The sequence below is a fragment of the Nonomuraea monospora genome, from assembly GCF_039531895.1.
Lineage (GTDB): Bacteria > Actinomycetota > Actinomycetes > Streptosporangiales > Streptosporangiaceae > Nonomuraea > Nonomuraea monospora.
This window is the reverse complement of the sequence record NZ_BAAAQX010000039.1, coordinates 57,362-113,627: the sequence shown is the minus strand read 5'-3', so window position 1 is coordinate 113,627 and position 56,266 is coordinate 57,362. Positions and strand designations below refer to the sequence as shown.

Below are 56,266 nucleotides of genomic sequence, written 5' to 3'. Positions count from 1 at the left end.
GGCCCCCACCCAGGTCCGCCCTCATCGCTACCTGCGTCAGGATCGTGAACATACGAGGAATTGTCAAGACTGGTAAGACGTTTCCAAATATCGGACAGTCAGTCATGCGCGCTGACGAGAAGTCGCGCAAGGAAACCGAATTCGAACGAGTCCGAAACGATGTTTTGTGCGTCATTCCAGAATCCCTTTGGGTATTACCGGCATGAAAAGAGGGGAATATTGTGAGCCGTGCGTGGCGGGTGGACGGCCGCCTGCTGCCCGATGGCGAACCGTGCACGTTCTTCGTCGCCGACGGGCGCGTCACCCGAGAGCCGGTGAGCGGGGCGCAGACCCTTGTGGACAACGGCTGGATCATCCCCGGCCTGGTCGACGCTCACTGCCACATCGGTCTCCGCACCGGCGGCAGCGCCGTCACCACCGCCGAGGAAGCCCGATCGCTGGCTGCGGCCGACCGCGACACCGGGGTGCTGGCGATCAGGGACACCGGTTCGCCGAACAACTTCCCCGAGCTGGACGGGCTCTCCGACCTGCCGCGGGTGATCCGGTCCGGACGCCATCTCGCGCCTCCGGGCGGCTACCTGCCGGGCGTCGCCGTCGAATGCTCCTCAGCCGAGCTGCCCGCCGCCGTCGCCGCCCAGGCCGCCCAGGGACACGGCTGGATCAAACTTGTCGGCGACTGGATCGACGACGCGTCCGGTGACCTGCTCGTCAGATGGGACACCGCCTCGGTGAAGGCCGCCGTCCAGGACGCGCACGCCTTGGGCGTCAAGATCGCCGCACACACTTTCAGCGAGGCCGGCGCGGCCATGATGGTCGAGGCGCGCGTCGACTCCATCGAGCACGGCCCAGGGTTGTCGACCGGACTGCTGGAGGAGATGGCGCGATCGGACATCGCTCTCGTCCCCACGATGAGCGCCATCGCCACCTTCCGCTCCATCGCCGCGGTGGCAGCAGCCCGCTATCCGCGCTACGCCGCTCACCTGCGCGACCTCAGCGCGGGATTCGGCTCTGTCGTCCGCGCCGCGCACGAGATCGGCGTAGCCGTCTACGTGGGGACCGACGCGGGTTGCGACGTTCGCCACGGGCTCATCGCCCAGGAAATGCTCGCACTTCACCGCGCCGCCGGGCTGAGCGCGACGCAAGTGCTGGGGGCGGCCTCGTGGCGGGCCCGTGCATGGCTCGGGCTCGACGTCCTCGACGAAGGAAGCCCCGCCGACTTCGTGGTTTACGACACCGACCCGCGTGCGGAGCTCGCAGCGGTCAGGCAGCCGCGGCGTATCGTGCTCAACGGCGTCCCTCTTCGCTGACGACGTCCAGGAGCAAGAGTCAAGACCTGTGGATCGTGAGTTTCTGGCCCCCTCCTGGCAGACGATTCACGGGCTGTTTCGGCGCTGGCATCTGGCGGCGTATCCTCACCGCATTACAGGCCCAGGCTGGTGCGGCCCTCGGCCGAGAATGTGGCCGGGCCCAGCGCGATCGCCCTCGCCACGCCGGTCAGCCGCTCGATCTCGGAGCCGGTGCGGGGCTCGTCGTGGTGCGGCTCACCGCCGCCGGGCGCGGGCAGTGGCGGGCCGGTGCCGCCCATGGGGGTGGTCATTCTGCGCGATCACAGCCGAGATCCTTGTCGGCGCACGCTCACGCGGGCGTCGTGAAGCCGTCCAGCAGCAGGTCGGCGACCTGGGGTCCGATGGTGGCGGGGTCGGTGCGCAGGGTGCGGGCGAACCGGGTGACCACGTGCAGGGTGCCGGTGATGGCCTGCGGCAGCAGCTCGGGCGGCAGGTCGCGGCGGAGCAGCCCCTCCTGCTGGCCGCGTTTGACCAGGGCGAAGACGGCCTGGTGCATGCGGCGGGAGGCCGGCGGCGGTGAGGGGCGGTGGGAGTCGGCGGGCAGCGGCTGCCATTCGGAGCTGACGGCGAGCACCGGGTAGCGCTGGATGATGGCGGCCATCTCGATGATGAGCGCGCGCAGGGCGGTGACCGGGTCGAGGTCGCCGTCCGTGGCGCGGGTGATGACCTGCTGGGCCTCGGCCGCGGCGGTCTCGAAGATGGCCGTGCGCAGGGCCTGGCGGTTACGGAAGCGGCGGTAGACGGTCATGCGCACCAGGCCGGCCTCGTCGGCGATGCGCTGCATGGTGGCGTTCGGGTCCTCGGCCAGCACCCGGGCGGCGGTGGACAGGATCAGCGCGTCGTTGGCGCGGGCGTCGCTGCGTGACCCCCTGCGCCGTGGTGGGGCCGGGGAAGAGCTCATCGCTTAAGTGTTACACATCTGCCTCAGGTAGTGGCCTAGCTTCGGCGGCATGTCCGCTCGATCGACAACACCGCAGGGGCGGATCGACCCGTCCCTGCTGAAACTGGGTCTGGTTCTCGTGCTCGGCATCGTCAGTGGTTGATGGAACGCTTCAGCGTCAAGCGGCTGTTCGTGCTGGGCGTGGCCCTGTTCTCGGCCGGGTTGGCCTGTGTGCGGCGTCCTGGGACGCGGGCAGCCTGATCGCCTTCCGGGTGGTGCGGGGCGCGGCCGGGGCACTGCTGATGCCGGTCGCGCTGCCGCCCTGATGGCGGTGGTCCTCGCCCAGGCCGGGGACTTCGGCACCGCGTTCTGGTGGGCCACCGGCCTCACCGCCGCCGGCACCCTGGGCGCCCTTCTCCTGCCGGGCGGCGACACCGTCCCAGCGCGTACCGAAATCAAGGAGCGATGATGATCAGCAGAGAGATCCACCTCGTCCGCCACCCCGAAGGCGAGCCCTGCCTGACGGACTTCCGCCTGGTACAGACGCCCCTCCCGGCCCTGAGAGACGATCACGTGCTGGTCCGCAACCGGTACTTCGCGCTGGCCGCCGTCATGCGCACCCTGATGACCGGAGCCGACATCGGCATGCCGCTGGGCGCCTACCGGCCCGGCCGCCCCCTGTTCGGCTCCGCGCTGGGAGAGGTGATCGACGTCGGTCCGGCCGCCGACGGCGACCTGCGCCCGGGCGACCTGGTCCTGCACCACTACGGGTGGCGCGACCACGTCGCCGAGGCCGCCGCACGGTTCCGCCGGGTGCCCACCGGCGTGCTGCCCGATCCGGTCCTGCACCTCAACCAAGGACTGACCGCGTACGCCGGACTGGTCGAAGTCGCCCGGCTACGTCCGGGGGACACCGTGTTCGTCTCCGGCGCCGCCGGCGCGGTGGGCACCATGGCCGGCCAGATCGCCCGGCTGAAGGGCGCCGGCCGGGTCATCGGCAGCGCCGGCTCCCCGGCCAAGCTCGAACTGCTGACCGGCGGGCTCGGCTACGACGCCGCGTTCGACTACCACGACCTTCCCATCGCGAGCCGGCTGCGTGAGATCGCCCCGGAAGGCATCGACGTCTGCTTCGACAACGTCGGCGGCGACCAGCTCGCCGCGGCGCTCGAACTGGCCAGGCCCGGCGCCCGCTTCGCGCTGTGCGGAGCGCTTCAGGACCAGCTCGGCGGCACCAGCGCCGCGGTGCGGCTGGACCCGGCCGAGATGATCGGCAAACGGGTCACGCTGGCCGGGCTTCACGTGGCCGACCACCGCGACCTGCAGGGGCCGTGGCTGCAGGACTTCCGGGATTGGCTGCGCGCCGGGGTCATCGAGGTGCCGCAGACGGTCGTACCGGGGCTGGAGGCCGCACCGGCCGCGCTGCTGTCCCTGCTACGCGGCGAGTTCGCCGGGATGGTGGTGGTGTCCCTTCCTTGAGCGGCACCTGAACGTCAGCCCGAGCCGCCGCCCTGTCAGTAGGCGAGCTCTCCGATGCCGCCATCGACCCGCAGGACGGTCCCGGCGGTGTAGGCGGACTCGTCAGAGGCCAGGTAGACAGCAGCCTTCGCCAGCTCGGTGGCGGTGCCGATGCGCTGCAGCGGCACGGTCCGCCGCAGCTCGTCGTACAGGGCGGCCTGCCGCTCGGGGCCGAGCGCGGCGAAGGTGTCGGTGAGGGTCGGCCCCGGGCTCAGCCCGTTGACCCGGACGCCCCGCTCCTTCAGCTCGTAGGTCAGCCCGCGCGACAGGGACAGCAGGCCCGCCTTGGCGGCGCCGTAGACCGCCGCGTTCTCGTGGCCGATGAAGGCGGAGACGGAGCCGACGAGGATGACGGACGCCTGCCGGGACAACAGCGGCAGCAGGGCCTTGATCAGGAAGAACGGCCCCTTGAGGTTGGTGGCGAGGAGCCGGTCGAACGCCTCCTCCGTCCATCGCTCGATCGGCAGGTGGGTGACGTCGGCGGCATTGCTCATCACGACGTCGAGCCGCGGCCACTCCTGCCGCAGCCGCGCCGCGAGCGCCGCCTGGCCGGGCACGTCGCCGGCGTCGGACAGGACGGGCAGCACCCGGTCGCCGCCCAGCCGCCGGACGGCCTCCTCCAGGCGATCTCGCGAGCGGCCGGTGATCGCGACGGCCGCTCCCTCGGCGAGGAACTCGCGGGCGGTCGCGAACCCGATGCCGCTCGTCGCTCCTGTGATCAGGGCGTACTTGCCCTCAAGACGACGCATTGACGTGGATCTCCTTACGCGTGGTTCTGGTGACGGTGGTGGGGTGGCGCGCACCGGTCAGATGGCGGTGCGGCCTCCGTCGGCGGCCACGACGGCGCCGGTCACGTAGCCGGCCTGGTCGCCGGCGAGGAAGGCGATCACCTGGGCGACCTCGGCCGGGTCGGCGGTGCGCTTCAGCGCGGTCGTCAGGCCCATGCCGCCGAGGTCCGGGCCCATGGCCGCCACCACCTTGGAGGTGGTCATCGGGCCGGGCGCCACGGCGTTGACGCGCACGTTGGAGGCGGCGAACTCGGCCGCCCAGGTACGGGTCAGCGACTCCAGCGCCGCCTTGGTGGCGCCGTAGACCGCCATCGGCGGCATGCCCAGGGCGGCCGCGGTGGAGCTGACGTTGACGATGCTGCCGCCCCCGCCGGCGGCCATCTTCGGGGCGAGCCGGGCGACCAGGACGAACGGCGCGCGCACGTTGACCGCGAAGGCGGCGTCGTAGGCGTCGAGGTCCTGCTCGGTGGTCGCGCTGAACGGGACGACGCCCCCGTTGTTGACGAGGATGTCCACCGCCCCGGCGTCCTCGGCCAGTTGCTGCACGGCCCGCGGGTCGGCCAGGTCGGCGGGGATGAAACGCACGGTCCCGGCGGCGCCGGCCCGTACGTCGGCCACGACCCGGGCGCCGCGCTCCGGGTCGGTGCCGGTGATGATGACGTTCGCCCCGCCTGTGGCGAGGACCTTCGCTGTCGCGTGCCCGAGGCCGCCGATGGCGCCCGATCCGGTGATCAGCGCCGTCTTCCCGTTGACGTTCATGGGGTCCTGTCCGTCATGCCGCCGGCGTACGCCAACGACTTCTGTGCGAGCGTTCAAGATGTCGCCCGGCCATCAACGTACAGACTTTTGTGTGAGCGGTCAAAAAGTCGTAACCTGGGGACATGGCACGTACAGGACGCCCCCGCGCCTTCGACAAGGACCAGGCGCTCGAGCGCGCGCTGATGCTGTTCTGGTCGCGCGGCTACGCGGAGACCTCCGTCCAGGACCTGGTCGACGCGCTGTCGCTGGAGAGGGGCAGCCTGTACGGCGCCTTCGGCGACAAGCGGCAGTTCTACCTGGCGGCGGTCCAGTTGTACTGGGACACCTACGAGCGCGAGCTGGTCGCGGCGCTGGAGTCCGGGCCGGTGCTGCCGGCGCTGCGCGAGGTGCTCGCGAACCCGGCCCGGGCGCAGGAGCACGCCTCCGACGCCGGCGTTCCGCGAGGGTGCATGATCGGCAACATCACCGCCGAGCTGGTCCCGCACGATGCCGAGGCGCGCGAGCTCGTGGCCCGCTCACATGCCCGCTTCACCCGGATCGTCGCCGACGCGCTGCGGCGCGCGCAGGCCGACGGCGAGGTCAGCCGGGCCGCCACCCCGGAGGCCCAAGCGCAGCTCCTGCTGTTCACCGTCCAGGGCCTTTCGCTGGTCTCGCGCGCAGGTCTCGACACCGCCGCCGCGCTCGCCGCCGCCGACGCCCTGATCGACGCCCTCCGCGCTTGAAAGCGTTGCCTCAGGTCGTGGCCGTCTCGTACCGCGGGCGGCCGGTGGTGCGGTAGGTCTGGATCGTCAGCCCCTTCGGGGTGGACCGCGAGTCGACCAGCTCGAGTCCAAGGTCCGGGCCCGTGGCGGGGAAGAGCCGCGTGCCCTGGCCGACGATCACGGGGTAGGTGAGCAGTACGATCTCGTCGACCAGCCGATGGCCGAGTAGCCAGCGGATCAGGGTGCCGCTCCCCCACACTTGCAGCTCACCGCCCGGCTCGGCCCTCAGCTCGCCGATGGCGCCCGCAAGGTCACCGGACAGGACGGTCGTGGCCGCCCATCGCGGGTCGGTGAGAGTGGTCGAGACGACGTACTTGGGCCGCGTGTTCAACGCCTCTCCGACAGGGTTTCCCGGATCCATGCCCGCGCCCCAGGAGCCGGCGAAGATCTCGTAGGTCCGCCGGCCGAACAGGAACGCGTCGGCGCGCTGGAAGGCCTGGCTGATGAACGTCGAGGCCTCGTCGTCGAGCATCGGAAGGCTGCCACACCCGGAGCTGAAAATCTGCATTGGCGAGGGTAGACATTCGCGAGCGTGGGCATTATGGTTTCTGACATCGCAAGAAACGGATCCACCGGGCAGCGAAGTAGTTCCTTGGCATCACGACGAACTGCCCGCAGCAAGATGAAGTCAGAGGTTGACGGCAGAAGGTCGGACGTGACGGGCCAGCGCAGTGGATAGGGGCCCTGATCGTGGACGCGCTGCCGAAGGTGAAGTTGGCAAGTGGTCCGGAAGAGAAACAGGAAGGGAGTGTTGACGCCATCAGGATCGCCCGTTGCCGGCTGAAGTTACGCCGCTCGGGTACCGCAGTTCCACGGGATTGGAAGGTGGTCTACGGTCACGCATCCGCGATCCGCGCAACACCGCCGTACCTCGCGGTGGATGCGCACAACAGTAAGCCGGCCGGATGGCCGGTAGATGGTGTTGAACTCTTTCGGGGCCCCGGCGCAACAGGCGCCGGGGCCCCTGTGTGCGTGGTGAGAAGGGAATGTATGGATCAAGGTCAATCGGCTGCCGAGGGCGACACGCTGGCTCCCGGCAGGATCACGGAAACGCCGGCCGAACGCACGGCCGAAGACCGGTTCGACGACGAGGACTACCCCGCCTACAGCATGGGCGCGGCCGCCGAGATGCTCGGCGTCACCCCCGCGTTCCTGCGGGCCCTGGGCACCGCCCATCTGATCGAGCCGAAACGCTCCAGCGGCGGCCACCGCCGCTACTCCCGTTACCAGCTTCGCCTGGCCACGCGGGCCCGGGAACTCGTCGATCAGGGCACTCCCGTGGAAGCCGCCTGCCGGATCATCATCCTGGAAGACCAGCTCGCCGAGGCGCTGCGGATCAACGCCGCATACGAACGCGAGCGCGCCGCCGGAACCTAGCGGCAGGCGAGGGCACGTACCCGGCCGCTCCACCCGACGCGATGGTCCCGAGCCCCCCTTCGCGCAGGTCACGACCTCCGCTTGCTGTGCGCCCTGAGGTGGCCTGTCGGCAGGTGGCAGAGCACGGGATCGTCCGCTGGGGCGGCGCAGCGTACCGGGGTACGCGCCGCCGCAGCGCCTGTCGTCGTGGCGATGACAGCTCCGTCATCGCCACGACAACGTCGGGGCACGACCGAGAGGAACGTAACCGTGCGGCCCGTCCAGCTCACCAACCCGATCGGCGGCCCGCCTCCATGCACGATCACGTCGCGCCCGGGGACACCAGCCCGGTCTCGTACGCGAGCACGACAGCCTGAACACGGTCCCTGAGCCCGAGCTTGGCCAGGATGCGGGCCACGTGCGTCTTCACCGTCGCCGGGCTGAGAGTCAGCCGTTCGGCAAGCTCGACGTTGCTCAGCCCGGTGGCCAGCAGCCGCAGCACCTCCAGCTCCCGCGCGGTCAGCTCCGACAGGTCACGGTGCGGGACCGGAGGACCGGAGTCGTCCCGGCTGGCGAACCGCTCGACCAGGCGCCGGGTGATGGCCGGGGCGAGCAGGGCGTCGCCGGTGCGCACCAGGGTCACCGCGGCCACCAGGTGCTCGGGGGTGACGTCCTTGAGCAGGAAGCCGCTGGCCCCGGTGGCGAGGATGCGGCGGGTGGCCTCGATGCCGTCCATGCGCGGCATCCTGACGTCCATGAGGACGACGTCCGGCCTGGTACGCCCGGCCGCCTCCACCGCCTCGGCGCCGTCAGCCGCCTCGGCCGTCACCTCGATGCTCGGCATCGACCTCGGGTTCGCCATGACCGGAGCCCGCTCCGTGGAGATCACCCGTACGTACGTCGCCGCCTTCTGCACCGGGAAGCCGCAGCCCCTGCTGGACAAGCCGTCCGCCCGCCATCCCGAGGTCACGTTCGGCGGCTAGGCCCGGCTCATCCCCGGACGTCAACGACGACGTGCCTCATCCTACGTGGGGCGTCTGCGCCGTGATCACTCGTGAGCGGGCCATTCCTCGGCCAGGAGCGCGTACGAGAGTCCGTCGAGCCACCCCTTGGTGCGGTGAAGCGAGTCTCGCACCGTGTGCTGTTCGCGGCGCATCCCGACCCGCTCCATCAGCCGCCACGAGGGTTCGTTGTCGTAGAAGCAGTCCGCGTGCACGCGGCGCAGGCCGAGCTTGTTGAAGGAGATGTCGATGAGGGCGCGTACCGCTTCGGTGGCGTAGCCCTTGCCGCCGTAGGCGGGATCGAGCGTCCACCCGAGCTCTCCTTGGACGCCTTCCGCCTGGTCGGCGACCTCTGCCTGGGCCCAGGCGTCCTGGATCCTCAGTGTCAGGTCGCCGATCACCCGGCCGTCCAGTTCGACGATGAGCAGGTCCGTGAGCCGGTCCGCGCGGAGGAAACGCTCACGGTAGTCGTCGTAGGTCTTCGTGGCGGCGGTGATCCATTCGTGAGTCTCCGGCAGCTGCCGGAAGGCCCAGGTCGCGTCCAGGTCGTCGGGGGCAGCCCGGCGCAAGAGCAGCCGATCGGTGGAAATCGGCCAGTCCAGCGTGTCAAGAGGGTGACGCATGGGCCCTCATACTGACAGCGGGCTGCGGTGGCACACAAACGGATTTTTCCGGACGACGACGCGGCGGGAGTGCCAGGGCTGGCCGAAGAGGTTTTCACCGTCGCTGCCTCCGAGAAGGAAGGCGAAGCGGTCCAGATCGGTGCGCCGTAAGCGGGGTGGCCGATGGCTGCCGCACGCGCAGCCGGCGGCGGCCTTCGCCTCGGCCGGGCTCTGGGCCTCCGGTGCGCTGTCGGCGTTCTTTCTCTGCGGTGGTGAGCTGTGAAAATCGCTGTCCGATTGCCGGAGCGCAGTGGTAGAGATTCGGGGTGACGATGACACTCGAGTTCCCCGTTCTGCTGCGACTGATCGAGGAACGGTCGACCGCCTTCCGCGCCGCGGTCGCCTCCGCGCCCAGCCTCGACGTACAGGTGCCGACCTGCCCCGAGTGGACGCTGTTCGATCTGGCGCAGCACATCGGCGAGGGGCGCCGCGACTGGGCCGCCACCCTCGCCGCAGGTCCTGCTCCGGCCAAGTCCGCAGCCCAGGGCGCCCCGGCGGCGCCTCGGGAGCGCGAGGCCCTGCTGGCCTGGCTGGCGGAGTCCACGGACCAACTGGTGGACGCCTTGCGGAAGGCCGGCCCGGATCGCGGTTGCTGGACGTGGTGGGGGACGTCGCAGTCGCCGCCGACCTCCGGTGCCGTAGCCCGGCACCAGCTCCAGCAGCTGGCGGTGCACACCTACGACGCCCAGATCACCGTAGGTGCCCCGCGGCCGCTGCCGGACGAGGTGGCGCTCGACGGTGTCGAGGAGTTCCTGTTCACCTGCGTCGCCACGACAAGTGCCTGGCCGCACAAGCCGGCCACCGTCGACTTCCACGCCTCCGAGGGCCGCTCCTGGCGCCTCTCGCTCTCCGCCGACGGCGCACGGACCACCCGCCTCCCCGTGCCCGGCACCTTGCCGGCCACCACTGCGGGCCAGGACCTGGACGCGGCCTCCGCCTCCGCTCGGGGCACGGCCGGCGAACTGGTCCTCTCCCTGTACGACCGCATCCCGTTCGACGCCCTGGAGCTCGACGGCGACCGGCGTCTCTTCGAGCAGCTCAGCGCCTGGGACCCGGATGAGTAGGACGTGACGATGCGCCACCTCCTGCGCCACCCTTCCTCGGGCTCGAACCCCTGCCCCACATGATGATCTCCATCAACGGGACCCAGCCGAGGATCTTCCAGCTCGGCACGGGAGCGACGACGGCCGGCCTCAGCATGCAACTGGCGAAGGAGGCCGGCCTGAAGGTGATCTCCGAGAGCACGGGAAGCGCAGACAAGCAGCAGTTCACGAGGTACTACGAACGCCGGTGTGCTGACACTGACCTGCCCGGCTCGTGACCAGGCTGGCCATGCTGAAGGGCGGTGCCACCGAGCAGGGCCATGAGAGGTCGGGCTCTTCTGCGTCGTTCGGGCCCATCACGGCCGCCTGAGCGCGCGGGCGGCCTGCGGCGCAGAGGCCGGCTTTCGGGTCCATACCGGGCGACCGTGAGGTGAACGGGGATGAGTCATACTTGAGGCGCTCGTCCATCCGACGGGCCACCTGGTGTGGTCGTGAGGACGTGGGAGAACGTCGACGACTCCGCCGACGGGAAGGCCGAGGTCGACTCCGATACCGATCGCGCCGGGCCGAGGCACCCAGGTGACTGTGCCCGTGATCTGCTGCCCAAGCGCAAGGCGAACTCGAAGGTGATCCCAGGTGTCCTGGTCGGGCGGCAGGTAGCGGACGCGCTCGCCTTCCTGCCGCCATGGTCGCACGCCTCGGGATCAGCGGCCGCTGATCGTCACGATGGATCAATGATCGGCCTGGCGAGGTGGACGGGGCCGTCGGCGGCGCGGTTGCGTTGGAGGCTGCGGTCGAGACTGTCCAGCTTCTCCGCGGCCTTGGCAAGGCTGACCTGGAGGCCTTGGACGTCCCCGAGCCAGCCGCCTCCGTGATGCGGTCATCTAGGTATGGACGATCTCGATGAGCCTCACGGCATTGTGGATTGAGATCGGTTCACGACCCAGTTCTGGTTGCCGTAATCCTTGAAGTCGCAGTGGTACGCCTTGACCACGTTGCCATGGAACATGGCACCGCCGCCGACGCCGATGCAGAACCCGGGGTAGGCGAAACTGCGGATCGACGCCAGCCGAGCAGTCGGGTGGACGACTCCTCCGGCTGAGCTGGCGAGCTGCCATCGCGCGCGGTCTTGAGGGGCCGTGCACGAGCCTTGGAAGACGTCCCGCGACCCTTCCGGGTTGAGGACGTCATCCACCACGAGGCAGTATCCGCTGCCGTTGTTGACCTTGATCCGGGTGTTGGAGCGATTGTCGAGGAACTGATAGTCCTGGTTGACCCGGCCATCGCAGCGGTACAGCCCTGTTTCGGCGCCTGCGTCGGGAGAGCCTCCGCCGATGCCGATGCAGAATCCCTCGTCCTTCTGATTGTTGATCGGCTCCGACTTGCGGAAGTCGGCGTGGGCTGGTGCGGCCAGGATCTGCGCCGTGAACAGCGCGGCGACGGCGAGGATGGAGGCCGGTACGACGCGGCGGATGGTGCGGTGCATTGGTCTGGCTCCTTGGCAGGTTCGGGACGGACTGGTCGAGGGATGAGGTGAATCGACTGCAGCCGGTCAGGGGTGCAGGCGCGAGGACCCGCCATGCGGGCGGTGCTCGTCGATGGTGCAGCACGCTGACCATGGGAAACACGGCAAAATTACGCGCGCCACCGGTGCTCTCGGAAACACCGGAGCCCGGCGGCCTCGGCGCGGGTGCGCTGTCCGGGTGCGCTGTCCGTCCGCGTCAGGGTGTGCGGTCCGCTCGCCTGGCTCACTAGGCGCTGGCCTTGGCGCGGTTCTGGGCGGACTGGCCGACCCCGATGACCATGCTCAGTGCGGTGCCTGTGTCCGCCGCCCACACGTCCACGAGGCCCGCTTCCGACCGGCGGAAGGCGAGCACGGGAACCCGCCGGGGAGTCCGTGCTCGGCGTCGGCGAGTGTGGCACGCGGCCGCTACGGCATCAGATCGAGCCGATGCACGCAACCCTCCGCTTGAGCCCGCCGCTGCTCGGCGTCGTGTTCGAGTCGGGCATGCTGCCGGTGACCCGCCCCCCGGGCATCGGGACGGCAGGGGCCCCCGCATGAAGCTCGAACACCTCACCGGCCGCGACGCGCTCGCCCGCACCTCCTGCCTGGTGGAGATCTACGGGGAGGCGTTCGGCGGCCCACCCTGGCACGAGGACGCGCGCGCCGCGGACGCCTTCGCCGAACGGCTGACCGCCGACGCGCGCCGCCCGGGGTTCACCGCGGTCCTGGCGAGCGACGAGGCCGGGCGTGCGGGGTTCGGCACGGCCTGGCGGACTCTGAGCCCGTTCCCCGCCGGCCGCGCCTACGACCGCGTACGCGCCGAACTCGGGGACGAGGCGGAAGGCCGTCTGGCCGGAGCGCTGGAGGTGGACGAACTGGCAGTGCGTCCGCACGCGCGCGGGCGCGGCCTCGCGGGAGGGATTCTCGACCTGCTGTGCGCCGGCGCCTGCTGGCTGCTGACCGCCCCGTTCGCGCTCGACGCGATCAAGCTGTACGAGCGGCTCGGCTGGCATCGCCTGACCAGGCCTGGAGCGGACATCGTGGTCTTCTCGACCATACGCCGGCCGGCCTCACAGAACGTGGCTGCGGCGGCCCGTGACCTGTGAGGGAACGATCCGGACACGAAGGTGGTGGCCGCCGCCCGCCCAACGTGGTGACGCCACAGCACGGGCTCGGCCCGCTGGTACTGTCCGACGCCGCAGCCCGGGTCGGCATGTCCCCGGCTCGTACGCCGCGCACGTCGCCGTCGCGGGCCGCCCGCCACCACCGGCCTCTCACCGACACCACCTGAGCGCAGCTCGCCACCCACCTCGTCGACGCCTCCGGCATCACCCCCGCTCGGCGACCTCGAAGCCTGCCGATGGGCGCGCTCCGGCACGTCCACGACCACATTCACCTGCTGGCCACCCGCGCGCGCCTGTACGGACGGATCCCTGAGACGCACGGCAACGGGTATCGGAGGCGGGAGACCTGCGACCGGATCGAAGCCGAACTCCGAAGTGATCAGCTACTCAGGGTGATGCCGAGTCTGGCCGGGACGTCAGTGGCCCTGGACGTCGAGGACGGTCCTGGAGAAGTCGCGGGAAGCGGCGGACGCCATGAGCCGGGATCCGCCGCAGTCGCCTCACGTGCTCTGCGGGCCGGGAAGGACGCGGTCAGACGGCCAGAACCTCGACCAGCGTGGCGGCGAACTCGTCGGGGCGGGACCAGTAGCCCGTGTGATCACCGGGAAAGTCGATGACCGGTTGGTTCCAGCGGGCCGCCAGCGTTGCGGCTGGACGAGAGGGGAAATGTGCACGCGACTCCTGGCCTCCCGCGAGCACGATGCGGGCCTGCTGTCTGTCGAGCGCGGCGAGGTCCGGGCGGTAGCCAGGGGCGTTCGGCACTTCGCTGGTCAGGATGGTGTGGACGTTCGCGGGCATCCGGCTGATCAGGTCGGGTGCGATATGGGGCGGCTTGGCGGCCGTGTCGATCCCGATGCCCGCCGTGAACATCTGCATCGCCGGACCGGCGCCCTGCTCCTGGTAGGTGAAGCTGACGTCCTGGAAGAACCGCCGCCAACGCGTGGCGTCCGGCAGCAGTTCGGCCAGTGGTGGTTCGTGGGCGACGAGCCTGGTGACCTGCTCGGGGTGTCGGCTGATCAGCGCGAGACCGATGACGGCTCCCGCGCTGCTGCCGAAAACGTGTGCCGGCCCTTCAGCCACGGCGTCGAGCAGCGCACGCGCGTCTTCGGTGTGCGTCTCGGCCCACCCTGCGTGGGACTCCTGCCGGATGGGGCTGCGGGAGAATCCCCGGCGGTCGTAGCTGATGACCGTATGGCGGCCGGCCAGCAGGTCCGCCAGATCAGCGTAGAACCCGGCATCGCCATTGCTGCCAGGAATCAGCAAGAGCGCTGGTCCCGCACCGCGCAGTTCGTAGTGGAGGCGCGCGCCGTCCACCTCCAGCATGCGGCTGTGGCCAGTGGCCATGGTCCCTTGCTCCTTCACCTGGCGAATAAGATGCGGGCTGCATCTAATGTGTCAGCCGGCGATGGGACGCACAATGCAGCTGAGGAGTCGAGATGAGCCGACGGCGCGGAGCGCACCTGGAGCGGGCGATCCTGGACGCGGCCTGGGATCTGCTGACCCAGGTCGGCTACGCCAGGCTGTCCATGGAGGCCGTCGCCGCCAAGGCGTCGACCAGCCGGCCGGTCATCCACCGGCGCTGGCCCACCCGAGCCCGGCTGGCCCTGGCCGCCATGGACCACTTCGCACCCGCCGAGACCGCGCCGCCTGACACCGGCAGCCTGCGAACCGACCTGCTCGCCCTGATGGAGCAGGTCGCCGGCCGGACCAAGACGGTCCACGGCGAAATCCTCGCCGGCATGGCAGCCGAGACCGCCCGCGATCCGGAAGCCGCGCGCGCACTACGCGCCTGGCTGACGACCGCGACACGGGGACGGCACGTCACGGCCGTCGTCCAGCGCGCCGCCGAGCGCGGCGAGATCCCCGCCGTTCAGTTGCTCCCGCGCGTGGCCACACTCCCGATGGACCTCATCCGCAACGAGGTCATCCTGTACGGCCAACCGCCCGGCAAGCAGACGATCGCCGAAATGGTCGACTCCATCATCCTTCCCGCGATACACCAAGCCGCAGCAGTGGCGTGAGACGGCCGGATCACAAGGCCTTGCCGACCTTCACCAGGTTGCGGACAGCAAGGTGCGTTCACCGCGACGGTGACGTCGCTGCCGGCAGCCCGCGACCAGCGCCTTCCGGCCGTCGTCGGCGACGGCGTCGACCCGGCAAGGGTGGCTCATGTCACGACACTCCGCGCGACCGAGCTGACACTCTCCGGAGCGAGAGGGGCTTAGGCTGCAAGCGCAAGGGTCACGGCCTCGAACGCACAGGCAGGTCACGAGCAGCATGTCCAGCGAGCCTTCTTCGCCCCCTGAGGCGAGCAGGCGCACCGTCATCAAGGCCGCCGCCGTGGCCGCCGTCTCGGTGACGGCGGGTGCCGCGGAGCCCGGGGCGGCGGGTGCCGCGGAGCGGGTCGGGGCCGGGCGCGAGGGCACGGTCCGAGGGCCGGTCAAGGTGTCGTTGCAGGTCAACGGCGTCGTACGCGAGCAGCGCCTGGAACCGCGGGTGACCCTGCTCGACGCCCTGCGCGAACGGATCGGTCTGACGGGGACGAAGAAGGGCTGCGACCGCGGCGAGTGCGGCGCCTGCACGGTGCTGGTGGACGGGCGGCGCATCACGTCGTGCCTGACTCTGGCGATCATGCAGGAGGGCCGCGACATCACGACCATCGAGGGCCTGGCCGGGCAGGACGGGCGGCTGCACCCCGTCCAGCGTGCCTTTGTCGACCAGGACGGGCTGCAGTGCGGCTTCTGCACCCCGGGGCAGGTCATGTCGGCCGTCGCCTGCGTGAAGGAGGGTCACGCCGGCTCCGATGAGGAGATCCGCGAGTGGATGAGCGGCAACCTGTGCCGCTGCAGCTGCTACCCGAACATCGTGGCCGCCGTCCGGCAGGCCGCCGGGGAGATGACCTGAGTGGACGACTTCGCCTACACCCGCGCCGGCCGCGCCGAAACCGCGATCCGCCTGGCCGCGCAGCCGCGCACGCGTTTCATCGCCGGCGGCACCGACCTGCTCTACCTGATGAAGGAGGGCGTCGAACGCCCCGAGCACCTGATCGACATCAACGCGCTGCCGTTGGCGGGGGTGCGGCGGGCCGGGGGCCGGATCGAGCTGGGCGCACTGAGCCGGATGAGCGACGTGGCCGCGCACCCCGCCGTGGGCCGGCGGCTGCCGGTGCTGGCGCAGGCCCTGCTCGCCAGCGCCTCACCGCAGGTGCGCAACATGGCCTCGCTCGGCGGCAACCTGCTGCAACGCACGCGGTGCTGGTACTTCCGCGACGCCTCCATGCCGTGCAACAAGCGCGCGCCGGGCAGCGGTTGCCCGGCGATCGAGGGCCGCAACCGGTGGCACGCCATCCTCGGCGGCAGCCGGTCGTGCATCGCGGTGCACCCTTCCGACCTGGCCGTGGCGCTCACGGCCCTGGACGCGACGGTGCACGTCCTCGGCGCCGCGGGCCCGCGCGCGATCGGCATCGCGGACTTCTACCTGCCGCCCGGCGACACCCCGCACCGCGAGACGGTGCTGCGCGCGGGCGAGCTGATCACGAGGATCGACGTGCCTCTCACGCCGCTGGCCGAGGGCTCGCGGTATGTGAAGGTACGCGACCGGGCGAGCTTCGAGTTCGCCGTCGTCTCCGTCGCGGCCTGCGTCCGGCTGGAGGATGGTCCGCGGGACGGTGCGGTGCGGGAGGCGAGCCTGGCCTTCGGCGGCGTCGCGCCCCGGCCCTGGCGCTCGTCCGCCGTGGAGCGGGCTCTGACGGGCCGCCCGCTGACCCCGGCCTCGATCCGCGCGGCCGGTGAGGCCCTGGTGCGCGAGGCGCGACCGCGCCCGGACAACGCCTTCAAGGTCCCGCTGGTGCAACGGGCCCTGTCGGACGTGCTGGAGCAGCTCAGGGGGCCGCGATGAGCGTGGTCGGCAAGCCCGTCGCCCGGGTGGACGGCGTCGCCAAGGTCACCGGCGCCGCCCGCTACGCCGCCGACACGCAAGTCAGCGGCGTGACGCACGGCGTGCTGGTCCCCAGCACGATCGCGCGTGGTCGCATCACGGCGATCGACACCACCAAGGCCGCCGCCGCGGCGGGGGTGCTCGGCGTCTTCACCCATCGCAACCTGGGCCGCCTCAACGTCACTGGCCTGCGGGGCTCGCTGCCCTTGCAGGACGACCGGATCCGGCACGCGGGACAGCCCGTCGCCATCGTGGTGGCGCGCACCCTCGAACAGGCCCGGCACGCGGCCACCCTGGTCAAGGTCGCCTATCGCGCCGAACGGCCCCGGGTGAGGCTGGCCACCGACCTCGGCAATGCCTATCTGCCCGCCAACGGGCCCGACGGCGCCGACAACGTCTACGTGCGCGGTGACGTCGCCCGCGCCCTGGCCGAGGCTCCCGTCCGGATCGAGGCCACGTACACCACGCCACTGCAGCACCACAACCCGATGGAGCCCTCGGCGGCGGTCGCGAGGTGGGAGGGCAGGCGCCTGATCGTCCACGAGTCGTCCCAGGCGATCGCCGGCATCCGGGACGCGCTGGCGACGGCGTTCCGGCTGCCGCGGGAGAACGTGCGGGTCCTGTCGCCGTACACCGGCGGCGGGTTCGGCGCGAAGGCTTTCGCCGCCTGGCCACGGGTCGTCCTCACCGCCGCCGTCGCCCGGCGGGTCGGACGGCCGGTCAAGCTGGTGCTGACGCGGGCCGACACCTACACCAGCTACGGGCACCGCGCCGAGTCGCACCAGGTGCTGCGCCTCGGCGCCACGCGCGACGGACGGCTGACCGCGCTCGACCACACCCTCATCCAGCAGGTGGCGCGTGCCGAGGGACAGTTCGCCACCAGCGCCAGGGTCACCCGCATGCTGTACACCTGCCCGAACGTGCGCACCACGCAGCAGGCCGTCGCCCTTGACCTGGCCAACGGCAGCTACGTCCGGGCTCCGGACACCATCACCAACTTCGCCCTGGAGTCGGCGCTGGACGAGCTGAGTCACAGGCTCGGCCTCGACCCCGTCACGCTCAGGCTCCGCAACTGGTCGCCCGTCAACCAGGAGACCGGCGTCCGGCACGGCAGCAACCAGCTGCGCGCCTGCTACCGACGCGGAGCGGCGCGCTTCGGCTGGTCGCGCCGCGACCCCATGCCCCGCTCCATGCGCGACGGCGACTGGCTGATCGGCTGGGGAATGGCCACGGCCGGCCACACCGCCGGCGGCGACCAGGTGGCGGGCGCCGAGGTGATCATCGACGCCGGCGGCACCGCTCTGATCCGCAGCGGCACGCAGGAGATCGGCACCGGCACCCTCACGGTGCTGCGGCAGGTGGGCGCCGACGTGCTGGGCCTGCCGCTGCGTGATGTCCGCTTCGACCTCGGCGACAGCGACTTCCCGTGGGCGCCGCCGTCGGTCGCGTCCGCGACCGTGCCCTGCACCGGGACCGGCGTCGTCCGCGCCGCGACGGCGGCGCGCGACCAGGTGATCGCCCGGGCCGTGGCCGACGAGCACGGCCCGCTGCACGGCCTGCCGCCCGCGCGGATCGGCGTCGAGGACGGCTTCCTGTTCGACCTCGACCGCCCGTCGCGCCGCGTCAGCCATCGGGACGCGCTGCAGGGCCGGCCGGTCCGGGCGGCCGTGCCGATGGGAGAGGAACTGACTACGGCGTACTCGGTCGGCGCGGTGTTCGCCGAGGTCGGCGTCCACCGGCTGCTGGGCCGGGTGCGGGTGAGCCGGGTCGTCGGCGTCTACGACTGCGGCCGGGTGCTCAACGAACGCACCCTGCGCAGCCAGGCGGTCGGCGGCGTGATCTGGGGCATCGGCGTCGCCCTCACCGAGCACACCCTGGTGGACCCGCGCCTGGGCCGCGTCGTCACCCCGAACCTGTCCACGTACCTCATGCCCGTCAACGCCGACGTGCCCGGCCTCGACCTCACCTTCATCGACCGCCCCGACCCCTCCAGCGAGGCACTCGGGGCCCGCGGCTTCGGCGAGACGCCCGCCACCGGCGTGGCCCCCGCCATCGCCAACGCCGTGCACCACGCCATCGGCCACCGCGTCCGCGACCTGCCCATCACCCAGGACAAGATCCTCGCAGCCCTGTCACCACCACCACCGCAGCGGCTCTGACGCCACTGGCGTCGCGCGGCGGTTCGCCGCCGTCCTTCGACGCACCCTGGGGTGCGAATGGCGGGCCGTTGCCGAAGTGGCGGCTCCGGGACAGTGTGCCAACACGCGATGGGTTCCGGTAGGTTCGTCACCTGCTGCTCAAGAGATCATGGAGGAGGCCCTCCAGCAGGTAACGGTCATGACCGATGAACGCTGGTCCTGCCTACGGAGGGTTGCGCGATGGGACTGGGCATCAAGATCTTGGGCCCGTGGGAGCTGACGATGGACGGCGCAGCGCTGTCGCTGACCGGCAGCCGGCGGATCGGCCTGCTGACCCGGCTGGCGTTGAGCGCCGGCCGGGTGGTCACCCCTGATCAGCTCCTCACCGACGTGTGGGCGGAGAGCCGGCCGGCGACAGCGCCGAAGCAGCTCCACATCGTGGTGTCGAAGCTTCGCGAGTTCTTCGCGCTCCAGGGGCTCGACGAGGTCATCGTGACCACGCCGGGCGGATACTGCCTGGACGTGCCACCTGATCACGTCGATGCCCACCTGTTCATGAGGCTGGTACGCGAGGCGCGCGCCGACCGGGCCAGGGGAGAGATCGTCACGGCGGACAAGGCGTTCCGGCAGGCTCTGGCCTTGTGGCGGGGAGAGGCCCTGACGGGCATGTCGGCGGAGTGGGCCGGGATCGAGGCCACCCGTCTGACGGAGGAACGCCTCACCGCTGTGGAGGATCATGTCGATCTGCAGCTGGCGGCGGGTGACCACCATGCGGTGATCCCGGATCTGACCGTCCACATCGAGGCGCACCCGCTGCGGGAGAGGCTGCACGCGCAGCTCATGCTGGCGCTCTATCGCGCTGGACGGTCGTCGGAGGCACTCGCGGTCTACCAGGAGGCCCGCCGCGTCATGGTTCAGGAGCTCGGCATCGAGCCGAGTGCCGAGCTGCGGTGGCTCCAGCAGGCGGTGCTCGCTCGCGATCCCGTCCTCGATCTGACCGTTCCGGCGCAGCGGGCCACGCTCGGCGGCACCGTCGCCCCGGCCGAGCTTCCCGCCGACACCCGGGCCTTCACCGCCCGCGAGGCCGAGCTCGCGTGGCTCGGCCAGGCGCTCACCGACTCGGAGGCCGGCACGCCGGCGATCGTCGCCATCGGCGGTCCCGGCGGGATCGGCAAGTCCGCGCTGGCCGTGCATCTGGCGCACGCCGTCGCCGGCCGCTACGCCGACGGCGTTCTCTACCTCGACCTGCACGGCGCCACCGACGGCCTGCGGCCTCTGTCGCCGCTGGAGGCGCTCGGCCGGCTGTTACGCTCGCTCGGCCTGGACGGCTCCGCCGTCCCGACCACGGTGGACGAGGCCGCGGCCCGCTACCGATCCCTCACCGCGGCGCGGCACGTCCTGCTCATCCTCGACAACGCCCTGGACGCCCGCCAGGTCCGCCCGCTCATTCCCGCCGGGCCTGGCTGCGCGGTCGTCATCACCAGCCGGCAGGTTCTCACCTCGGTCGACGGAGCGAGCCAGCTGAACCTGCCCGGCCTCGACCCGTCCGAATCCACCGCGCTGCTGGCCCGGATCGCCGGCCCCGGCCGGGTTCACGCCGAGCCGGAGTCCGCCGAGCGGATCGTCCGGCTCTGCGGGGGTCTGCCGCTCGCCCTTCGCATCGCGGCGGCCCGTCTGGCCGCCCGCCCCGACTGGACGCTGTCCTACCTCGCCGACCGGCTCGCTGACGCCGCCTGCCGTCTGGACACGCTGGAGCATGCCGACCTGGCCGTCCGCGCCTGCATCGCCGTCAGCCTCCAGCACCTCCAGGAGGAGCCCGCCGGCCAGGACGCCGTCCACCTGTTCGCCCTGCTCGGCCTCCTCGACACGCCGACCCACACCCCGGCGGCCACCGCCGCTCTCGCTGATCGGCCCGAGCGCACGGTGGCGGACGCGCTGGACCGCCTCCTGGATGCCCGGCTGCTCGAACCGGCGGGGCCGGGCCGCTACCGGACGCACGACCTCGTCCGCCTCTACGCCCGCGAGCAAGCGGACGACCTCGTCCAGGACCACGATCGGGTGGCCGCCACCCGCCGCGCGCTGCACCACTACCTCGCCACGGCCAGGACGGCCAGCCTGCTGCTCGATCCCACCTCCCCCATCGTCCGGGACGTTCGCGCCGACCAGCCAGGTCTTCACCTGGACACACCGCAGGAGGCGATCGACTGGATCGAGCTGGAGCGCGACAACCTCATCGCCGTCGCCCGGCAGGCCACCGGCCGCCCCGGCGATCCCGGCACGGTGGAGGGCCTGGCCGCCAGTCTCAACAGGCCCTTCAGCCACAGAGGCTGGCTCGCCGATCTGACCGAGATCCATCACCACGCCCTGCAGGTGGCCGCCAGGACCGGTGACTGGGCGGGCCAAGCCCGCGGGCACAACCACGTGGGCCTCATCCACAAGAACCAGGGCCGCTTCGCGCTCGCGGTCGAGCAGTTCGAACGTGCCCTCGCGTGCTGGGATCGAGCAGGTCTGCCCCTGCGCAAGGCGGGCACCCTGCACAATCTCGGCACGACCTACGGCAAGCTGGGGCGCTTCGCCGACGCGCTCGCCACCCAGGACGAGGCGGCGGCGACAGCGGCAGCCAGTGGCCTGCGCGACTACCAGGCGATGATCCTCAACGGCCGGGCCGCGGTGCTGATCAGGATGGGCCGGCTGGACGACGCGATCGACGCCAGCCGGCGAAGCCTGGAGATCTGGGCGGAGTTCGACAACCCCTACGGCGAGGGAACGGCGACCGACACGCTCGCCGACGCCTGCCGGCGCGCCGGCAGGCTCGCCGAGGCCGAGGCCGGATACAGGAGGGCGGCCGGCCTCCACCGCAAGGCCGGTGCCCGCGCGCTGGAGGCCGGCACCCTGTGGGGGCTCGGCGACACCCTGCACGATCTCGGACGGCGGGACGAGGCCCGGCAGTGCTGGCACCAGTCGGCTCGGATCCTGTGCGACGTGCATCTTCTCACCGAGGAGGAGCTGGAGGTCCTGCTCGCCCAGGACCTCCCTGAAGTTCCCGACCCCGTCAAGCACCTGAGCGCGGGAGCGCGCTGATCAGCTCGACGATCTTCCTGTGGACGGCCGGGGGATCAGAGGTCCAGGGTGAGATGGCTGCGGCGTTCCTCCGCGGTCAGCTCGCGCGTACGGCGAGATCTGGCCAGTTCGAGCACCGTCCCGGCGGGGCCGCACACCTCGCAGGCGCGGGTCCGGACGAGGCTGACGCCCAGACCGGTCGCCAGCGAGCGGCCGAGGAAGATCTCCGGGCTCAGCGCCCTGACGATCCGCCTGCCGTCAGGGCTGAAGACCGCGAGAGCGCCGGACGCGCCCCAGCCGGTCAGCTCCAGCGGTTCGCCGCCGCCTGCCGCCCGCCAGAGCCGCAGGTGGCCCGCGGGTTCGTCGGTGACCAGCCAGGTGCCGTCCGGGCTGAACCGTACTTTGCGGACGGTGTTCTCGGCGCCGTACCGCACGCCCGTGGGATCGCCCTGGCCGTCGGTGTCCCAGAGCCGGATGGCTCCGTCCGCGGCCGCGGCGGCCAGCCGCAGCCCGTCCGGGCTGAAGGCGAGGCCCGTGATGTCCTCGGTGTGGCCGCGAAGGATCTTCGGCTCGCTCTTGCCGGTCAGGTCCCAGACGACGACGGTGTGGTCGTCACGGGCGTCGGCCAGCTTCGTGCCGTCCGGGCTGAGTGCCACGTCGCCGTCGGCGCGGCCGGTGGGCGGGCGCTGCCAGCCGGTGACCGCGCTCAGCCCGCCGGACGGGGAGAGCTGCCACACCTGCGGTTCGGTGCCGTAGGCGCCCGCCGCGATCCGCTTCCCGTCGGCGCTGAACACCAGGCCGGTCGGCAGGCCGCGCAAGGGCGCGGGTGTGGTGACCGGCGCGCCGGCGGTGGTGAGGTCCCACAGGCTCAGGGTTCCGGCCCGGCCGAGGCCCGCCAGCCGCCGCCCGTCTGGGCTCAGCGCGACGTGGTAGCCGCTGTCACTCGGGCCGCGCACCTCGGCCGGGGTCGCGCCGCGCCATACCTTGATGTGGACGTCCCGCGGGTTGAGAAGTGAGGTCGGCCCCGCGCTGACCGCCACCGTGCTCGTGTCGGCGCTGAGCGCCAGGGGCCTGCCCTCGCTCGGCGCCGGGTCGCCCGCCGTGACGTCCCACGTCCGCAGGGAGCCGTCAGCGTCGACGCTGACCAGCGACTTGCCGTCCGCGGTGAACGCCGCCCCGCGCGGATCCCCCTTCGGGCTGCGCAACACCAGCGGGTCGGCGTCGCTGCCCGTCGTCCAGACGCGGATCAGGCCGTCGGCGCCGTAGGTCGCCATCCGATCCCCGTCCGCGCTGAACACCAGGCCGTTCAGCTTCGGGGCGTGGCCGGCCAGCTCGACCTGCGGGATCCAGTCGCCGGACGGCGTCTCCGTCGCGTCCCAGACACGGGGGACGTCGCCTTCGACGGTCGCGACCCAGGGGCCGCGCGGGGCGAAGGCCACCTGCTCCGGCTCGCCGCGCGTGGCCGCGCGCTGCGGAACGGGCCGGTCACCGGTCATGTCCCACACTCGCAGCGGCGATCCGCCGCCGCCGGTGGCGAGCAGCCGGCCGCTGGGGCTGAACGCGACGCTCCTGACCTCGCGGCCGGGGACGCTGAGCTTGACGGGCTTGGAGCCGCCCTGCTTCCACAGGCGCACGCCGTCGCTGTGCGCGCTCGCCACCGTGCCGTCCCGGCTGACGCTGACGCCGTGGACGACGCCGTCCACGCTCCCCACCACCACGGGCGGGCCGTTTGAGGCCAGGTCCCACAGCACCAGCTCTCCCCCGGCGTCTCCGGTGACGAGCTGCCGGCCGTCCGCGCTGAACGCGGCGCTCTGGATGCCGTCCGTCCGGTCCGCCTGGAGCGCGGGGCCGGCCCGGCGCGGCGCGGTGCCGTCCAGGCTCCAGATCTCCAGGCCGGCCGGGCCCGATCCGGCGCCCCAGATCGCGATCTTCCGGCCGTCCGGGGTGGCCGTCGTCCCTTCGACCCTGCGCAGGCCGGACGGGGTGGAGCCGCGCAGCCGGGAGTCCGCGGTGGCCTGGCGGAGCACGAGGTCGGCCTCCGGCGTGGGCTCCGCCTCGTACGCCTCGATCGCCAGCAGCAACGCCAGCTCCGGGTCTTGCTGGAGCTGGCGGCGCGCTTCGGCGGCCAGCCGCACCGAGGCGGCGCGGTCGCGCTCGGTCTCCCTGTCACCCACCTGGACCAGGACAAGCGCGGCCAGCACGACGACCACGACGGCGGCGACCGGCAGCCCGCCGAAGGCGAGACGGATGCGGCGGCGGGCCCGGTCGCGTTCGGCCGCGCTCGCGCGGCAGGCCGCCAGGAAGGTTCGCTCCAGCTCGTTCAGCGGTACGAAGCTCGCCTCGCCGTCCCAGAAGGCGAGGCGCGTGCCGCGGTACAGGTAGTCCTCGCCGCGCCCGTTGCGGTCCCACTCGGCCGCGTCGGACGTGAGCCGCTGGTGCCGCAGCAGGGCCTCACGGTCGGCGGTGAGCCATTCCCGCAGCCGGGGCCAGCCGGTGAGGAGCGCCTCATGCGCGATGTCGACCAGGTCCTGGTCCACGACGACGAGCCTGGCGGCGGCGAGCCGGTCGAGGACCGCGTCCAGCTCGCCGGCGGGACCGATGCCGGCGAGTTCGTCCCGGTCGAGACCGCGGCGGGTGTCGGAGCTGCCCGAGCCCAGGGCGACGAGCCGCAGCAGCACGGCGCGGAGCAACTGCCGCTGGTCGTCTTCCAGATCGGCGTACAGGTGCTCGGCGGTCCGCGCGATCGCGCCGGACACGCCGCCCACGGCCCGGTAGTCCGCCAGCGCCAGTGTGTCCCCCTGCTGCCTGCTCCACGTCTCGCGCAGCGCGTGCGCGACCATCGGGAGCGCCCCCGTCTGCTCGGCGGCCTCGGCCACCACGGTGACCACCAGGTCCGGGTCCACCTTCAGCCCTGCCTGTGCGGCGGGTTCGGTGATGATGGCGCGCAGCTCCTGCTCGGACATGGGCCCGACCGGCAGGTGAAGGCTGTCGAGGAGGGCCGCGGCCAGGCCGGGATGCGACAGGCAGCGCTCGTAGAAGTCGGTGCGGATCCCGATCACCAGCGCCGGGCCGTCCTGACCGGTGACGAGCTCGCTCAGCGCGTCGAGGAAGCCGGCGCGTTCCTGCTCGTCGGCGCAGAGTGTGAACGTCTCCTCGAACTGGTCGATGATCACCACGTCGGCGGCGTCAGCGCCGGAGGCGGGCAACCGGGACAGCGGATGCGCGCCCGGAGTGAGCAGCGTGACGGTGGTTCCGCCGGCCATCAGCCGCGCGGCCAGCCCGGCCCGCAGCAACGAGGACTTGCCGCTGCCGGTGGCCCCGCGGACCACCGTCAGCGGTCCCTGCTTGACCGCCTTCAGCAGGACGTCGAGGAGGTCGTCCCGGCCGAAGAACAGGTCGGCGGCTTCGACGTCCAGCGGGAGCAGGCCGGGGTAAGGGCAACGGCGCTGCGACCGTTCGAGCTCGGCCGCGGCCATTCGCCACTTCCGCTCCCATTCGGCGGGGTCGCCGCCGCAGGCGACGGCGTACGCCAGCGTCGCCTCAAGCGTGGGCAGCCGCGTTCCGGTGGCCGCCTCGGCGAGGGTGCTGCGCGAGAAATGCGCGCGCTCCGCCAGTAGGCGGTAGCTCGGACGCCCGGCCTCGTCCCTGAGCCGGCGCAACTCCCAGGCGAGCCGTTCGACGGGACCGGCCAGCGGATCCACCGGCTGCTCAGGCCGCCCCAATGTGCACCCACCTCTTGTTGTCCGGAGTCTTCGGCGCGTTGTCCTGAACCTGCGGAGGGCTGTTTCGGACATCTCTGGGCCGCCTTAGACCTTAGATCGCCAGCACGAACAGAGGGGGTAAATGATGAAACTTCATGTACTGGGATCTGTGGAGATCCATGCGGGGGATGAGGCCGTCGGCGCTCACGTGGGCCGGGCCGGGCTTGTGTGCGGCGGGAGCGTCCGCGTCCGGCGCGGCGTCGCGGCCGGTCTGGCGCTCGCCTCGTCCGGGTCTCGCCTGCTGTGCCTGCGCGGCCGGTTCCTGGGCGAGGACGACGGCGATCCGGCCGTCAAGGCGGCCCTGTCAGCCGCGGTCGAGGGCGACTTCAGGGCGGGTGGGCAGGCCGACCAGGACGGAGACCTGGACGCTCCCGTAGCCCGAACAGTTCCAGACATCCGCCGGCGCCGTCGAGCGTGATGCCGGGCATGCGGTGGTTCGCCCACGCCGCCGTGGTCGAGCAGCATGCGATGCTCGACCACTCGCCTGCCGTCTTCGGAGTGGGCCCGGCGCCGTTGCCGAGCTTGCCCGACACCCCGCACCCGCGCCCGTCAGTCGGCCTGAGACCGTCACCGTATGGTTCGCCCCGGCTTGAACCCGCCCGTTTCCCAGGTAGGAGAACGGGCGGGCGAGGGCCGGGGGTGCGGCCCTGCCACCGGACGGGTCAGCTACGGCCGAGCATCTCGGCGGTCAGGACGTTGCCGCCCAGGCCCCACCCGCCGTCCGGGACCTCCTCCAGGAGGACCAGGGTGGTGGCGCGGGCCCGCTCTCCGTAGACCGTGGCGTAGGCGTCGGTGACGGCGTCGATGAGCTTCTTCTTGGACTCGGGGGTCAGGGTGTCGGCGGGCACCTTGAGGTTGGCGAACGGCATGGTGATGACCTTTCCTGTAGTGGTGATTCAGAGCGAGGCGGTTGAGGACGACAGGTCCTCGATGCCTGACCCGGCCAGATCGGCGGATTCCTGCGACCGCACGTCCAGCTCGGCCGCCGACAGCGTGAGGTCTTCCTCGGCGGCGAGCCGTCGCACGGCGGTGACGACGAAGGCGTTGCGGCCAGCGCTCCGCCTCATGCCGGCCACGACGGCGGTCCCACCCGTACCAGGGTCATGGCCGTAAGCCCTCCCTGAGAACTCGCCGCGACCGCGCAGCCCCGTGCCCTCGCCAACTTCACGGGAGCCGCCGACGACGGCCACACGTCGATCAATCATGGAAGGCTCCTCGCTCTATCGCCGATACGGATTCGCCGTATCGGCGTTACGTTCCGACCGTAGCACAACTCCGTAACCTCGCTAGCATCAGCCGCTATCATTGATCGCATGCCAGAGGACGACCCGCTTCGCGCGGCGATGATCGAGGCGGCGGAGCGGCAGCTCGCGTCGTCCTCCGACCACGAGGTCGCCACCCGGGCGGTCTGCGAGGCCGTCGGCGTGAGCCAGCCCGTGCTCTACCGGCTGTTCGGCGACAAGCGCGGCCTGCTGGACGCCGTCGCCGACCACGGCTACGAGCGCTACGCCGCACTCAAGGCCGCCCAGGAGCAGACCGGCGACCCGGTGGCCGACCTGCACGCTGGCTGGGACGGCCACATGGCCTTCGCACAGGCGAACCCGGCCCTCTACCAGCTGATGTTCACCCCGAGGCCGTGGTCGCACTCGACGGCTCGGGAGCGCGTGACGGACCTGCTGGTGGCGGCGCTCACGCGGTGCGCGGCGGCGGGCGCGCTGAAGGTCGAGCCGCACACCGCCGCCCAGCTCATCCTGTCGGCGAACGTCGGGACCGCCCTCGACCACATCGCCAGACCCGCCGCGTTCGACGACCCCGCGCTGTCCCACGGCATGCGGGACGCCGTGTTCTCACACGTACTGGCTGAACCGGCCGCCGCGAACGACGCCGACCCGCTGCACACCGCGGCGCTGCGCCTGCACGCGCAGCTCGACCTCACCGGGACCGCGGCCCTGGAACCGGTCGAGGCGGCCCTTCTGAGCCGGTGGCTCGAACGCATCATCACCAACCCCGCCCGAAGCTGACGGCCACCTGGCTCGGCCCTCCCCTGCCACGCGCATCCGCGTTCCGATGTCGCCTGGCGAGTCCGCGAGCCATGGTTCCACCACCATTACGCCGAGATCCGAGGTGCGGACGCCGTTACGGGCGAGCAGCCGATTGATGTACTACTCGACGAATGGGGCCCAAGGACGAAAGTCATCCTGACGCTCTTGGGAGCCTTCGTCCTCTTTCTAACGGTCACCCGTGACGCGGACGGACTCTGGGCCCTCTCGCTCGGCGCCTTCCTGACCTACCTGTTCCTCGCGTTCGTGTTTCGTGACTCTCCGGACGACGGTGCCCGCCAAGGCGGGAGCGCCGACCGCGGCGGAGGCACTGGATATGACGGAGGCGGGAGGAGCGGAGACGGCGGATTCGGTGGCGGCGGAGACGGAGGCGAGTAAGAAGGTGAGCCCGGCCCGGGGAAGGCGATCCGGCGCCCTCGTGCCTGCGGGATGTCGCGGTACGACTGCGCCGTCCGGCCGATGTCCGAGGCTGAGGGCCGGGGCATCGTCCAGTCCGCAGGCCGAGCACCACTGGCGGGAGGGGTTGTTCCGGCCAGCAGTCCCACCTCGGGACTCTCAGCAGCCTGTCAGGAGATCGTTGCCGGGGTGTCCCGCAGGGTGACGCTGGCGTGGCTCTCCTGGAAGCTCTGGTCGGAAACGAGGGTCAGCCGGGCCGTGGACTGGAACTGCGGCAGGGTGGTGGAGCCGCAGGAGACCATCGTGGTCTTGAGCTTGGCGATGGTCAGGGCGAGCCCTTCGCTGAGGTCGCCTGCGTAGGGGACGTACCCGTCCACGCCTTCCTCGAAGACCAGCCCCTGGCCTCCCTGGCCGTAGCGCTGCCAGTTGCGGGCCCGGTTCGAGCCCTCACCCCAGTACTCCTTCACGAAGCCGTCACGGGTGGGCAGCTTCGCGCCGGCCGCCTGGTCGAAGCGTGCGAAGTAACGTCCCATCATGACGAAGTCGGCCCCCATCGCCAGCGCCAGGGCCACGTGGTAGTCGTGCACCAGCCCGCCATCGGAGCAGATCGGCACGTACTCTCCGGTCCGTTCGCGGAAGGCGTCCCTGGCCGCCGCGACGTCGAGCACAGCGCTGGCCTGACCGCGGCCGATGCCCTTCTGGTCACGGGTGATGCAGATGGAGCCGCCGCCCACCCCGACCTTGACGAAATCCGCTCCCGCCTCGGCGAGAAAGGTGAACGCCTCACCGTCGACCACGTTGCCGCCGCCGACCGGGATCTCCGGATAGTGCTTCTTCACCCAGGAAAGGGCCTGTGCCTGCCAGTCGCTGTAGCCGTCGGACGAATCGAAGCACAGCGCGTCCACGCCCGCCTCCAGCAGGAACGGGACGCGCTCCTGATAGTCGTGCGTGTTGACGCCCGCGCCCACACGCAGCCGCTTGGCGGCGTCCACGAGCTGGTTCGGGAAGCGCTTGTTGTCCGCGTAGTCGGAGCGGAACACCAGATGCTGCAGGTGACCCTCGGCATCCAGCACCGGGAGGCAGTCCAGCCGTTCGTCCCACAACCGCGCGTTGGCTTCGGAGAGCGTGATGTCGGGCCCGGCATGGGCCAGGGCGGCGATGGCGGTCATCCGGCCACTGACCGGTCCGTCCAGGTCATGACGCTGGGGATGGAAGTCCCGGGAGGTCACCAAGCCGAGCAGGCGGCCGGTGGCGGTCCCGTCGTGGGTGACCGCGGCGGTGCTGTGACCGGTGCGGCGCATGACGTCGACCAGGAGGCTCAGGCTGTCGTCAGGGCGGACGTTGGTGTCGCTGGTGACGAATCCGGCCTTGAAGTTCTTCACCTGGCGGACCGCCGCGGCCTGGTCCTGGATCGGCTGGTTGTGGTGCAGGAAGCTGAGACCGCCGCTGCGCGCGAGCGCGATCGCGAGCTCGGGTGTGCTGACGGCCTGCATGATCGCGGACGTGAACGGGGACTGCAGTTCGATCTCCGGCGCTTCGCCCGCGATGTGCCGCACCAAGGGCGTGCGCAAGTCGACCGTCGCAGCCGAGCAGTCGGTCCGAGTCCGGTTCGGCAGGAGCAGGAACTCGTTGAACGTCCGTGAGACCTCGGCGATGATCTGTGCCACTCGTTCCTCCTGACCCGTCGGCGGGGGCCCGGCTGCCCCGCCGTGAGGATCGCCCCCGTGTCCCAGGGCCCGGGCAGGCAGGGATCGGCACGACAGAGCCCCTGAGCGGCCCGCGGATCAGAACGGGGTGCGGTCGTGACCTGGCACCTTATCGAATCAACTCAACCGCCGCACAGGTGTCTTCGAAGGGTTGACAGTGGCAGGGCCCTCTCAAATCCGAAATGTCGCAAGAAACCCCAGCCGGCGTCGGTGAAATTCCGGCGGGCCCGCAACGCGACCTTTCGAGCCGTGCATGGGAAACTCCCGTTTCATGATGAATTGACCCGAGCGCTACGGTCACGAGCGTGACGCTGATGGTGCGCTTGAGCGCGTCACCGCCCGCCGATGTCCTCGCTCCACACCTGAGGCGAACGCCGCTGAAACTCCGACATCAGCGCGATGCACCGCTCATCGGCCCAGAGGACGACGTCAACGCCATGGGCGCGCAGCAAGTCCACATCCCCCGCATAGGTCACCCGTTCGGCGATCACCACCCGCGGGATCTGGAAGAGGATGATGGCCCCGCTGCACATCGGGCACGGCGACAACGTCGTGTACAACGTGGTCCCGGCGTAGGAGGCCCGGGGTCCGGCGTCGCGCAGGCAGGCGATCTCGCCGTGCGCCGTCGGATCGCGGCGCTGGACCCGTTCATTGTGACCGGAACCGAGCACCGTGTCCGGCGTCGCCAGGGCCGCGCCCACAGGGACGCCTCCCTGCCTGAACCCGGTCTCCGCCTCCTCGATCGCGACCCGCATCATGGTCTCGTCGTCCGGCCACCGGGGTGACTCGGTCATCATCGCTGCCTCCGACGGTCGGTCGCTGATTACGGCCTGGTTCCCTCCTGCCCGCCGCCTCGGCGCACGACTCCAGCCCGAAACGTGATCGTGGATGCCGGCTCGACGTCGTACGCGGCGGGATCGCCCTGCGCCTGCGCGAACGCCCACCGCTGCGGCACTGGGCGCTGTATCGCCTGTTCCACAAGCGCCTTCCCCACACCTGTCGCTGGTGGGCACGCGACGATGTGCTCGGTTCGTGCCATGCGGACGACGCCCTTGAGAAGCCCTGGCCGCCGCGCCCATGGAGGTCAGGGTGTCCAGTCCTGCTCATCCGATCGCCACCCGCGCCCCGATATCGTCGTCATGTGATCTTTGAGGGCGTTGACGACATCCGGTGGGGCGAGCTCACCTACACCTACTCGGGCCGCTGCGACATTCCCGCCCTCCTGCGATCCCTCCTCACCGGCGACCAGGCGTTCGAGGCAGCCGACGAGCTCCTCAACGAACTCCACCACCAGGGCGGTTTCGTCTGCACGGCCGCACCTGCGATCCTGCCGTTCCTGGTGGAAGCCGCCGAGTCGCCGCGCGTCCCGTGCCGCCCGGAGGTGCTGGAGATCATCGCGCGCCTGGCGGGGACAGCTGCGGAGGCCGCTACCCGTTTCGTGGCCCCCGGCTGGCCTCAGGCCTGGGTGCGGACGCGCCCGAGCTTGCTGGCCCTGCTGCGCGATCAAGACCCTGCCGTACGGACGGGCGCGATCTGGGCTCTTGGCGAAGACACCCACGACCCTGACGAGGTTGCCCAGGCGCTCGTCTCCGGGTGGCCCGACCCCGACGTCTCCGTCCGTACCGACGCGCTGCTCGCCCTCGGCGCTCTGGTGAAGCGTCTTTCGGCGGCCGTCCTGCCCGCTCCCCCACAGCAACCTCGCCCCACGCGACCCCGGCCACGCGACCGCCAGCGTGCTGCGCGACCTGGACCGCCGCGGCATCGAATCGGTCTGTGTCGCGCTGCTCGCCCGCCCCGAACAGCGCCGTCGCGTCGGCCGCCGCCCGTGCGCTCGCAGGCATCGACGGTCTGCCGGGAGGCCATCTCGCCATCATGAGGGACGTCCTCGACGACGACCGCCGGCACAGCTACTGGGGCGGCGTCACCGCGATCAGTGAGGATCTGGAGCTGCGAGCCCTGCTCACAGAGCGGGTTGCCCGCGCCTGAACCCGCCTGGCGAGTCCAACAGCGTTGACGCGCTCAGCGGCGACGTCGGGCCGAGGCACTGTCGGTGCGCGGCAGTTGTGGACCTCCTTCGCCCGCTCCGGCACCCGGCGGGCGATCATAGGTGAGCCACGTCCGTGCGGCCCGGCTCGGGAGGTTCGGGGAAGTGGCAGGCGACCCGGTGTCCCGCGCCGGTCAGCGTCGGTTCCTGCCGCGCGCATCGCTCCTGGGCCTTCCAGCAGCGCGTACGGAAGCGACACCCCGGCGGCGGGTTCACCGGGCTGGGCACGTCATCGGCGAGCACGATCCGCTTCCTGTCGCCACGGTGACGCGGGTGCGAGATGGGCAGGGCGGAGAGGAGCGCCTGGGTGTAGGGGTGCGCCGGCCGCGTGAAGACCTGCGCGGTCTCGCCCTCCTCCACGATCCGGCCCAGGTACATGATCGCCACGGTGTCGCCCAGGTGCCGGACGACCGACAGGTCGTGCGAGATGAACAGGTAAGCCAGGCCCAGCTCGCGCTGCAGCTGAGCGAGCTGGTTGACGATCTGCGCCTGGATCGAGACGTCCAGCGCCGAGACGGGCTCGTCCAGCACCAGCACGCGCGGGTTCAGTGCGAGCGCCCTGGCGATGCCGACGCGCTGGCGCTGGCCGCCGGAGAACTCGTGCGGGTAGCGGCCGGCGTGCTCGGGCGACAGGCCGACCAGCTCCAGCAGTTCGCCGACCCGCCGCCGGCCGCCGTCGCGGTAACGGCCGAGGGTGCGCAGCGGCTCGGCGACGATCTCGTGGACGGTCAGCCTCGGCGACAACGACGAGTACGGGTCCTGGAAGACGTACTGGATCTCGCCGCGCAGCGGGCGGAGCCGGGTGCGGGACAGGGCGGCCAGGTCGCGCCCCGCGTAACGGATCCGGCCTGAGGTGGGCTTGGCCAGGCCCACGACGAGCCGGCCTGTCGTGGTCTTGCCGCAGCCGGATTCGCCGACCAGCGCGAGAGTACGGCCGGCGTGCAGCGTCAGGTCCACGCCGTCGACGGCTCGGATCGCCCCGGTGCGCCCGCGCAGGGCCCCGCCGCGGCTGGGAAAGTGCTTGACCAGGCCCTCGACGGCCAGCACGGGCTCCTGCGCACCTTCGACGTCCGTCATGCCAGCTCCTCGTGGAAGTGACAGGCCGACTGGTGACCGGCGGCCACCGTGACCGGCCCCGGGCGGTCCGTCCGGCAGACGCCGCGGCCGGCGCTCAGCGCGCACCGCGGCTCGAAGGCGCAGCCGGACGGCGGCGCCGTCGCGGTGGGCGGGCTGCCGCCGATCGGCCTCAGGCTGCCCGTCGGCCGGCAGCCGGGCCGGCTGGCCAGCAGGGCGCGCGTGTAGGGGTGGCGGGGGGTGGTGAAGATCGCGTGTACGTCGCCGTGCTCCACGACGCGGCCCGCGTACATGACGGCGACCCGGTCGGCCAGCTCGGCGATCACCCCCAGGTCGTGCGTGATGAGCAGCGCCGAGGCGCCGGACTCGCGTCTGGCCGTGTCGAGCAGGTCCAGCACCTGCGCCTGGCTGGTGACGTCCAGGGCGGTCGTGGGTTCGTCGGCGATGAGCAGGTCGGGCTCGTTGGCCAGCGCCATCGCGATCATCGCGCGCTGGCGCATGCCGCCGGAGAACTCGTGCGGGTGCCGGCCGCGGCGGCCCTCGGGGTCGGCGATGCCGACGCGGGCCATCAGCTCCAGTACGCGGGAGCGCACGGCCGCGCGGCCGAGGCGCGGCTGGTGCAGCCTGATGGCCTCGGCGATCTGCGCGCCGACGGGGACGACCGGGTTGAGCGCCGTCATCGGGTCCTGGAAGATCATCGCGATGCGGTGGCCCCTGATGCGGCGCAGCCGGGCCGCGGGCAGGGTCAGCAGGTCCTCGCCGGCGAAGCGCACGCTGCCGCGCACCACGCGTCCCGGCGGCCGTACCAGACGGAGCACCGACAGCGCGGTGACGCTCTTGCCCGAGCCGGACTCACCGACCACGCCGAGGATCTCGCCCCGCGCGACCCGCAGGCTGACTCCGTCCACGGCGCGCACCGCGCCGCCGTGCGCGGGGAACTCCACCGCGAGGTCGTCGATGGCGAGCAGCGGCGTCATTCGCGGGCTCCTCGCGGGTCCACGGCGTCGCGCAGGCCGTCGCCGACGAAGTTCACGGACAGGACGGTCAGCGCGATGGCCAGGCCGGGCGGCAGCCACAACCACGGCGTGGTCTGGATGAGGGTGAGGTTCTGCGCGTCGGCCAGCATGTTGCCCCAGCTCGCCTGGGGCGGCCGTACGCCGAGGCCGAGGAAGGACAGCACTGCCTCCAGCAGGATGAGCTGCGCCACCAGCAGCGTCCCGGACACCGCGACCTGCGGCAGGACGGCGGGCAGCACGTGGCGGCCGATCACCGTCAGGCGTCCGGCGCCGAAGGTGCGCGCGGCCTGGACGTACTCGCGCTCGCGCAGCGACAGCGTCAGCCCGCGCACCACGCGGCAGGTGGTCGGCCAGTTGCAGGTGGCGAAGACGAGCACGAGCATCGCGGTGCCCGGCCCGAGCACGCCCGCCAGCGCGACGATGACGACCAGCGTGGGAAAGGAGAGCACCACGTCGGCGACGCGCATGACGACGGCGTCGAGCGCTCCGCCGAACATGCCGGCCAGCGCGCCCAGCAGTGCGCCGATCGCGACCGCCGTCAGCGACGACAGGAGCCCGACCAGCAGCGACACCCTGGCGGCATGCACCAGCCTGGCGAACACGTCGCGTCCGTAGAAGTCGGTGCCGAGCAGGTGCGCCGCCGATGGCGGCTCGCGGAAGGCCGCCAGTTCCATCGCGTCGGGGTCGTAACCGGCCACCAGCGGGGCGGCCAGCGCGAGTGCGCCGGTGACGGCGAGGAACAAGGCTCCGGCCGGCGCCAGACGGTTGCGCAGGAAACGCCGGTACGGCCCTCGCGGCACGGCGGGCGTGACGGTCATGACACGCTGATCCTCGGGTCGGCCACCGCGTTGAGCAGGTCGGCGACGAGGTTGCAGATCAGCACGAGCACCGCGGCGTACATCGCGAAGCCCGTCACCACCGGATGGTCGAGCTGCCCGACCGAGCTGACGGCCAGTTGCCCCATGCCCGGCCAGGCGAAGACCTGCTCCAGGGCGACCGCCCCGGCCAGGAGCTGCGGAATGTAGATCATCGTGACGGTCACGAGCGGGACGAGCGCGTTGCGCAGCGCGTGCCGCAGCAGCACCCGGGCGGGCCCGGCGCCCTTGGCCTCGGCCGTGCGCACGTAGTCGGCGCTGAGCTCGGTCAGCAGCCCGGCTCGCACGTAGCGGGTGAACGGCCCGGCGACGGACAGGGCCAGGATGGTGGCGGGCAGCACCAGGTGGGCCAGGATGTCGGCGGCACCGCCGTCGCCCGGGATGGACATGCCGGACGACGGCGTCCAGCCGAGCTTCAGCGAGAAGAGGTAGATCGCGGCGATGCCCAGGAAGAAGCTGGGCAACGAGATCATGCCCAGGCCGGCGACGGTCGTGAGGTGGTCGATCGCGCTGCCGCGCCGGGTCGCGGCCAGGGTGCCCGCCGCCACGGCCAGCGTCAGGCCGATCGCCAGGGCGGCGCTCATGAGCAGCACAGTGGGTCCCATCCGCTCGCCGAGCGCCTCGGCCACCGGACGGCCGCTGACGAAGGAGTAGCCGAGGTCGCCGCTGAGCGCGTCGCGCAGCCAGATGCCGTACCTGACCACGACCGGCGCGTCCAGGCCGAGTTCGGCGCGTCTGGCGGCGATGAACGCCGACGTGCCCGAGGCCAGTTGCTCGGGGTCGACCATCGTCAGGACCGGGTCGCCGGGAGCGGCGCGTACCAGGAGGAACACGCCCACGCTGATGAGCAGGAAGACGGCGGCGTTGACCAGGAGCCGGCGCGCGAGGTAGGCGAGCATCAGCCGGCCAGGCTCCACTCGTCGGCGTTCCAGAAGCCGGTGGCGGGGTCGCCGCTGGCTTTGAAGCCGCGCAGCCGGGGACCGGCGGCCCACAGGATGTCGGGGTTGTACAGCCACGCGTAGGGAACCTGGGCGTTGTCCTTGATCGCCGCCTGCTGGTACAGCTCGGCGCGCCGGTCCTGATCGGTACGGGCGTCGGCCTGGGCGGTGAGGGCGTCCAGGGAGGGGTCGCAGAAGTCGCCGACGTTCCCGCCCTTGGGGTAGAAGGCGGCGCAGCTGAGGATGGCGGCGCTGCTGGAGGGGTCCACGGCGTAGCCGCCTCCGCCGAAGAGCGCCAGGTCGAACGTGCGGCGATCGTAGGATTGCAGCAGTTCGGCCGCCTGTACCGGTTTGAGCTCGACGGTCATGCCCACGGCGCTGAGCGCGGCCTGCACCACCGTGGCCGCCGCGTCGCGGTCGCGCTGGCCGGGGATCCAGGACAGCGTCATCGTCTCGCCGGCCGTCCAGCCCGCCTCGGTCAGCAAGGTTTTGGCCTTGGCGGGGTCGTAGGCGTACTCGTCCAGCCCGCCGGGCAGCGCCCAGGGAGTGACGAACGAGGAGTTCTGCACCCGGCCTCTGCCTGCCAGGATGTTGGCGATCAGCGCCTTGCGGTCGATCGCGTGGAGGATGGCCCGCCGCACCCGGGGATCGCTTCGGCCGCTCTGGTTTATTGCCAGCCGGACGAAGCCGGGGCTCGGTTTCGCCGTGACGGTGACGCCCTCGAACGCTTCCACCGTCCGCAGGTCGGTCGGGGAGACCTGGACCAGGTCCAGCTCGCCGGTGCCGAGTTGCGCGGTCGCCGCGTCGGAGCCGATGGGCTTGAGGAAGATCGCGGGGATGGCGATGGGTTTGCGGTAGTGCGGGTTGGCGGCCAGTTCCACGTACTGGTCGGTCTTGTGGCGCACGAAGGTGTACGGGCCCATGCCGACCGTCGGGTGGGTGAAGAAGGCGCTGTTGGCGATCTTGTCCACCGGCTCGCGGCCGAGCACGTGCTCGGGCAGGATGAAGGCGTACGGTCCGGCGATCAAGCCGAGGAATCCGGCGTTCGGCCTGGTCAGGTTGATCACGAAGGTGTGGTCGTCCGGGGCTTCGAAGGTGGCCGCGGCCAGCTTGCCCGCCATCGCGCTGCCGCTCGTGGCGTCGGCCAGCAGTTCGTACGTGAACAGCACGTCCTTGCTGCTGAACGGCTTGCCGTCGCTCCATTTCAAGCCCTGGCGCAGATGGAAGGTGATGCGGTCCTCCGCCACCTGCCAGCGGGCGGCCAGGCGTGGCGAGTAGGCGTAGGAATCGTCGATGGTCAGCAGGTTGTCGAAGATCAGGGTCATGATCTGCTGGTCGGGGCCGCTGGGGGGATCCAGCGGGGAGAAGCGCTTCGGCTTCTGGTACAGGTGGAGGCTGAGTGCTTGCGGTGAGCGGCTCTGGGCCTGGGGGTTGGTCGGGTCGGAGCACCCGGTGGTGAGGCCGAGGAGGACGACGGCCAGGGCACCTGACATACGGTTCATAGGGCCTTTCTGAGCGGCCGGGCCCGGAGGTCTCCCGCAACGGAAAGTCACCATAAGCGATCGCCTGGATTCTCTCAGTGACGAAGATCCTGCGCAAGCGCCTTGTTGGGGGACCCGTAAGAGGACACTCTCCGTTGGCCTGAAGGGTTGGGTCCGACGCGGCCGGCGGAAGATGGCGCGCCTTCCAACGCCCACAGCGCGTTCAGCGACAGCCCGGGGACGGCCGCGTCCCGCAGACGCCGGAAGACCTCGACGGCGCCGAGCCCGGCGAGTTGCCCGGGCTCGCGCATGTCGACCAGCGCGGGCCGGCCGTTCGCGGCGATCTCGGCGAGCCGGACGAGGTCCAGCCGCCCGCCGGCCCGTCGCGCCGATGAAATTTTCATCAATACCGGTGCGCGCCGGCCGAACCGACGACTTCAGAACCTGCACGTCCGACCGAATAAATCCCGCAACAAAAGGGCCTTGCCACAACCGTTGACAGCAATCCTGGCAGCGATGACAGTATGCATGCTCGTAGATCTCGAGGCGGCACTCCAGGGCGACTCGGCAAGGTCCCGAAGCGCCCATGACCATGTGCTCCACCACGAGGCAACGGCCGCCGGATATTCGTGACAAGCGGTCAACGCCGCCGCTGCATTCGCATTGATCGGCCACATGCCTGCCCCTGCAAGGAGAAGCATGCGAAAAGTAACTCTGCTCCGCCGATTCGGCCTCATCTCAGCGGTGGCGGTCGGCCTGGGAATCACGCCCGTGGCCGCGCACGCCGACGGCTACGACACTCCCCGCAGCGCCACTGCGGTGGGGGCGGGCAGCACCTACGCGGCAGGGGTGGCGGCGGCCGAGGGGCGGGCCCGGCAGGCCGTCCTCGCGGCCGGCCACGACTGCACCCCTGGGACCTATCACAATGTCGGCATCTACACCTCTCCGGGTGGCGGCACGTGGGTCTTCCAGTCCACCCACGAGGCGATGTGCGTCGACTGATCAAGTTTCAGCGGAACGGCCTCCGCCGGCGTCGCCCGGGGCACGGCAGCCCCACGCCCGAAGCGGAGGCCGTAAAAGCAGCGGGCTGCCTTCTCGCGTCCCCGGCGTGCGAGCCTTGACCGCCGCCGGTCCCGGACAGCGGCGGTCGCGTTCTGATCTCGCGGCACCAGCAGTTCCGCTCGAGCCGCGGCCGACCATCCGAGCGTCAATCGCGGGTCCGGGTCAGAGCAGTCGCTGAGTCACGGATCACCAGTTCGGGTTCGGGGTCGGTGATGACGCCGCCTGCGCCTGGCCGCCCCGCGATCAGGTCGTAAAGCGCCTCGACGCCGGCCCGGCCGAGTTCGTACATGGGCATCCGGACGGCGGTGACGGCCGGGCGCAGGTGTCGCATCAGGTCGACGTCGTGGATGCCGACCACCGACAGCTGGTCGGGGATGGTGATGCCGAGGTCGTGTGCGGCGGCCAGGACCCCGACCGCGCTCATGATGTTGTTGACGACGATGGCGGTCGGCGCGGTCGCCGCCTGCATGGCCTGCCGGAGCCCCTCGGCGCCGGCCTGCTCGCCGAACCCGGTGGCCAGGTGCGGGGCCGGTGTGCGGCCGGCGGCTTCCATCGCCTGCCGGTAGCCCAGGTAGCGCTGCTGGGAGAGGTATCCGGAACCCCCGACGAAGACGATGTGGCGGTGGTGGAGGTTGACCAGGAACCGCGTCGCGATCTCGCCCGCGCGGCGATCGTCCACGTCGATCCAGGGGTGGTCCAGCGCGTGTTCCAGGATGAGGATCGGCTTGGGGTGGGAGCTGAGCTCGGCCATCACGTCGTCGTCCAGCAGCCCTTCCCCGCGGATCAGAATGCCGTCGACCGTGCCCTGGCTGAGCAGCCGGGTCAGGAACTGGCTGCCGGAGCGCATCGTCTCGGCATCGCCCAGCAGGACCGTCGCGCCGTGCTCCGCCGCCGCCTCGTAGACCCCGTGCCGCAGCGGTCCGTAGACCGGGTTGTCGAGCTTGTTGAGGATCATCGCGATCATGTCGGTCTGGTTGAGCCGCAGCGAGCGGGCCGTCTGGTTCGGCTGGTAGCCCAGTTGCTGCATCGCCTGGAGCACCCGGGTGCGGGTGGATTCCTTCATCCGGGTGTGGCTTGTGCCGTTGACCACCGCCGACACCACGGCGAGTGACACCCCAGCCGCCCGTGCGACGTCACGTTGCGTTGCCATGGTGACAGCTTACTTGGTTCTTGACGTAACGTCTCACCATCCCTATTTTGAATTAACGTTACGTCAACAAGGAGTACACATGACATCAACACGTCGCACCGTCCTCCTGCGGTCCTCCTGGGCGACGGTGAACATCGGCGACGTGGCTCACTCTCCTGGCGTGGTGCGGGCGTTTCAGCGGTACGCCCCCGAGGCCGAGGTCATCCTCTGGCCGGTGCGGCTGGAGGAGCGCGAACGATCCATGCTGCGGCACGCGTTCCCCGGCCTGCGCGTCGTCGATGGCACCCTCAGCGGGGACGGGCCGAGCACCCCGGAGCTGGCCGCCGCCATCGACGGCGCGGACGTCCTGATGCACGGCTCGGGCGCCGACGCCTTCCTGAGCACCGAGATCGATTGGTGGCGCGAGCACGTGGGCCGCCCGTACGGGTACTTCGGGGTCACCGTGGATCCGCTGTGCCCACCGACCACGGCGACGCTGCCGGAGCTGGCGCAGATGGTCGATCTGCTCCCGCCGTCCTTTCTCGAGGACGACGTCAAGGACCGATTCGACAGCGCCGACTTCGTGTACTGCCGCGAGACGCTGACCCTGGCCACTCTGCGCGGCCAGAAGATAACCGGGCCCGACCTCGCCTTCGGGCCGGACGGCACGTTCGCGTTCGACCACACTGACGCCGTCGCCGCCGCTCGCCTGCTGGAGGATTTCGGCCTGCGGCCCGGTCGGTTCGCCTGCTTCGTCCCGCGGCTGCGCTTCGCCCCCTACGCGAAGATCTACGGCACGGAACCGACCCGCGAGCAGCTGCGGCGCGACGCGGTCAACCGGGCCACCGTGACGCACGACCTGGCGGTGCTGGCGGCGGCGATCGAGACCTGGGTACGCGTCAGCGGCCTGCCGGCCGTCGTGGTGCCCGAAATGAGCTATGCCGTCGAGCTCGCTCAGGAGCAGCTTCCCGGCCTGCTCAGCCCACAGACGCTCAGTCAGGTCCGGATCCTGGACCGGTACTGGCCGCTGGAGGAGGCGACCGGGGTCTACGCTGTCTCGTCGCTGGTGGTCAGCATGGAGTGTCATTCGCCGATCATGGCCGCACGACATGCGATCCCGACCGTCTACCTCCGGCAGCCGACCGAGACCACGAAATCTCAGATGTTCGCCGACCTCGGCGCTCCCGACCTGGTGATCGAGCTCGACCATCGAGCCACGGCGACGGTCGTCGCGGCGGTCACCGACATCGCCACCGACCCGGCGCCCGCGGTCGCCCGCAGCAGGAGGGTCGCGGCCAATGCCGACGACCGGCTGCGGGCGGCGGTGCAAGCCTGCGTCACGGGCCGGCCCATCGGCCTGCCCGCACCGGTGGAGACCGGCGATGCGTAGCCTGCGCGACCGCTGGCGGCGTGACCGGGTCCTGCTGCTGCTGGCGCTTCCCGGGGTCACGGTGCTGCTGCTGTTCCACTATCTGCCGCTCGGCGGGAACGTCATCGCGTTCCAGGACTTCCAGCCGTTCCTCGGGATCTGGCACAGCCCGTACGTCGGGCTGGACAACTTCGAGCCGGTGCTCACCGGCGACCCGGTGTTCCTCAACGCACTCGTCAACACACTGATCATCACGCTGATCCAGGTGATCTTCGTGTTCCCGCTGCCGATCTGCCTCGCGTTGATCCTGAACGCGACCCTCAGCGAGCGGCTCAAACGCCTCGCCCAGTCGATCCTCTACATGCCGCACTTCCTGTCCTGGGTCATCGTGGTCGCCCTGTTCCAGCAGATGTTCGGCAACGGCGGGATGCTCAACGCCTGGCTGCGCTCGGCCGACCTGTCCACGTTCAGCATCGTCGGCGTGCCCGAGTTGTTCAAACTCATGATCACATCACAGGTGATCTGGAAGGACACCGGCTGGTCGACGATCATCTTCCTCGCCGCGCTGTCCAGAGTGGATCCGGCGCAACTGGAGGCCGCGGTGGTGGACGGCGCCTCGGCAGCTCGCCGCCTGTGGCACGTGACCCTGCCCTACATCCGCCCGGTGATCGTCCTGCTGCTGATTCTGCGGCTCGGTGACTCGCTGACCGTCGGGTTCGAGCAGATCATCCTGCAGCAGGCACAGGTCGGCGCCGGTGCCAGCGAAGTACTCGACACCTACGTCTACAACCACGGGATCGTCGGCGGCGACTGGGGCACCGCGGCCGCGGTGGGGCTGATCAAGGGCATCGTCGGTGTCGCGCTCGTGCTCGGCGCCAACCGGTTGGCCCACGCCCTGGGCGAGCAGGGGGTGTACGCCAAGTGACGAGCCGACCTGCGCCGGCCGCGGTGCCCGTGGCGCGCCCCGCCGCGGGCACAGGGCCGCGGCCACGCTCGGGCCGCGGCGAGCGTCCGGTCTGGATGGGCGAGCCCAGCAAGCTGGGGGTCGGTGCGCGGGGACTCGTGCTCGGCCTGGGCTGCCTGGCGGTTCTGGTGCCGTTCTGGGCGGTGCTCATGACCAGCATCGCCTCTCCGGAGGAGGTCAACAGGGCGGGTGGCTTCGTGCTGTGGACGAACGAGCCGACGCTGGACTCCTACCAGGCCGTGCTGTCCGGCGGAGTCGTCACCCGTGCGCTGCTGGTGAGCGCCGGCATCACCGTGGCCGGCACGGCACTCAGCCTCGTCAGCACGATCGCTCTGGCGTACGCGCTGTCGCGACCAGGTTCGTTGCTGCAGAAGCCGATCCTGCTGATGACGGTGTTCACCCTGCTGTTCAACCCGGGCATCATCCCGATGTACCTGACGGTCAAACAGCTCGGCCTGCTGGACAGCTACCTGGCACTGATCCTGCCGGTGCTGGTGAACGCGTTCAACGTCATCGTCATGCGCGCGTTCTTCCAGGACATTCCGCGCGAGCTGCGGGAAAGCGCCTATATGGACGGTGCCGGGGAGATGCGCATCCTGCTGCGGATCGTCCTGCCACTGTCGAAGGCGGTCGTCGCCGTGATCGGGCTGTTCTACGCGGTGGCGTACTGGAACGCCTTCTTCTCCGCGATGTTGTACCTCCAGTCGTCGGAGAAGTGGCCGCTGCAACTGGTGCTGCGCACGTACGTCGTCAACAACACCCCGATCGGGTCCGACCAGCTCAGCTCGAACCTGGAGAACCTGCCACCACAGATCTCCGTCCAGATGGCGATTCTCGTCATCTCCGTCCTGCCCATCCTGTTCGTCTACCCCTTCATGCAGAAGCACTTCGCCAAGGGACTCATGGTCGGCGCCGTCAAGGGCTGACCTGGAAAGGAGAGTCGTGGCACCCACCTTCAGCCGCCGCCGCGTCCTGGCACTCGGCGCGGCAACGGGGCTGGCCCCGCTGCTCGGGGCCTGCGGCGACGGCGGCCCGAGCTCGCCGAACAGCTCGACCGGGCCGGTCAAGCTGCCCACCTACAAACCCGTCACCGCGGCCACGCCCGCCCTGGCCGCCGAGCCGGCAGGGGTGTCGCCGGGGTACTTCACCTACCCGGCCGCCTCCAGCGCCGCATCGCAACCGGTGCGGGGCGAAGCCGTCACGGCACTGACGTACACCTACGACCCGATCGCCCCCGCGCTCGGCTCGAACCCCTACTGGCAGAACCTCAACAGCACACTCGGCACCGAGCTGAAGATCACGTACGTCCCCTCGACCGACTACAAGAGCAAGGTCGCCACGACCATCGCCGGTGGCGATCTGCCCGACATCGTGGCCATCCAGGGCGTCGTCCAGCAGATGCCGGCCATGCTGAAGGCGACCTTCACCGACCTCACCGAGCACCTGTCCGGGGACGCGGTCCTCGCCTACCCGAACCTCGCCGCCCTGCCCACCGACGCCTGGCGCGGCACCGTCTACGACCAGCGGATCTGGGGCATCCCCGTGCCGCGGGCCCGGATCGGCACCGTGCTCTACACCCGGGCCGACCTGCTGGCCAAGGCAGGGCTCAGCCTCCAGCCCGATTCGTGGGCCGAGTTCAAGGAGATGGCGGTCGCGCTGACCGACGAGCGGGCCGGGCGGTGGGCGTTCGGGCAGATCCCGTTCACCACCATCCTTGAGATGAACGGGATCACCGGCAACTGGCCCGGCGGCGCCGGCGTCTGGCAGGCCCGGGGCGGCGTCTTCACCCACTCAGGGACGACACCGCAGTTCACGCAGGCCCTTGAGGACACCGTCGAGCTGGTGAAGTCGGGGGTGGTGCATCCCGACCACGCGGGCGCGCCCAACACGAAGCGCAACGGGTGGATGCTGGCCGGCACGACCTCGTTCACCATCGGCGGGTACGCCGGGTGGGGCAAGTTCTACGGTCAGGCGAAAGACGTGCCCGGCTTCCGCCTGACCGGCATGCTCTCGCCCACCCGCGACGGCGCGGGGACGCGGGTACGCACGCCCGGCCCGACCCTGTCCAGCTTCACCGCTGTGGCCAAGACCGACAACGCCGATCGGATCAAGCAGATCCTCAGGGTCCTCGACTGGTTGTGCTCACCCTTCGGCAGCAGCGAGTACCTGGCCCTCCGGTACGGCGTCGAGGGCCGGACGTTCACCCGCGACGGCTCCGACCCGGCCCTCACCGAGGGCGGGCGCAGCCAGGTGTTCCTGCCGGTGCGGTACCTCGCCGAAGCATCGCCCGTCATCTACGAGCCGGGCAACCGCCAGGCCGTACAGGACCAGCACGACCACCAGGTCGCCGGCGTCCCGCTGGCCGTCGCGGACCCGACCCTCGGGCGGTACTCGGAGACCGCCGCCAGCAAGGCCGCCAGCGAGCAGCAGGAACTGGACTCGGTGCTGCTGGAGATCCAGCTGGGGAACAAGCCCGTCTCGGCGTGGCAGCCGGCCATCAAGAAGTTCATGGACCGGGTGGGCAACAAGATCAAGGCCGAGTACGAGGAGCAGTCAGGTGGCTGACGCAGTGGTGAGACGGAGCAGGTTACGTTGGTACGCGCGTCGCCGGGCCCGTGCCGCGGTCGTGCTGGCTCTGGTGGCGGCGTTCCTGTCGCCGGGCAGTGCCGCCGTCGCCGACATGTCGGATCTCGGCGGGCTGCTCGACCTGACGCGCCCGGGGCTCGGCGCGGTGGCGGCCAAGCTGGCCGCCGGTGATGAAGCAGGCGCCGCGAGTGAGCTCAAGGTCTATTACGCGGGCCGCTCCGACGTCCATTACCCGGCTCCGGCCGAGGGTTTGGGCGGCGGCGACTCGGGCCCCGACGAGCTCGCGGCGGGGATCTTCCGGTTCGGCGCCGAGACCCGCAACTTTTACAACAGCGCCGAGCAGCGGATCGACGTCGACTGGCAGGACCTCTGGGGTGGGACGCAGACCACCCCGGGCGGCGCGCAGACGTTGATGAGCGACTTCACGTTCATGCCCAAACTGACTTTCGCCTACGTGTCCGAGAGCGACCCGGCCAAGCGTGCGGCGTACGCGGCGGCGTGGATGGACATCTCGCTGGACTTCTTCACCGACGTTCAGAGCTGGCCGCAGGGCCGCAACCTGTCGGCGGCCAAGCGGCTCGCCCAGCTGGTCAGCGGGTTCTCCGTGTTCAGGACCGATCCGGGCATCGACGCGAGCGATCTCGTGGCGTACCTGTCCGGCGTGCACGCCACGACGGACTTCCTCGTCGGCGTGATGCAGAAACACATCGGGAACAACTGGTACGTGTCGATGGCCCGCTCCGTTTACGCGGCGGCCGTGTATCTGCCCGAGTTCTCGTCATCGCCTGGCTCGGAGTGGTTCGCGGTGCGCTCGGCCGAGCGGTTCCTGCGCGCGTACCTGAAGGGCGACGGTGTGTACCGCGAGCCGGCGTTCAACTATCAGGCGTACGTGGCGGATATTCTCAACTCCGTCATAGCAGTCGCGGGTGCCAACGGGCGAACCGTTCCCGACTCGCTCGTCCAGGCGGCAGACTGGATCGCGGACTCGCTGTTCGCGACCCGTCAGCCGAATCTCGAACCCGCGGCGATCGGCGACACACCGAACGACGACGCGGGTACGTCGGCCATTCGCCGGAGCGGTGTACGCAACTCCTGGCCCGACTTCACCTGGGTCGCCTCCGGCCGGACGCAGGGGACCGCCCCGACGCTGCCGTCCACGGTGTTCCCGATCAGCTTCGCGGTCCAGCGTTCCGGGTGGGACGCCGACGCCCGGTACATGCTGATCAACAACCAGAACTCCAGTTACACCGCCTCGCACCGGCATCCGGACGACCTCAGCCTGGTGATGGCGGCGTACGGGCGTCCGCTGATCGTCGACTCCGGGGTGGGGGACTACAGCCCGACCGATACGAACAACTGGATGCGCCGGGAAACCGAGGCGCACAACACCATCGAGGTCGACGGAGACCCGCAGGCGAAGGGGGTCCCCCGCACGACGTCGCTGTGGCGCTCGAACGCGGGCCTCGACATCTACCGCGGCGCGGCGATGGGCTACCGGCCGGTCGAGCACGATCGCGCGGTCTATTTCGTCAAGCCCGGCTTCTGGGTGGTCTCCGACGACCTCACCGGTGACAGTGCCGCGCACGACTACCGGCAGCTCTGGCACTTCCCCGGTGATCCGGTGACCGTCAATCCGGCGACGAAGGTCGCCACGGTCGGGTTCGACACCGTGCCCGGAGCCGCTCCCGTCGCCGGCGTGCGGCTCATCCCGGTGGCGACGGCCGGCGCCGCGGTGACCCCCAGGGTCCACAAGAACGGCGCCGTACGCGTCGGCGACCAGGTGCTCACCAACGTCGACTACCTGTCCTACGACTGGTCCTCCACCGGGGCGACGGGACTGGACACGGTCGTGGTTCCCGGCCAGGCCGGCGCGGCGCCCTCGGTGACGGCGAAGCGCATCGCCATGCCCGGGGTGAGTCACTCCGTGGCGACGGCGATGGAGATCGCCCTGCCGGACGCGACCGGACGCTTCTACCTCTCGCGCGAGGCGAATCCCTCGTCGAGGGCGTTCGGAGCCGCCACGACCAACGCCGAGACCGCCTACCTCGAGCGCGCTTCGGGTGGCGGGCTCACCAGGTACGCGCTGACCAGAGGGACGTCGCTGATCGACCAGGACGACACCGTCATCAGCGCATCCGCACCGGTGTCCGACGTCAGTGTGGAACTGCGCGGCGCGACCGCCCGGATCTCGCTCGGGGACCCGTTCACCGGCACGCTCTCCGTCAACGCGCCGAACGCGAACGCGGTGATGGTGAACGACACCCCGATCGCGTTCACCCGCACAGGCGACCTCATCACCGTGTCAGTCGAGGAACACTTCGCCCCGGCACCCGTGCTCGACGACGAGTTCGACGACGCCGGCCTGGACCGCACCGTCCACGACTTCAACGCATCCCTTGGCGGCTGGACGCCGGTCCAGGGGACCTGGGCGCTGACCGGCGCAAAGCTGGCACAGACCTCGACCGCGGACATGATGTCGTTCGCGGCTCTGCAGGACGTACCCGATGACGTGGTCATGGCCGCGGACATCGTACCCGGGTCACGCGGCCAGACGACGTCCCGGACCGGTCTCGCGTTCCGCTACCACGATTCCCGCAACTACTACCGGGCCGAAGTGCTCAACTCCACGTCGGGAGCGACGCTGAAGCTCGTGAAGACATACGACTCGCAGAGCGAGGTTCTCGCGGAGACCGCACTGCCGAGCGGCGCCAACGTCCCGCACAAGCTGATCGTGTCCGCGATCGGGAGGCACCTGAGCGCCAAGGTCGGCGACACGTCGATCTCCGCGGACGACGGACAACTGCCGACGGGTGGCGCCGCCGCCTTCACCCATCGGCGGGCCGCGACCTTCGACGACATCGTGATCAGGGAAGGGCTCGATCAGGCCGGTTGGCGAGGGATGACAGGGTCTGCGTCCGTCGCCTCGGGCAAGTTGCGCCTCACGCCGCCTGCCGGTGGCCGGGCGCACGTACTGGCCGACTCGACACTGCCGAAGCGCTTCTCCGAGGCGTGCGACTACGTCGTGGAGACCACGGTCACGATCGACGGATCCGTCGGTAACGCGGGAATCTCGCTGCGGGACACCACGGACGCGTACGGGTATCGGATCCACGTCGGCAAGACGAGCAACGGAACCCAGTACGCGAGCATCATCCGCGAGGCTCACGCGTCGGGTCCCGTCACCGTGGCCACGGCATCCATCAGCGATCCGTTGACCGGTCCTGTGCGACTGGGGGCGGCGATTCACGGTGACCGCATCACCGTGACGTTGGACGGCGTTCAGATCCTGAAGGGTCGCGACACCGTTGTGCGCAGCGGAGGCGTCGGGCTCTACGCATCCACGGAGAGCTCGTTCGAGAACGTCACTGTCGCGCGGTCCTGCGGGGGCGGGAGCGCCTGAGGCGTGGGGATCGCACGGCAACGGCCACCGCGTGATCACTCGGCGTTCGTGAGGACGACGAGAGATCGTGCGGTGGCCGCGAGCCACAGCGTGGACCCTGACGGCTGGTGGTCACCTCCAACGAGGTGACGGCCCCGCGGCTGTCACCGATCTTCGCCGATCCGGAGCTCTGCCCCGGGCACGCACGCGAAGAGCGCGAGGTCCGGTCGGGCACCACACGGTCCGGCTGGAAGACGGTCTGGGCCGAGCCCACCGCCGGGACGACGCTCTGGAACGGCTCGCGAAGGCGACTGCGATGATGTGGCGGATCGATGGATGAGCGCGTGGACCTTCACCCGGCGAGCCCGAATCCTGGCTCGGAAGCAGGCGCCGCCCCTGCTCAACGGCAGCCTTCGCGGTACGCCAGCCCAGGGACATGGGTCCGCCATTCGGCGGCGGTGAGGGAGCCGCCCGCCCGCCGGCAGATCGCCCGGACGACGCCCGCGGGTCCGATGACGTGCGTGTGCACCTTCCCGTTCAGGTCGAGGGTGACGAGGCCGGCGCCGTCGGCGGTGAAGGCGATCGACTGGAGCTGCCCCGTCTCCGGGTCCTGGCCTCCTCCCGAGTCGCGCAGCGTGCCGAGGCTCGTCCCGGTGACCGGGTCGAACAGCCGCACCCGGCCGTCCGTGGCGCCGACCGCGACGACGTCCTCACGGGGAGAATAGGCGGCGACCGACATCTGGTCGGAGTCGTCGCGGACGACCGGCCCCAGCCGATCACCCGCGGTGCTCCACAGTGTCAGGCGGCCCCGGGAGTCCAGGACCACCACCCGGTCGCCCCGGTGGAGGAAGAAGATCCGGATGCCGAGGGTGTCCCTGCCGCCGACGCCGAAGGGCCCGGTCGCCGGCCGGCCGGTGGCGGCGTCGAGCAGCCGCTGCCCGGCTCCGGCGACGGCCAGCCGCCTGCCGTCGGGAGAGAAGGCCACGTCGTTCGTCTCGGGCAGCGCCGCGTTCCAGAGCTTCCGCCCGGCCTTCCAGTCCCAGGTCTGAACGGTGTCACCGCGTCCCTCGTCCGAGCCGCGCAGGACGAGCGCGAGGCGGGTGCCGTCGGGGCTGAAGCGCACCACGCTGATCTCCGGCTGGCCCGGATCAGGGACGATCTCGCCCAGAACGGCCCGCGAGGCGACGTTCACGATCTTCACCGTGCCCTGGTCCACCGCGGCCAGCAGGCGGCTGTCGTCGCTGAAGTACGCCTCCTCCATCGCGGGCAGCGCGCCCGCGGTCCTGCCGCCGCGCACGTCGCGCAGCCGCGGCCGGTCGCCGGTCTGGATCACCGCGACCTGCCCGCCCGGGGCCAGCGCGCCGAGGCCGATCGAAGCGGACGCAGGGGTGCCGGAGAGGTCGGAGACATCGACGGAGAAGACCCGGTCCTCCACCAGGTAGCGGAACGTCCGGCCGTCGAAGGCGCCTTGGGGCTGCTCGCCGTCGGTGCTCGTGCTGCCCAGCAGTGGCGCCGTGGTGAGGAGCTGGGCGTCGGCCATCCGCCAGAACTGGACCTCGGTGCCGCTGACGGAGGCGAGCAGTTTCCCGTCCCCGCTGACCGTCACCGCGCCGCCGTTCCAGGCTCCTTGGGAGCCGGCGCCGTCCTGGACGCCGATGTCCACGACGGATGCGTCCCCGGCGTGGGTCAGCCGAACCGACTTCTCCCGCGGGGTCGCCTGCCAGGCGCCGTCCGCGCTCGCCACCGTTCCGGCTGCGGAGAGCCGGGTGTGCTCGCCGGTCCCCGGGTTCCACCGGTGTTTCCTGCCGGACACCTGGAGGGTCACCGTCCTGTCGTCCACGCGGACGATCTCCGCCCAGCCGCTGACGAGGTCGAGCGGGCGGTCGAAGACCCAGGTGCCGATGGCCTTCCCGCCGGACAGGTCCCAGGCCCTGACGCGCTTGTCCGTCAGGACGGCGAGCACGCGGCCCGAGGGCGCCAGGGCCACCGCGGCGACCCGGTCCCCTGCCAGCCCGAGCCGCGCGATCCGGCCGGTCCGCTTGCCGGTGCGCACGTCCCACACCTGCGCGGAGTCCTGGCTGACGGCGGCCAGGCGGCGACCGTCGGCGCCGAGGGCCCGGACCGTGTCGCCGGCGCTCATCCGGTCCGTGAACGTCGCCGCCTCGCGACCGGCGAGTGCCGTCGTCAGCGCCGCCCTGGTCTGCGGCGTGCGGTCCAGGCTCCACGCCGCCACGCTCAGCCGCATCGCCAGCATCGGGTCGGTGAGGCGTGCCTGCTGGGCGAGCCCGGTCAGCCGGGTCGCCTCCGACCTGGTGAGCGCCGCGGTGACCTCCTCGGCGCGCCGATCGGCGACCGCTCCCTGCTGTACGGCCAGCCCGCCGGCCACCAGCGAGATCACCAGCAGGCCGCCGAGGCTGAGCGACACCAGCCGGGCCCGTCTGGCGCCGCGGCCGGCCAGGTCGGCGCTCGCCTGCAGAAAGCTCTGCTCCATCGGGGTCAGCGTGATGTTGCGCCGCGCATTGGCCGCCCATCGCAGGGCGCCCTCCAGGTTGCCGCCCCGGAACAGGTCGCCGTCGCGCCGGCCGGCCCGGTCCCAGCGGCGCGCCGCCGTGAGGATCTCCCGGTGCACCGCCAGCCCGTCGCGGTTGCCGTCGATCCAGCGCCGGTACCGGGGCCAGGCGCGCGGCAGCGCGGGCCTGGCCAGCCAGACCTCCTCCTCTCCCCCGGTCAGGAGGTAGCCGAACACGTCCAGGATCCGGCGGATCGCCGCCGCCTCGGGCTGTGATCTTCCCTGCAGCAGCTCGTCCCGGCCCGCCCGCCGTCCGGTCAGCTCGCCGTGCTCGTCCACGGTGACCAGCCGCAGGAACACCTCGGCGGCCAGCTCCCGCTCGGCCGGGCCGAGCATCGCGTACGCCTCCTCCGCCAGCGCCCCCAGCGCGGGATCGGCGGCGGGCACGGCGATCCGGGTGGCCTCGCGGCCGCCCTCGGCGAGCAGCGTGGCGGTGTCCAGCCGCCCGCCGCCGCTGACCAGGGCGAGCAGCAGCTCGCGGGAGGACGGCCGGTCGAGCGGATCCTTGGCCAGCGCGGCGGCCACCAGCGGCTGCAGCGACGGCGGCAGCACCCCGAAGTCGGGGCTGGCCGACAACACGCGGTGCATCACCCCGCCCAGGCTCTCGGCCTGGAACGAGTCGACGCCGGTGGCCGCGAACATGATGATGCCGCCCCAGGCGAACACGTCCGCCGGCGCGCCCGCCCGCTGCCCGGTGAACACCTCCGGCGCCATGTACGTGGGCGTGCCCGACACCAGGCCGGTCTCGGTGAGCGACATCTCCGCCGTCCGTGAGATGCCGAAGTCGATCACCCGGGGACCGTCCGGCCCGAGCAGCACGTTGTCCGGCTTGAGATCGCGATGGATCACCCCGGCGTCGTGGACGGCGGTCAGGGCGGTGGCGATGGCGGTGGCCAGCCGGTGCAGGTCGCCGCCCGCGAACCGGCGGCCCCCGGCCACGACCTGGCGCAGGCTCGGCCCTTCGACGTACTCGCTGACGATGTACGGGCGGGGCCCCTCCAACTGGGCGTCGAGCACCCGGGCGGTGCAGAACGAGGCCACCCGCTGCGCGGCCGTCGCCTCCCTGCCCAGCTGGGCGGCCTGGTCGCTGTGCAGGACCTTGATCGCGACGCGCCTGGCGTCCTCGGTGTAGGCCTCGTAGACCACGCCCTGGCCGCCCGCGCCCAGCCGCCCCGCCAGCCAGTACGGCCCCAGCCGCTGCGGATCACCGTCCAGCAGTGCCGTCGCCATGCATCACCCCTTCGGTCATGATTTCGCGTGATTCGATGCGCGCCGTCTGCATAAAGTTCAAGGCAGGACGATTCGGTCGTACGGGAGTGCGGGTTCACGCGCAGAACAGGCGAGCACGCGACTCATCAACCCGGCGATCCAGGGGTGCTCTCGGTGCGCGTCCTTCGGCTGAGCCGGGCTCAGGGCACCCTGGCCGCCATGGATGCGGCGGCCAGGGCCTTGATCTGGGGCGCGTCGTCCGCGAGGAGGAACCCCTCGGCGACGGCGTCATCGGTGGCGGCCTCGAAGGCGGGCAGGTAGCCGTCGCCGTACAGGCGGTCCAGGACGGCCGGGGAGAACGGGACGGTCAGGCCGAAGAGCCTGCCCAGGACGCCGTCGTCCGGGCTGATTCCGGTCAGTACGGCGGTGGGCACCTCCATCCACGGCGTGCGGACGCCGCCGAGCGCGTTGCCTAGGTCGTCCCGCTCCAGCGCGGGGCCGGGCACGGTGGCCAGCGGGGGCGCTTGCGGCGGCACGACGTCCTCGCGCACCCACTGGTCGAGCCGTCGGATCGCGGCCTTGGCGACGTAGTGGTGCTGGGGGCCGGAGTTGGCCAGGTGCCGCAGGTCCATGCCGATCACGTGGGCGGTCGGGGCCAGCGCGGCGGCCAGTTCCGTGGGGGTGGCGCGGGTGAGGTCGAGGCGGCCGGTGGTGTTGAGGTAGGTGTCGGCGTGCGCGGCGCCGGCGAGCTCCCACACGCGCAGGTTCGGCCCGTCGGGCCGCCTGGCGCCCGCGTACCCGGCCGTGATCACGTCGGTCTCCGTCACCAGGGCGAGGACCGGCACTCGCGGGTCGGCGCGGAAGGGCACCGGCGTTCCAGCGAGATCTGCCGTCGCCGGCCGCCGCGACGGCACGAGGGCCGGGGCGATGCCGATGCGGCAGTGCGGCAGGAACCCGTCGTACACCTGGGCGATCGGGTCGACCTCGTTGATGTAGGTGGTCAGCATGTAGGCGCCCAGCGACATCCCGGCCGCGATGAGCCGCGCGCCGGGGAACAGCTCGCGGATGGCCATCCCGGCCTGGGAGAAGATGTCGTAGGAGAAGTCGTCGCCGGGGTGGTCGAGCATTCCGTACCGTTCGGGGTTCGACGCCTTGAGCCCGCCCGGGGCAGGCCCGTCCACGGGGTGCACGCTGCCGGTGACCCCTAGGCACTGGGCCGACACCCCGGCCCACACCGTGCCGCTTCGTAACAGCTCGCTGTGGATGTACTGCCATTCCACGCCGGCGTCCATGAACGACGAGACGTTGAACCACTCGACCACCACGGTGCCGCTGAGGTGTGCGGGTCTGCGTATCAGAATCCGGGTCACGTACGGGGCCGCTTCGTCGGCGTACGAGGCGGCCGTGCCGCGCAGCAGGTACTCCTCCTCGGTGTAGCCCGTGGCGAGGCCGCGGGCGACCTCGATGGCCTGGCCGTCGGGGCAACGTTCGAGATTCATGGCATGTCTCCTGCCGTCTCAGGCATGTCAGGACGTCCCTGACGCCTCCAGGAGTGTCAGCCTGCCCCTGACGCCCCATGATGTCAAGGACGGCCTGACACGGTGATCACGTGAAGCAAGAGGTCATACCGCGGAGGCCCCTCAGAGGTGGGGTCAGGCATTCGCCCGGCGGAGGCGTTCGGCTGCCTGTGCCCGCAGCGCATCGCCGCCCGCCGATGAGCCGCCGCACAGGGCCATCTCCCGCGCGTTGTACGCAGCCATCCACACGCCGGCCGCCCACGCGACCTCCAGCTCCACGGGCGTGAACACGTGCTGCCGAAAGTCCTGGTAAGCCGCCAGGAACGCCTCAGAGCTCTCGATCGGCGCCAATGTCGGCGGCCCGGCACTGGCGAACGACCCGCTCGCCGCTCCCACCAGCGCCGCCTCCGGCTGCCACGCCAGGCTGTCCCAGTCGTGCACCGCCCACAGCCGCCGGCCCTGCCACCGCAGGTTCTGCGCCTCGAAATCGGCGTGGCCGAGCACGGACGGCAGAGCGGCGGCCAGCAGTCGCCCCCGGGCCCGCTCGGCCGCCTCGACGATGTGCCCGGACACGACACTCTGGTCCAGGTCGTCGAGGAAGCCGATCGCCGGCCACGTGCCGGAACCGGTTCCGTCCCAGCGCACCCAGGGCGGATTCGGCAACGGCGGCGCGACGATCACGTCGGCGAGTTCGGCCATCAGCCGGGCGAACGCCTCCGCGCAACGTACGGCGATGTCCGGCGAGTCCCCGTGCAGCACCTCGCCGCCAGGGCGGTGTTCCTCGGCGTGCACGGCCAGCGCACCGACACCCACCACCGGCGTCAGCGGCCGGGCGCAGGGGAACCCGCGCCCGGCCAGCCGGGCCTGCGCCGCGACGCACGACGCCGCCCGGCCGTCGTCGGCCCGCGCCTTGACGACCACGTCCCGGCCATCGGCCAGCCGCAGACCGAACACCTCCGAGACCTGTCGCGACCGGAACAACACGCCGGTGGGTTCGCCGCCGAGCTGGTCCAGGCACCAAGCCGGCAACCAGTCCGGCAACGCGTCCAGGGGCATGCCCAAGACTGTGCCATGGGCGCCGCCCAACGAGGGGGACAGCGGCTCCGCGTGGGAGAAGAGGCCGACGAGGCACAGCGCAGGCGGCTGCCCTGCGACGAGGGACGGGTATGCACGGGCGGGACGTTCTCACCACCCGGCGTGATCATGAGCGCGACGGCAGTCCCGCGCGGACACTCAACGATCGTGACCGGGCATGCTACGAGTCAACGGCGCCGCGGTCCCGGGCGGCAGAGGGCACGTGCATGGTCAGGCTGAGCAGCGAGCCGCCCCCGGCGTGATGGAGCTCCACCTGGTCGCACAGGCGCTGGATGAGCCACAGCCCGTACCCGCGCGATGCCGCCGGACCGATCCGCGCGCGGGCGAGGTGATCGCGCGTCAGATGGCCGGCCGCGTCCTCGACCTGCACGGTGATGGCTCCAGGACGGGTACGGATGGTGAGCGTGCCGGTGCCGCCGCCGTGGTCGAGCACGTTGGTGATCGCCTCGTTGGCCGCCAGGACCAGGTCGACTAACCGCTCCCCCCGCAGACCGGCGGCCGAGGCCTGCGTGCTGACCAGGGCACGCAGGCGGGCGAGGTCGGCATCGATCGGGTGGCGCAGTACCCGCTCCGTCATCATCGTCGGCCTATCGCAGAAGGTGAGGAGGTGAGGTCGTCCATGGACCTTACTCCGCTGACCTGGCGACAGAGGGTCAAACGTGGGGTGCGATCGGGATCACGAGGTGCGTGCCGCCGGCGCCGGCGAAGACGGTCTGGTCGGCGACGGCGAAGTCTGCCGCCCCCACGGGGTCGGCCATCGTCTGCGGGTTGCGATCGAAGCGGGGATGGTTGGACGAGGCGATCTGCAGGCGGAGCCGATGCCCGGCCGGCACCACGTGGGCGATCGAGCCCAGCGGCAGCCGGTAGGACTCCCGCCGCCCTGGTACGAGCGCGACGGCGTCACCGCCGTGCCGGTAGCGCGCTCGCAGGATGCCGTCGACCAGCCCGACCGACCGGCCGGCCGTGTCGACCTCGGTGAGGCGGGCCGTCCAGTCGCAGTCCTCGGCCGAGGAGGCCGCCTCCAGGTGCAGGACCACCTCGCCGGCGATGGTCAGGCCGGTCTCCAGCGGCGGGGAGGTGAGCACGAGCACGTCGTCGCGTGCCTCGATCGCGGCCTGGTCCTTGGGCCCGGAGTTGCGGGCGACGAGCAGCCCGGGCAGGAACGTCGCCCCGCCGGTGGTCGGCACCGGGTTCGCCGGGTCCGACCGGTAGGTGAGCGCCGCCTGCTCGCCGGCCGGGCCCTGGGTCAGGACGCCGTCCGCGCGCAGCGCCCAGGAGGTGGGCGTGGTGCCGGGCGGCGGCCAGGACGGCAGGTCGTGCCAGGTGTCGGCGCCGGTGAAGAAGATCCGCGCCTTGGGCAGGTCCGGCTCGCGTCCGGCGGCGATCGCGGAGAAGAACTCCAGGTGCGTCGCGGTCAGGTCGAGGGCGCCTGAGCCGGCGTCGTAGCCGTGCCAGCCGTCGCCCTGCCACTCGCTGAGGTTGCCGTGCGACCAGGGGCCGATGACGAGGTACTGGCGGGCTCGCGCTTCCTCGGTCGGCGCGTGCTCGGTGAGCCCGCGGTAGTTGCGCAGGGTGCCGTCGAGGAAGATGTCGTGCCAGCCGCCGATGTGCAGCCCGGCGACGTCCATCCGGCCGTAGGCGCGGGAGGGGTCGATGGCCGCCCAGAAGCCGTCGCGGGACGGGTGCGCCAGCCAGTCCCGCAGGTAGGGCGCGAGCGCTTCGAGCTCCGCCCGCCGCGAGGCGAGCAGGTCCATGGCTCGCCACGGGTTCTCGCGCAGGTCCGCCAGCAGGGCGGCGAGCGCCGCGTCCGGTGGCCGGCGGTCCAGGTCGAGCGGCGCCAGCGACTCGATGATCCACAGCAGGACGAACCCGAGTTGCAGCGCTCCGCCGCGGTAGGTCCAGCTCTCGTAGTAGTCGGAGCTGGTCAGCTGGGGTGCGATGGCGCGCAGGCCCTTCGGCGCGGCGGAGGCGGCCAGCAACTGGGTGGCGCCGATGTAGGAGGCGCCGTACATGAACACCTGGCCGTCGCAGAAGTCCTGCTCCAGCAGCCAGGCGATGGTGTCGGCGCCGTCGGCGGCCTCGTGCGTGAACGGGTCGAAGTCGCCTTCGGAGGCGTACCGGCCGCGCGTGTCCTGCACGACGACGGCGAAACCGGCGTCGAGC

General features: G+C 71.2%; 50 protein-coding genes (1 of these 50 only partly in view). 23 read left to right on the top strand and 27 right to left on the bottom strand.

Annotated elements, in window-relative coordinates; genetic code table 11:
* Positions 1-221 precede the first annotated feature (221 nt).
* Positions 222-1,307, top strand: coding sequence for an amidohydrolase family protein (locus ABD331_RS48205; protein WP_344491493.1), 1,086 nt, complete (start codon positions 222-224; stop codon positions 1,305-1,307).
* Between the two features lie 113 nt (positions 1,308-1,420).
* Here the strand turns inward: ABD331_RS48205 and ABD331_RS48200 are convergent, their stop codons facing one another.
* Together ABD331_RS48200 and ABD331_RS48195 are read right to left on the bottom strand one after the other, a co-directional pair.
* Positions 1,421-1,597: a hypothetical protein gene (locus ABD331_RS48200; protein ID WP_344491490.1), complete on the bottom strand. Its 177-nt coding sequence runs from the start codon at positions 1,595-1,597 to the stop codon at positions 1,421-1,423.
* 38 nt (positions 1,598-1,635) lie between these two features.
* Positions 1,636-2,247 carry a TetR/AcrR family transcriptional regulator gene (locus ABD331_RS48195; RefSeq protein WP_344491487.1) on the bottom strand — a complete coding sequence of 204 codons (612 nt, stop codon included), beginning with the start codon at positions 2,245-2,247 and terminating at the stop codon, positions 1,636-1,638.
* Between the two features lie 304 nt (positions 2,248-2,551).
* On the opposite strand from ABD331_RS48195, the gene ABD331_RS48190 reads away from it, so the two are divergent.
* Both ABD331_RS48190 and ABD331_RS48185 read left to right on the top strand, forming a co-directional pair.
* Positions 2,552-2,695, top strand: coding sequence for a hypothetical protein (locus tag ABD331_RS48190; protein WP_344491484.1), 144 nt, complete (start codon positions 2,552-2,554; stop codon positions 2,693-2,695).
* On the top strand, positions 2,695-3,702 hold the full coding sequence (locus tag ABD331_RS48185) for a zinc-binding dehydrogenase (protein ID WP_344491481.1): 1,008 nt from the start codon (positions 2,695-2,697) through the stop codon (positions 3,700-3,702). Before ABD331_RS48190 ends, ABD331_RS48185 begins: the two co-directional genes overlap by 1 nt.
* Positions 3,703-3,737: 35 nt before the next feature.
* On the opposite strand, the gene ABD331_RS48180 is transcribed toward ABD331_RS48185, so the two are convergent.
* The gene (locus ABD331_RS48180) at positions 3,738-4,490 is read right to left on the bottom strand and encodes an SDR family oxidoreductase (protein ID WP_344491478.1); all 753 of its coding nucleotides are present in this window, start codon (positions 4,488-4,490) and stop codon (positions 3,738-3,740) included.
* 57 nt (positions 4,491-4,547) lie between these two features.
* On the bottom strand, positions 4,548-5,288 hold the full coding sequence (locus tag ABD331_RS48175; RefSeq protein ID WP_344491475.1) for an SDR family NAD(P)-dependent oxidoreductase: 741 nt from the start codon (positions 5,286-5,288) through the stop codon (positions 4,548-4,550).
* Between the two features lie 122 nt (positions 5,289-5,410).
* Here ABD331_RS48175 and ABD331_RS48170 point away from each other — a divergent pair, with 122 nt between their 5' ends.
* Positions 5,411-6,010, top strand: a complete 600-nt coding sequence (locus tag ABD331_RS48170) for a TetR/AcrR family transcriptional regulator (protein WP_344491472.1) — start codon at positions 5,411-5,413, stop codon at positions 6,008-6,010.
* A gap of 10 nt (positions 6,011-6,020) precedes the next feature.
* Here ABD331_RS48170 and ABD331_RS48165 read toward each other — a convergent pair whose 3' ends face one another.
* Positions 6,021-6,521, bottom strand: a complete 501-nt coding sequence (locus tag ABD331_RS48165; protein WP_344491469.1) for a dihydrofolate reductase family protein — start codon at positions 6,519-6,521, stop codon at positions 6,021-6,023.
* Positions 6,522-7,159: 638 nt separating this feature from the next.
* Between ABD331_RS48165 and ABD331_RS48160 the strand changes: the two genes are divergently transcribed.
* Positions 7,160-7,426 (top strand): MerR family transcriptional regulator, encoded by a 267-nt coding sequence (locus ABD331_RS48160; protein WP_344491561.1) that lies wholly within the window; start codon positions 7,160-7,162, stop codon positions 7,424-7,426.
* A 301-nt stretch (positions 7,427-7,727) separates the two neighbouring features.
* Here ABD331_RS48160 and ABD331_RS48155 read toward each other — a convergent pair whose 3' ends face one another.
* A complete protein-coding gene (locus ABD331_RS48155) occupies positions 7,728-8,267 on the bottom strand; it encodes a LuxR C-terminal-related transcriptional regulator (protein WP_344491466.1) in 540 nt (179 codons plus the stop codon).
* Here ABD331_RS48155 and ABD331_RS48150 point away from each other — a divergent pair.
* Positions 8,161-8,388: a hypothetical protein gene (locus tag ABD331_RS48150; protein WP_344491564.1), complete on the top strand. Its 228-nt coding sequence runs from the start codon at positions 8,161-8,163 to the stop codon at positions 8,386-8,388. The genes ABD331_RS48155 and ABD331_RS48150 overlap by 107 nt on opposite strands.
* Before the next feature lie 65 nt (positions 8,389-8,453).
* Here ABD331_RS48150 and ABD331_RS48145 read toward each other — a convergent pair whose 3' ends face one another.
* Positions 8,454-9,029, bottom strand: a complete 576-nt coding sequence (locus ABD331_RS48145; protein ID WP_344491463.1) for a GNAT family N-acetyltransferase — start codon at positions 9,027-9,029, stop codon at positions 8,454-8,456.
* A 311-nt stretch (positions 9,030-9,340) separates the two neighbouring features.
* Between ABD331_RS48145 and ABD331_RS48140 the strand changes: the two genes are divergently transcribed.
* Both ABD331_RS48140 and ABD331_RS48135 read left to right on the top strand, forming a co-directional pair.
* Complete coding sequence (locus tag ABD331_RS48140; RefSeq protein WP_344491558.1) at positions 9,341-10,132, top strand: maleylpyruvate isomerase N-terminal domain-containing protein; 792 nt, start codon at positions 9,341-9,343, stop codon at positions 10,130-10,132.
* A gap of 59 nt (positions 10,133-10,191) precedes the next feature.
* Positions 10,192-10,389, top strand: a complete 198-nt coding sequence (locus tag ABD331_RS48135) for a hypothetical protein (protein WP_344491460.1) — start codon at positions 10,192-10,194, stop codon at positions 10,387-10,389.
* A 632-nt stretch (positions 10,390-11,021) separates the two neighbouring features.
* Here ABD331_RS48135 and ABD331_RS48130 read toward each other — a convergent pair.
* On the bottom strand, positions 11,022-11,597 hold the full coding sequence (locus ABD331_RS48130; protein WP_344491457.1) for an RICIN domain-containing protein: 576 nt from the start codon (positions 11,595-11,597) through the stop codon (positions 11,022-11,024).
* A 265-nt stretch (positions 11,598-11,862) separates the two neighbouring features.
* Positions 11,863-11,988, bottom strand: coding sequence for a hypothetical protein (locus ABD331_RS48125; protein ID WP_344491454.1), 126 nt, complete (start codon positions 11,986-11,988; stop codon positions 11,863-11,865).
* 181 nt (positions 11,989-12,169) lie between these two features.
* On the opposite strand from ABD331_RS48125, the gene ABD331_RS48120 reads away from it, so the two are divergent.
* Positions 12,170-12,721 carry a GNAT family N-acetyltransferase gene (locus ABD331_RS48120; protein ID WP_344491451.1) on the top strand — a complete coding sequence of 184 codons (552 nt, stop codon included), beginning with the start codon at positions 12,170-12,172 and terminating at the stop codon, positions 12,719-12,721.
* 549 nt (positions 12,722-13,270) lie between these two features.
* On the opposite strand, the gene ABD331_RS48115 is transcribed toward ABD331_RS48120, so the two are convergent.
* Positions 13,271-14,083 (bottom strand): alpha/beta fold hydrolase, encoded by an 813-nt coding sequence (locus tag ABD331_RS48115; RefSeq protein WP_344491448.1) that lies wholly within the window; start codon positions 14,081-14,083, stop codon positions 13,271-13,273.
* Positions 14,084-14,175: 92 nt separating this feature from the next.
* On the opposite strand from ABD331_RS48115, the gene ABD331_RS48110 reads away from it, so the two are divergent.
* The 5 genes from ABD331_RS48110 (at position 14,176) to ABD331_RS48090 (ending at position 21,894) form a co-directional block, all read left to right on the top strand.
* Complete coding sequence (locus ABD331_RS48110) at positions 14,176-14,760, top strand: TetR/AcrR family transcriptional regulator (RefSeq protein ID WP_344491445.1); 585 nt, start codon at positions 14,176-14,178, stop codon at positions 14,758-14,760.
* Positions 14,761-15,184: 424 nt separating this feature from the next.
* Entirely contained in the window at positions 15,185-15,643 is a 459-nt protein-coding gene (locus ABD331_RS48105; RefSeq protein ID WP_344491555.1) for a (2Fe-2S)-binding protein, read from the top strand.
* Entirely contained in the window at positions 15,644-16,636 is a 993-nt protein-coding gene (locus tag ABD331_RS48100; RefSeq protein WP_344491442.1) for an FAD binding domain-containing protein, read from the top strand.
* Positions 16,633-18,834, top strand: a complete 2,202-nt coding sequence (locus ABD331_RS48095; RefSeq protein ID WP_344491438.1) for a xanthine dehydrogenase family protein molybdopterin-binding subunit — start codon at positions 16,633-16,635, stop codon at positions 18,832-18,834. The genes ABD331_RS48100 and ABD331_RS48095 overlap by 4 nt, the downstream gene beginning before the upstream one ends.
* 219 nt (positions 18,835-19,053) lie before the next feature.
* Positions 19,054-21,894, top strand: coding sequence for an AfsR/SARP family transcriptional regulator (locus tag ABD331_RS48090; protein WP_344491436.1), 2,841 nt, complete (start codon positions 19,054-19,056; stop codon positions 21,892-21,894).
* Between the two features lie 35 nt (positions 21,895-21,929).
* Here ABD331_RS48090 and ABD331_RS48085 read toward each other — a convergent pair whose 3' ends face one another.
* Positions 21,930-25,595: an nSTAND1 domain-containing NTPase gene (locus ABD331_RS48085; RefSeq protein ID WP_344491434.1), complete on the bottom strand. Its 3,666-nt coding sequence runs from the start codon at positions 25,593-25,595 to the stop codon at positions 21,930-21,932.
* A gap of 148 nt (positions 25,596-25,743) precedes the next feature.
* Here ABD331_RS48085 and ABD331_RS48080 point away from each other — a divergent pair, with 148 nt between their 5' ends.
* Entirely contained in the window at positions 25,744-26,052 is a 309-nt protein-coding gene (locus tag ABD331_RS48080; protein ID WP_344491431.1) for a hypothetical protein, read from the top strand.
* Between the two features lie 244 nt (positions 26,053-26,296).
* Here ABD331_RS48080 and ABD331_RS48075 read toward each other — a convergent pair whose 3' ends face one another.
* Both ABD331_RS48075 and ABD331_RS48070 read right to left on the bottom strand, forming a co-directional pair.
* Positions 26,297-26,503: a 4-oxalocrotonate tautomerase family protein gene (locus ABD331_RS48075; protein WP_344491428.1), complete on the bottom strand. Its 207-nt coding sequence runs from the start codon at positions 26,501-26,503 to the stop codon at positions 26,297-26,299.
* Positions 26,504-26,530: 27 nt separating this feature from the next.
* Positions 26,531-26,839: a hypothetical protein gene (locus ABD331_RS48070; protein WP_344491424.1), complete on the bottom strand. Its 309-nt coding sequence runs from the start codon at positions 26,837-26,839 to the stop codon at positions 26,531-26,533.
* 108 nt (positions 26,840-26,947) lie between these two features.
* On the opposite strand from ABD331_RS48070, the gene ABD331_RS48065 reads away from it, so the two are divergent.
* The gene (locus ABD331_RS48065) at positions 26,948-27,655 is read left to right on the top strand and encodes a TetR/AcrR family transcriptional regulator (RefSeq protein WP_344491421.1); all 708 of its coding nucleotides are present in this window, start codon (positions 26,948-26,950) and stop codon (positions 27,653-27,655) included.
* 605 nt (positions 27,656-28,260) lie between these two features.
* On the opposite strand, the gene ABD331_RS48060 is transcribed toward ABD331_RS48065, so the two are convergent.
* Both ABD331_RS48060 and ABD331_RS48055 read right to left on the bottom strand, forming a co-directional pair.
* On the bottom strand, positions 28,261-29,757 hold the full coding sequence (locus ABD331_RS48060; RefSeq protein ID WP_344491418.1) for an IMP dehydrogenase: 1,497 nt from the start codon (positions 29,755-29,757) through the stop codon (positions 28,261-28,263).
* A 371-nt stretch (positions 29,758-30,128) separates the two neighbouring features.
* The gene (locus ABD331_RS48055; RefSeq protein ID WP_344491415.1) at positions 30,129-30,590 is read right to left on the bottom strand and encodes a nucleoside deaminase; all 462 of its coding nucleotides are present in this window, start codon (positions 30,588-30,590) and stop codon (positions 30,129-30,131) included.
* A gap of 347 nt (positions 30,591-30,937) precedes the next feature.
* On the opposite strand from ABD331_RS48055, the gene ABD331_RS48050 reads away from it, so the two are divergent.
* On the top strand, positions 30,938-31,672 hold the full coding sequence (locus ABD331_RS48050) for a HEAT repeat domain-containing protein (RefSeq protein ID WP_344491412.1): 735 nt from the start codon (positions 30,938-30,940) through the stop codon (positions 31,670-31,672).
* A 225-nt stretch (positions 31,673-31,897) separates the two neighbouring features.
* Here ABD331_RS48050 and ABD331_RS48045 read toward each other — a convergent pair whose 3' ends face one another.
* The 6 genes from ABD331_RS48045 to ABD331_RS61160 form a co-directional block, all read right to left on the bottom strand.
* The gene (locus ABD331_RS48045; protein ID WP_344491409.1) at positions 31,898-32,917 is read right to left on the bottom strand and encodes an ABC transporter ATP-binding protein; all 1,020 of its coding nucleotides are present in this window, start codon (positions 32,915-32,917) and stop codon (positions 31,898-31,900) included.
* Positions 32,914-33,891, bottom strand: a complete 978-nt coding sequence (locus ABD331_RS48040; protein ID WP_344491406.1) for an ABC transporter ATP-binding protein — start codon at positions 33,889-33,891, stop codon at positions 32,914-32,916. Before ABD331_RS48040 ends, ABD331_RS48045 begins: the two co-directional genes overlap by 4 nt.
* A complete protein-coding gene (locus ABD331_RS48035) occupies positions 33,888-34,748 on the bottom strand; it encodes an ABC transporter permease (RefSeq protein ID WP_344491403.1) in 861 nt (286 codons plus the stop codon). The genes ABD331_RS48040 and ABD331_RS48035 overlap by 4 nt, the downstream gene beginning before the upstream one ends.
* The gene (locus tag ABD331_RS48030) at positions 34,745-35,704 is read right to left on the bottom strand and encodes an ABC transporter permease (RefSeq protein WP_344491400.1); all 960 of its coding nucleotides are present in this window, start codon (positions 35,702-35,704) and stop codon (positions 34,745-34,747) included. Before ABD331_RS48030 ends, ABD331_RS48035 begins: the two co-directional genes overlap by 4 nt.
* The gene (locus ABD331_RS48025; protein WP_344491397.1) at positions 35,704-37,236 is read right to left on the bottom strand and encodes an ABC transporter substrate-binding protein; all 1,533 of its coding nucleotides are present in this window, start codon (positions 37,234-37,236) and stop codon (positions 35,704-35,706) included. The genes ABD331_RS48030 and ABD331_RS48025 overlap by 1 nt, the downstream gene beginning before the upstream one ends.
* An 83-nt stretch (positions 37,237-37,319) precedes the next feature.
* Positions 37,320-37,535, bottom strand: a complete 216-nt coding sequence (locus ABD331_RS61160) for a TfoX/Sxy family DNA transformation protein (protein ID WP_425566236.1) — start codon at positions 37,533-37,535, stop codon at positions 37,320-37,322.
* A 388-nt stretch (positions 37,536-37,923) separates the two neighbouring features.
* Here ABD331_RS61160 and ABD331_RS48020 point away from each other — a divergent pair, with 388 nt between their 5' ends.
* Positions 37,924-38,226, top strand: a complete 303-nt coding sequence (locus tag ABD331_RS48020; protein WP_344491395.1) for a hypothetical protein — start codon at positions 37,924-37,926, stop codon at positions 38,224-38,226.
* A gap of 205 nt (positions 38,227-38,431) precedes the next feature.
* Here the strand turns inward: ABD331_RS48020 and ABD331_RS48015 are convergent, their stop codons facing one another.
* Complete coding sequence (locus ABD331_RS48015) at positions 38,432-39,436, bottom strand: LacI family DNA-binding transcriptional regulator (RefSeq protein WP_344491392.1); 1,005 nt, start codon at positions 39,434-39,436, stop codon at positions 38,432-38,434.
* 79 nt (positions 39,437-39,515) lie between these two features.
* Between ABD331_RS48015 and ABD331_RS48010 the strand changes: the two genes are divergently transcribed.
* The 5 genes from ABD331_RS48010 to ABD331_RS47990 are packed head-to-tail and all read left to right on the top strand — an operon-like array spanning position 39,516 to position 47,734.
* Positions 39,516-40,805 (top strand): polysaccharide pyruvyl transferase family protein, encoded by a 1,290-nt coding sequence (locus ABD331_RS48010; protein ID WP_344491389.1) that lies wholly within the window; start codon positions 39,516-39,518, stop codon positions 40,803-40,805.
* Entirely contained in the window at positions 40,798-41,709 is a 912-nt protein-coding gene (locus tag ABD331_RS48005) for an ABC transporter permease (protein ID WP_344491386.1), read from the top strand. Before ABD331_RS48010 ends, ABD331_RS48005 begins: the two co-directional genes overlap by 8 nt.
* On the top strand, positions 41,706-42,674 hold the full coding sequence (locus tag ABD331_RS48000; protein WP_344491383.1) for a carbohydrate ABC transporter permease: 969 nt from the start codon (positions 41,706-41,708) through the stop codon (positions 42,672-42,674). Before ABD331_RS48005 ends, ABD331_RS48000 begins: the two co-directional genes overlap by 4 nt.
* Positions 42,675-42,690: 16 nt before the next feature.
* Positions 42,691-44,313: an extracellular solute-binding protein gene (locus ABD331_RS47995; protein ID WP_344491380.1), complete on the top strand. Its 1,623-nt coding sequence runs from the start codon at positions 42,691-42,693 to the stop codon at positions 44,311-44,313.
* Positions 44,306-47,734, top strand: coding sequence for an alginate lyase family protein (locus ABD331_RS47990; RefSeq protein WP_344491377.1), 3,429 nt, complete (start codon positions 44,306-44,308; stop codon positions 47,732-47,734). The genes ABD331_RS47995 and ABD331_RS47990 overlap by 8 nt, the downstream gene beginning before the upstream one ends.
* Positions 47,735-48,113: 379 nt before the next feature.
* Here ABD331_RS47990 and ABD331_RS47985 read toward each other — a convergent pair whose 3' ends face one another.
* The 5 genes from ABD331_RS47985 to ABD331_RS47965 form a co-directional block, all read right to left on the bottom strand.
* Complete coding sequence (locus tag ABD331_RS47985; RefSeq protein ID WP_344491373.1) at positions 48,114-51,512, bottom strand: protein kinase domain-containing protein; 3,399 nt, start codon at positions 51,510-51,512, stop codon at positions 48,114-48,116.
* A gap of 179 nt (positions 51,513-51,691) precedes the next feature.
* Positions 51,692-52,990 carry an alpha/beta hydrolase domain-containing protein gene (locus tag ABD331_RS47980; protein WP_344491370.1) on the bottom strand — a complete coding sequence of 433 codons (1,299 nt, stop codon included), beginning with the start codon at positions 52,988-52,990 and terminating at the stop codon, positions 51,692-51,694.
* A gap of 153 nt (positions 52,991-53,143) precedes the next feature.
* Positions 53,144-54,064: a phosphotransferase gene (locus tag ABD331_RS47975; RefSeq protein ID WP_344491367.1), complete on the bottom strand. Its 921-nt coding sequence runs from the start codon at positions 54,062-54,064 to the stop codon at positions 53,144-53,146.
* Positions 54,065-54,263: 199 nt separating this feature from the next.
* Positions 54,264-54,680: an ATP-binding protein gene (locus ABD331_RS47970; RefSeq protein ID WP_344491364.1), complete on the bottom strand. Its 417-nt coding sequence runs from the start codon at positions 54,678-54,680 to the stop codon at positions 54,264-54,266.
* 76 nt (positions 54,681-54,756) lie between these two features.
* Positions 54,757-56,266: the 3' portion of a CocE/NonD family hydrolase gene (locus tag ABD331_RS47965; RefSeq protein ID WP_344491361.1), read on the bottom strand. Its footprint extends 188 nt past the window's final position; 1,510 of the gene's 1,698 nt are visible here — the last part of the coding sequence; its start codon lies off the right edge, out of view — the gene reads right to left on this strand; it ends in the stop codon at positions 54,757-54,759.

What these genes read in the sequence shown, in the direction of transcription:
- ABD331_RS48160 (WP_344491561.1), top strand. Translation starts at nt 7,160, where the DNA reads ATGGGCGCGGCCGCCGAGATGCTCGGCGTCACCCCCGCGTTCCTGCGG.
- ABD331_RS48045 (WP_344491409.1), bottom strand. Translation starts at nt 32,917, where the DNA reads ATGACGGACGTCGAAGGTGCGCAGGAGCCCGTGCTGGCCGTCGAGGGC.
- ABD331_RS48165 (WP_344491469.1), bottom strand. Translation starts at nt 6,521, where the DNA reads ATGCTCGACGACGAGGCCTCGACGTTCATCAGCCAGGCCTTCCAGCGC.
- ABD331_RS48140 (WP_344491558.1), top strand. Translation starts at nt 9,341, where the DNA reads ATGACACTCGAGTTCCCCGTTCTGCTGCGACTGATCGAGGAACGGTCG.
- ABD331_RS48180 (WP_344491478.1), bottom strand. Translation starts at nt 4,490, where the DNA reads ATGCGTCGTCTTGAGGGCAAGTACGCCCTGATCACAGGAGCGACGAGC.
- ABD331_RS48005 (WP_344491386.1), top strand. Translation starts at nt 40,798, where the DNA reads ATGCGTAGCCTGCGCGACCGCTGGCGGCGTGACCGGGTCCTGCTGCTG.
- ABD331_RS48095 (WP_344491438.1), top strand. Translation starts at nt 16,633, where the DNA reads ATGAGCGTGGTCGGCAAGCCCGTCGCCCGGGTGGACGGCGTCGCCAAG.
- ABD331_RS48190 (WP_344491484.1), top strand. Translation starts at nt 2,552, where the DNA reads ATGGCGGTGGTCCTCGCCCAGGCCGGGGACTTCGGCACCGCGTTCTGG.
- ABD331_RS48010 (WP_344491389.1), top strand. Translation starts at nt 39,516, where the DNA reads ATGACATCAACACGTCGCACCGTCCTCCTGCGGTCCTCCTGGGCGACG.
- ABD331_RS47975 (WP_344491367.1), bottom strand. Translation starts at nt 54,064, where the DNA reads ATGCCCCTGGACGCGTTGCCGGACTGGTTGCCGGCTTGGTGCCTGGAC.
- ABD331_RS48055 (WP_344491415.1), bottom strand. Translation starts at nt 30,590, where the DNA reads ATGACCGAGTCACCCCGGTGGCCGGACGACGAGACCATGATGCGGGTC.
- ABD331_RS48195 (WP_344491487.1), bottom strand. Translation starts at nt 2,247, where the DNA reads ATGAGCTCTTCCCCGGCCCCACCACGGCGCAGGGGGTCACGCAGCGAC.
- ABD331_RS48155 (WP_344491466.1), bottom strand. Translation starts at nt 8,267, where the DNA reads ATGGCGAACCCGAGGTCGATGCCGAGCATCGAGGTGACGGCCGAGGCG.
- ABD331_RS48170 (WP_344491472.1), top strand. Translation starts at nt 5,411, where the DNA reads ATGGCACGTACAGGACGCCCCCGCGCCTTCGACAAGGACCAGGCGCTC.
- ABD331_RS48135 (WP_344491460.1), top strand. Translation starts at nt 10,192, where the DNA reads ATGATGATCTCCATCAACGGGACCCAGCCGAGGATCTTCCAGCTCGGC.
- ABD331_RS48120 (WP_344491451.1), top strand. Translation starts at nt 12,170, where the DNA reads ATGAAGCTCGAACACCTCACCGGCCGCGACGCGCTCGCCCGCACCTCC.
- ABD331_RS48025 (WP_344491397.1), bottom strand. Translation starts at nt 37,236, where the DNA reads ATGTCAGGTGCCCTGGCCGTCGTCCTCCTCGGCCTCACCACCGGGTGC.
- ABD331_RS48130 (WP_344491457.1), bottom strand. Translation starts at nt 11,597, where the DNA reads ATGCACCGCACCATCCGCCGCGTCGTACCGGCCTCCATCCTCGCCGTC.
- ABD331_RS48070 (WP_344491424.1), bottom strand. Translation starts at nt 26,839, where the DNA reads ATGATTGATCGACGTGTGGCCGTCGTCGGCGGCTCCCGTGAAGTTGGC.
- ABD331_RS48200 (WP_344491490.1), bottom strand. Translation starts at nt 1,597, where the DNA reads ATGACCACCCCCATGGGCGGCACCGGCCCGCCACTGCCCGCGCCCGGC.
- ABD331_RS48110 (WP_344491445.1), top strand. Translation starts at nt 14,176, where the DNA reads ATGAGCCGACGGCGCGGAGCGCACCTGGAGCGGGCGATCCTGGACGCG.
- ABD331_RS48115 (WP_344491448.1), bottom strand. Translation starts at nt 14,083, where the DNA reads ATGGCCACTGGCCACAGCCGCATGCTGGAGGTGGACGGCGCGCGCCTC.
- ABD331_RS48040 (WP_344491406.1), bottom strand. Translation starts at nt 33,891, where the DNA reads ATGACGCCGCTGCTCGCCATCGACGACCTCGCGGTGGAGTTCCCCGCG.
- ABD331_RS48015 (WP_344491392.1), bottom strand. Translation starts at nt 39,436, where the DNA reads ATGGCAACGCAACGTGACGTCGCACGGGCGGCTGGGGTGTCACTCGCC.
- ABD331_RS48065 (WP_344491421.1), top strand. Translation starts at nt 26,948, where the DNA reads ATGCCAGAGGACGACCCGCTTCGCGCGGCGATGATCGAGGCGGCGGAG.
- ABD331_RS48030 (WP_344491400.1), bottom strand. Translation starts at nt 35,704, where the DNA reads ATGCTCGCCTACCTCGCGCGCCGGCTCCTGGTCAACGCCGCCGTCTTC.
- ABD331_RS48020 (WP_344491395.1), top strand. Translation starts at nt 37,924, where the DNA reads ATGCGAAAAGTAACTCTGCTCCGCCGATTCGGCCTCATCTCAGCGGTG.
- ABD331_RS48075 (WP_344491428.1), bottom strand. Translation starts at nt 26,503, where the DNA reads ATGCCGTTCGCCAACCTCAAGGTGCCCGCCGACACCCTGACCCCCGAG.
- ABD331_RS48090 (WP_344491436.1), top strand. Translation starts at nt 19,054, where the DNA reads ATGGGACTGGGCATCAAGATCTTGGGCCCGTGGGAGCTGACGATGGAC.
- ABD331_RS47980 (WP_344491370.1), bottom strand. Translation starts at nt 52,990, where the DNA reads ATGAATCTCGAACGTTGCCCCGACGGCCAGGCCATCGAGGTCGCCCGC.
- ABD331_RS48175 (WP_344491475.1), bottom strand. Translation starts at nt 5,288, where the DNA reads ATGAACGTCAACGGGAAGACGGCGCTGATCACCGGATCGGGCGCCATC.
- ABD331_RS48150 (WP_344491564.1), top strand. Translation starts at nt 8,161, where the DNA reads ATGAGGACGACGTCCGGCCTGGTACGCCCGGCCGCCTCCACCGCCTCG.
- ABD331_RS47970 (WP_344491364.1), bottom strand. Translation starts at nt 54,680, where the DNA reads ATGACGGAGCGGGTACTGCGCCACCCGATCGATGCCGACCTCGCCCGC.
- ABD331_RS48035 (WP_344491403.1), bottom strand. Translation starts at nt 34,748, where the DNA reads ATGACCGTCACGCCCGCCGTGCCGCGAGGGCCGTACCGGCGTTTCCTG.
- ABD331_RS48145 (WP_344491463.1), bottom strand. Translation starts at nt 9,029, where the DNA reads ATGCGTCACCCTCTTGACACGCTGGACTGGCCGATTTCCACCGATCGG.
- ABD331_RS47985 (WP_344491373.1), bottom strand. Translation starts at nt 51,512, where the DNA reads ATGGCGACGGCACTGCTGGACGGTGATCCGCAGCGGCTGGGGCCGTAC.
- ABD331_RS48185 (WP_344491481.1), top strand. Translation starts at nt 2,695, where the DNA reads ATGATCAGCAGAGAGATCCACCTCGTCCGCCACCCCGAAGGCGAGCCC.
- ABD331_RS61160 (WP_425566236.1), bottom strand. Translation starts at nt 37,535, where the DNA reads ATGCGCGAGCCCGGGCAACTCGCCGGGCTCGGCGCCGTCGAGGTCTTC.